A 56,809-nucleotide genomic window follows, 5' to 3' on the forward strand; every position below is an offset into this window, starting at 1 on the left:
TGGTCGCTTGATCAGGTGAAACACCCGACCACAGGTCGCGAAAACCGAGTCATGTCAAGGGAAACGGTCACGACACGCCGAAGGCGACCTCATCCGCCACCAAAACCACCGTGCCACCATTGGCAATGCGCACCGTGTCCGGCGACCAGGGGTCGATTTCCCGCGAAATCGAGCCACCCCCACAACGGCCCGACCCCTGCGACGGATCAACCCGAAACCAAACCCCACCAGCCCCGACCAACCCGAAAACGGCCACCCCGCAACGCAAGCCGCAAACGAGCCAACCCACACCGGGCCATCCCCGCGATAGAAAGCCGCCCAGGGGCTGCGGGTCGGATGTCAAGCCTGAAACCCCGAAGGGGCGGCCGCCAGGCCGGGCTTGACCTCCGGCCCGCAGCCCCCACAATCCACCCATCGCGGGGATGGCCCCAAAACACACCAAACCTCTAAAAGCCCCAACCCCGCCCCAACCCCAACCAGAACCCCAAGCCCAACCCCGCCAAAGGCCGGAACCCCCAAACCCCCGTACGATCCCAACCACGCCCCCACCCAGCAAAGGACGCCCAAAAAGATGGCGATCGATCCAGCGGTGATCGGCAAGCCCCTCCCCGTGATCAAGGCAGAGATCGAACCGGGCCGCCTCCAACAGTTCGCGGCAGCGATAGGCGAAACGGACCCGATCTACACCGACCGATCCGCCGCCCGAGCAGCAGGCCACCCAGATCTCCCGGTACCGCCGACCTTCCTGTTCGGCCTAACCCTGCAAGGACCGGATTCCTTCGGCTTCATGGCCGATCTCGGCATCGACCTGCGCCACGTCCTGCACGGCGAGCAGGGGTTCACCTACCACTCCGTAGCCCACGCCGGCGACACCCTGGTGCTACGCCCGGTGATCACCGACGTCTACGCCAAGAAGAACGGCCAACTGGAGTTCGTGGTCCGCGAAACCGCCGTCACCCGAGACGACGGCAGCGCGGTGGCGGATCTCAAGGAGGTCCTGATCGTGCGCCACCGGCCAGCCGACGGCTGATCAGCGCGCACCGGCCATCCGGTGGTGCCGGGCTTCCGACTCGAGGACGAAGTCGTAGCCGGCGATGCGTCCCGGCCGCACCGCGACCCGGTCCACCGCCGGTCGCATGCCCGGCGCGGAGACGACCACCGTGACGTACTGCCGGGGCAGGTCGTGCACCTCGTATTCGCCCGAGTTCGAGGTCACCAGGTGCGCCAGCTGACCGCCGGTCGGGTCGGTGACGGTCACGATGGCGCCGGGCACCGGCTCGCCGCCGGCGGCCCGCACGGTGCCGGCCAGGGTGTGGTGGTGCTTGGGCCTGGGCGCCTCGATCGCCGGGTCCACCACGACTTCGCTGTCGTCCTCGTGCTCGTAGGTACCCGCGGTGGTCACCGCCTCCGGGTCCGCGGCCTTCTTCCGCTTCATGCGCAGCTGGTTGAACACCACCAGCAGGACGCCCAGCGCGCACCAGGCGGCCAGGCCGAGGACGGCGGGCACGGCTCCCACGCCGTTGAAGTACAGGACGCCGCGCATCGAGTCCACGGCCTGCCCGAGCGGCAGGAACCGGTGCAGCGACTGGAAGAACACCGGCACCAGTTCCTTCGGGATGGCGCCGCTGCTGGAGGGCATGCTCAGCAGCACGAACAGTCCCATGGCCACGCCGGGGATGAACTGCTTCACGAACGGCACGAGCCCGAACGTCGTCCACGCGACCGCCTGGGTGAGCAGGAAGCCGATAAGCATCAGGACCGGTTCGTTGTAGATCACGTCCATCGACAGCGCGGCGAAGTAGCACACCACGGACGCGAACGCGCCGACTCCGGCCAGCGCCAGCAGTTTCTGCCGGGTGGTCAGCGCGGCGCGCAGCAGCATCATCACCGTGATGTAGGGCGGGATGTTCATCGCCAGCAGGACGTAGAAGAGGCCGGTGCCCATGACGTCGCCGGGCGCGGCCGGGGCGAGGTCGACGAGCGCCAGGTGGTGGCCGCCGGCCGTGGCGATCGGGGTGAACACCTGCTGCAGCACCATCATCAGCGCCGAGCCGTTGGCCTTCGCGTAGAACAGCTGCCCGTCGGCCGGGTCGTAGGCCGCGACGGCCTGGCGCTGCAGGATCGCGTCGCGCGCGCCCTGCCCGTCGGGCACCGCGGTGACGTCGATGCCGCCGGGCATCGCCTGGGCGAAGGCGGCGTCGAGGTGCTGCGCCGCCTGGTCGCCGACCACCGCCACCGGCATGTTGTGCGGCGCCGGGGCGTGGAAGGGCAGCAGGTAGCACACCATGAATCCGACGATGAAGAACATCGGGAACCACAGCGCCGATGCCAGGGTGCGCACCAGTGAGCTCGGCTGTGCCTCGGTCAAGAAGCCTCCTCACGACGGGACGGGGGTGCGGCGCTGCACTGGTTCGGATCGCCCGGCCGAGGGCGAGAACTACCCCATTGACGGTTAGCGACCCTAACGTATTTCTGCAGTCTGTGCAAAAATGCACGGGTGCAACATCGGTTTGTCGGAGATGCCGGAACCCGGGCACTAGGCTGAGACGGCCGCCCCGACGAGAGAAACGGACGCCCCCGATGGCCAGGACGACGGCCGCGAGCAGCGCGGATGCCGAGCAGGCGTGCGGGCTGCGCGAGCGCAAGAAACGGGCGACCCGGCAGGCCCTGCAGCAGGCGGCCGTCCGGCTGTTCCTGGACCGCGGCATGGACGCGGTCACCGTCGAGGACATCTGCGCCCGCGCCGAGGTCTCCCCGCGCACCTTCTTCAACTACTTCACCGCGAAGGAAGAAGTGCTGGTGCCCTGGGATCCGGAGAGCGTCGCGAGCACCGCGCGGCGAATCCTGGCCCAGCCCGCCGAGCGCTCGCCGCTGCAGGTGGCGCACGTCGCGCTCGGCGAGGCCATCGACGCCGCGATGGCCGCGCCCATCTGGCGCGACCAGGCGCGGCTGCTGCGCGACCACCCCGAGGCGCTGCGCCGGATCGTGCTCGCCTCGCGCGCCCTGGAGGCCGCGCTCGCCGACGGCCTCGCGCAGCGGCTCGGGCGGGACCGCGCGGACCGGTACGTCCGGCTGCTGGCGGCCACCTCGATCACGGCGATGCGCAGTTCGATCCAGTCCTGGCACGAGGCCGACCCGGACACCGACCTGCACGACTTCCTGGACGAGGCCTTCGACCTGCTGGGCCGCGGCCTGCCACCCGGCTGACCGGTCCCCCCCCGCGCCCGATCGAAAGGACCGCGATGGCCGACGAACTCGCCACCCTCCCGCAGCGACCGGACGACGCACGCCGGCAGATCGCGGCCCGCCTGGCCCGGTTCCGCACCAGGCGAATCCCGTTGCAGGGCCGCCGGCCCGCAGCGGTCGCGATCACCCTGGCCAGCGACGGCGGCGAGCTGGGCGTGTGGCTGACCCGCCGGGCCGCGACGCTGCGCGCGCACGCGGGCCAGTTCGCGCTGCCGGGCGGGCGGCTCGATCCCGGCGAGGACGCACGGCAGGCCGCGCTGCGCGAACTGCGCGAGGAGCTGGGCGTGGCCGCGCGGGAGCAGGACGTGCTGGGGCGGCTCGACGACTACGCGACGCGCTCCGGTTATGTCATCGCGCCGATCGTGGTGTGGGTCGGCTCCGCGCCGGAGTTGTCGCCGAATCCGGACGAGGTCGCGCGGGTGGACCTGGTGACGCTGTCCGAGCTGGACGTCGCGCCCCGGTTCGTGGCCATCGCCGAATCCGACCGGCCGGTCATCCAGCTGCCGCTGCTGGACACCCTCGTGCACGCCCCCACCGCGGCGGTCCTGCACCAGTTCCGCGAGGTCGTGCTGCACGGCCGGGACACCCGCGTCGCCGACCTGGAGCAACCGGTCTTCGCCTGGCGCTGACCCGCTTTCGCGCCCTGCGGGCGTAGCCTGGAGCGCGGAGGGATTGCCGGGAGAAACGATGCGACGCGGGCGCACGCGCACGCTGTTCGCAGCGGCGCTGATCCTGCTCGCGGTGTTCGGCACGGCCGCCTGCGGCCTGTTCTCGACGCCGCGCGCCGGGTCCCCTGCGCCGCCGGAACAGCAGCCCGCCACCAGCGGCACCGCCCCGCCGTCCGCCGGGATCCCGCCGCCGGGCCCGCCGGTGCTCGCGGTGAAGATCGACAACGTGGCCGATGCACGGCCGCCGGTCGGCATCGGCGCCGCCGACGTGATCTACGTCGAGCCGGTCGAGGGCGGTTACAGCCGCCTGCTGGCGATCTTCGCCTCGCACCAGCCGCCGACGATCGGGCCGGTGCGCAGCGCGCGGGAGACCGACGCCGTGCTGCTCCCCCAGTTCGGCCACCCGACGCTCGCGTACTCCGGTGCTGCTCCCGAACTGCTGCCGCTCATCGCGGCGGCCCCGGTGACCGACGCCTCCGACGGGCACCAGCCCGCCGCCTACACCCGCGACGAGTCGCGCACCGCCCCGCACAACCTGTTCCTCGACCCGGCGAAGCTGCCGCCCGGCGCGCCCTGGCCGGGCCAGAACCGGATCGTCGCCGGGCCGGCTCCCGCCGGCGGCACGCCGACGGACCACTACGAGGTCACCTTCCCCTCCGCCACCGTCGGCTTCCAATGGTCCGCCGAGGAGAACCGGTGGCTGGCCTCGATGGACGGGGCGCCGTTCGCGTCGGTCGACGGCGGGCGGCTCGGCCCGCCGACGGTGGTGATCGAGCGGGTCAAGGTCCGCGAGTCGGCGATCCGTGACGCCGCGGGCAACCCGTCCCCGATCGCCGAAACGGTCGGCAGCGGCGCGGTCTCGGTGCTCCGCGACGGGCGATCGTTCGAGGGCACCTGGTCCCGGCCCGCCCCCGATGCCGCGGCCACCTACACCGGCCCGTCGGGCGAGCCGCTGCTGCCCGCGCCCGGTCAGGTCTGGATCGTGCTGACGCCGTGAGCGGAATGGAACCGATCCGGCTCTTCCTGTGCGGCGACGTGATGCCAGGTCGCGGCGTCGACCAGATCCTGCCGCACCCCGGCGATCCGGGCCTGCACGAGGCGTACCTGCACGACGCGCGCAGCTACGTCGCGGCGGCCGAGGAGCGCAACGGCCCGATCACGAAGCCCGTCGGCTTCGCCTGGCCCTGGGGCGGCGCACTGCGCGCTCTCGACGTCGCCGCGCCCGACGTGCGGGTGATCAACCTGGAATCCAGCATCACCTGCAGCGGCGAGTTCGCCCCGGGCAAGGGCGTGCACTACCGGATGAACCCGGCGAACGTGGGCTGCCTGACCGCCGGGCATCCGGACGTCTGCAGCCTCGCCAACAACCACGTCCTGGACTTCGGCCGCCGGGGGCTCGACGACACTCTCGACGCGTTGTCCGGGGCGGGTCTGCGCTGGGTGGGCGCCGGGCACGACGCGGCGGAGGCGCGCCGGCCGGCGGTGATCGGCACGCCGCGCGGCCGGGTCGTGGTCTTCGGCTACGGCGCTGCGTGCAGCGGCATCCCGGCGAGCTGGGCGGCGACCGCGAAGCGGTCGGGCGTGAACTTCCTGCCGGACCTCTCCGACCGGCGCGCCGCCGAGATCGCCGGCGAGATCCGCGAGCGGACCCGGCCCGGCGACGTCGTGGTCGTCTCGCTGCACTGGGGCACGAACTGGCAGTACCGCGTCGGGGCTGGCCAGGTCCGCTTCGCGCACCGGCTGATCGACGGCGGGGTGCACGTGGTGCACGGCCATTCCTCGCACCACCCGCGGCCGATCGAGATCTACCACAACCGGCTCGTGCTCTACGGCTGCGGCGACTTCATCGACGACTACGAGGGCATCCCGGGCTACGAGCAGTACCGCGACGATCTGCGCCTGCTGTTCTTCGCGTCGCTGGACGCGGGCGGCGAACTCGTCGACCTGCGCATGCTCCCGATGCAGGCCAGGCAGATGTGCCTGCACCCCGCGTCGGCCGCCGACGCCGACTGGCTCCGCGCCACCCTGGCCCGGATCAGCGCCGAGTTCGGCACCGATGTGGTGCTGTCGAACGGGGCGCTGCGCGCGCGGCGCCGGATGTGAAGCGGCCGCCCGGGCGCGGCGGTGGCGCAGCGCTGCGGTACCGTCCCGCATCGTCCATATAGGACTACCCCACGAAGGAGCGACCCCTGGCATGGCCCGCACCGACGCCCCGGCACGCCGCAGGCGCCGGGTCATCCGGATGGATCAGAGCGCTGCCCGGCAGCACCCGCCGCGCCGCCGCCGCGGCTACACCCTCCGGTTCGACATCGGCGGCGTCACGGGCCACCTGACCACCAACGCCTACCCGGACGGGAAGCTCGGCGAGGTCTGGGTGAGCGTGGAGCAGCAGGGCAGCCCGCTCAGCGGCTTCCTGGACAGCCTGTTCGCCGCCGTCTCGCTGGGTCTGCAGCACGGCGTGCCGCTGGAGACCTACGTGGCGAAGTACGCCGGCATGCAGTTCGAGCCGCGCGGCCCGGTGTCCGATGCGGACATCGGCTACGCCCACTCCTTCCCGGACTACGTCTTCCGCCGCCTGGCCCTGGACTACCTGGACGCCCCGACGTGCACCCGGCTCGGCATCGTCGGCGGCCCGACCGAGGAGTAACCCGGGCAAACGAGTGGTGATCGTTGTGCGGCCCGGATAGCCCTTTGTACCTTTCGTCTTGCTAACCGAATCTTGCTCGCTGCATGCCACGGCATTCAGGAGGACGGATGTCCCAGCACGCACCGCTCCGGCCCCGCAGGTGGTTGTTCGGTTCGGCGGCGTTGGCCACGGCACTCGTGGTCGGGCTCACCGCGCAGACCTCGCCGGCGACCGCGCAGGGCGGACCCGGTGACCTGCGGTCCTGGGAGCGGGCGCTGCAGCGGGAGGTCGATGCCGACAGCGCGGCGCGGATGAGCGAAGCGATGTCGACCTACCCCGGCCGGGTCGGCACCGAAGGCGCCGAGCGCAGGGCGAACTACTCGGTGGACGAGCTGACCAGGTGGGGCCTGGACGCGAGGCTGGAGAGCTACAGCGTCTACGCCTCGGTGCCGCAGCACATCGCGGTGACCATGACCGGCCCGCAGCGGCGGGAGCTGGAGGTGAAAGAACCTCCTTACCCGTGGCACGAGAACTTCGAGGACGTGGTCGTCGGCTACAACGCCTATTCGCCGGCCGGGCAAGCCACCTCGGACGTCGTCTACGTCAACTACGGCCTGCCGGACGACTACGCGCGGCTCGCCGAGATGGGCGTCGACGTCCGGGGCAAGATCGTGCTGGCCCGCTACGGGCAGAGCTTCCGCGGGGTGAAGTCGAAGGTCGCCGAAGAGCACGGCGCCGCGGGCGTGATCCTGTACTCCGACCCCGCGGACGACGGCTCCACCCGGGGCGGGGTCTACCCGGACGGGCCGTGGCGCAACGCCGACGGCATCCAGCGCGGCAGCGTGCAGTACATCTTCCAGTACCCGGGCGACCCGCTCACGCCGGGACGACCATCCACACAGGACACACCGCGCCTCGATCCGTCGGACGCGGAGAACATGACGAGCGTGCCGACCACGCCGATCTCCTACGGCCAGGCCCAGCACCTGCTGGCCGCGTTGCAAGGCCCGGAGGCGCCGGCGGAATGGCAAGGCGGCCTCGACCTGACCTACCGGGTGGGCCCCGGTCCGACCCGGGTCGACCTCGACCTGGACATCGACTACCGGCAGATCCCGGTCAACGACGTGATCGTCGAGATCCCCGGCTCGAAGCACCCGGAGCAGAAGGTGGTCCTGGGGGCGCACTACGACTCCTGGACCTACGGCACCAAGGACGACGTGTCGGGGTGGACGACGCTGATGGAAGCGGCGCGGGCGCTGGCCGAACTGCGCGACCGCGGCTGGCAACCGGAGCGGACCATCGTGCTGGCCGGCTGGGACGGCGAGGAGTACGGGCTGCTGGGCGCGACCGAATGGGTCGAACAGCACCGCGCCGACCTGCTGGAGAACGCCCTGGTGTACCTGAACATGGACGGCGCGGGCGGCGGCAAGAACTTCTCCGCAGGCTCGGTCCCCGCGCTCGACGCGGTACTGGCCGACATCGCCAAGGACGTCCGCGATCCCGAGCACGGCACGCTGTACCGGAACTGGCAGCAGGCGTCGGGCGAGCAGGTTCCGGTGCCGGACCGGCTGGGCAGCGGCTCGGACTACACGCCGTTCCTGGACCACCTCGGCATCGCCTCGGCCGAGTTCGGCACGTCGACGCCGAGCGGCGAATACCACAGCGCCTACGACGACCTGCGCATGATGCGCGAGTTCCTCGACCCCGGTTACCGGTACCACGAGGCGTCCGCCGCGTACGCGGGCACTTTCGCGTTGCGCATGGCCGGTTCTGGCATCGCGCCGATGCTCTACTCCGACTACGCGACAGCGGTCGAGGGCCATCTGCGGGACCTGGACGAGAAGCAGGCCGACGGCCAGGTCGTCGACCTCTCCCCCGCCTACGCCGCGGCGCGGGAATGGCACGCGGCGGCCAAGCGGCTGGAGAGCGAAGCGCACGGCGTCCGCGGCGAGCGCGCCGACGCCATCAACGACGCGCTGATCGCCCAGGAACGCGCGTTGACCCAGCAGGAAGGACTGCCCGGCCGGGACTGGTACAAGCACATGGTCTACGCGCCAGGCCTGTACACGGGTTACGCGGTCCAGCCGCTGTCGGCGATCGACGACGCGATCACCGGCGACGACCCTGCAACGGCCGAGAAGTACCGCGACCTGCTCGTGGATTCACTGCACAAGGCAACCGAGGCAGCACGAGGCGCCGTGCGGTAGCGGGTAGAACGGGGAGCATGCGCGCGATCGTCCTCGACACCGCAGGAGCCACACCCACCTGGCTGGAACGGCACGACCTGGCGCTGCCCGAACCGGCGGCGGCCGAGGTCGTCGTCGAGGTCGAAGCCGCCGCGCTGAACCGCGCGGACCTCGACGAGATCGCCGGGACGGCGACCCGGCGCGAGGCAGTTCGGGGCGCGGCGATCGGGGGCTTCCGGGGGCTCCTCGGCTAGGGTGATCTTTTTCCGGCTTCGTGGAAGGGACCCGCAGCGATGCCCAAGTTCACCTGGCACACCAGCGCCGTGCCCGAGGGCCTGCCGGTGCGGCAGGTGTACGGGTTCCTCTTCGTCCCGGACGGCCGGTTGCTCATCCGCCTCGACGGCAGCAAGCACTCGCTGCCCGGCGGCCGCCCGGAGCCCGGCGAGGTCGAGTACGTCGACATCCTGCGGCGGGAGACCATGGAAGAGGTCACCGTCGGCATCGGCGAGCCGCACTACCTCGGGTACCAGTGCGTGGACGACGGCATCTCGCCGTACGCCCAGGTGCGGATGGCCGCGCTGATCACCACCGTGCACCCGCCGGAGCCGGACCCGGACAGCGGCCGGACCTACCGGCGGCTGCTGGTCCACCCGGGCAAGGCCGGCGACCTCCTCTCCTGGGGCGAGACCGGCTACCTCCAGGCGACCGCCGCCGCCGAGGCAGCGGTCGGCGTCTTCGCCCTGCCCGCCGACGACCTGCCGGAGACCGGCTACCTCTGACGTGACCGCGCCGTGAGCGCGCAGCCACCTCAGGCCGCCCTGGCGGCACGCGCAGCCCCGGAACGACCGGCCGGCTGATCCCTCGTCGACACCAGGCCCCCGCATGCCCACGAACGGCCCCGGACCTGGCGAAACCGCATGCCCTTCCCTTGACCTGGTTCTGCGCGCTGCCGTAGTGTTCGCAGAAAGCACAGACGTTCACTATGCGCACAGCGAGGAGTGGTCGGGGTGGCTCGCATCCTGCAGCTCGACGAGGCCATCGCGGAGCTGGTCCACGACGGCGACACGGTGGCCCTGGAGGGCTTCACCCACCTGATCCCGGTCGCGGCCGGGCACGAGATCATCCGGCAGCGCCGCAAGGACCTGACGCTGGTCCGGATGACGCCCGACATCGTCTACGACCAGCTGATCGGGGCGGGCTGCGCGCGGAAGCTGATCTTCTCCTGGGGCGGCAACCCCGGCGTCGGCTCGCTGCACCGCTTCCGCGACGCCATCCAGAACTCCTGGCCGGTGCCGCTGGAGATCGAGGAGCACAGCCACGCCGGCATGGCCAACCGCTATGCCGCCGGCGCCTCCGGGCTGCCCTTCGCCGTGCTGCGCGGCTACGCGGGCACCGACCTGCCGGCGCAGACCGACACCATCAAGATGATCGAGTGCCCCTTCACCGGCGAGCGGCTGGCCGCCGTCCCGGCGATCAACCCGGACGTCGGCATCATCCACGCGCAGCAGGCCGACCGGGCCGGCAACGTGCAGATGTGGGGCATCACCGGGGTGCAGAAGGAGACCGTGCTGGCCTCGAAGCGCTCCCTGGTCACCGTCGAGGAGATCGTCGACGAGCTGACCCCGCGCCCCGGCGCCGTCGTGCTGCCGCAGTGGGTGGTCACCGCCGTCGCGGAGGTGCCCGGCGGCGCCGCCCCGTCCTACGCGCAGGGCTACTACGAGCGCGACAACGCCTACTACCAGCAGTGGGACCCGATCGGCCGGGACCGCGAGAAGTTCGAGAACTGGCTGGAGACCCAGGTCCTCAGCACCGAGAGGAGTGCCCGATGAGCTCCGCCGAATTCACCTCCGACGAGATGATGACCGTCGGCGCCGCCCGCTCCCTGCGCGACGGCGCGGCGTGCTTCGTCGGCATCGGCCTCCCCAGCACCGCCGCGAACCTGGCGCGCCGCACGCACGCCCCGAACCTGGTGCTGATCTACGAGTCGGGCACGCTCGGCGCCAAGCCCGACCGGCTGCCGCTGTCCATCGGCGACGGCGTGCTGGCCGACACCGCAGACTCCGTGATCGGCGTGCCGGAGATCTTCAACTACTGGCTGCAGCCCGGCCGCATCGACATCGGCTTCCTCGGCGGCGCGCAGGTGGACCGCTTCGGCAACATCAACACCACCGTGATCGGCGGCGACTACGCCAACCCGAAGGTCCGGCTGCCCGGCGCCGGTGGCGCGCCCGAGATCGCCGCGTCCTGCCGCGAGGTGCTCATCGTGATGCGGATGAGCCCGCGCAGCTTCGTGGAGAAGCTCGACTTCGTCACCTCCGTCGGCTACGGCACCGGCAAGGGCGACCGGGAGGAGCTCGGCCTGCGCGGCCGCGGCCCGGTCAAGGTGATCACCGACCTGGGCGTGCTGGAGCCGGACCCGGAGACCTGCGAGCTCACCCTCACCCAGCTCAGCCCCGGCGCGACGGTCGAGCAGGCCCGGGAAGCGGTGGGCTGGCAGCTGAAGGTCGTCGACGAGCCGACCGTGCTGCCGGCGCCGACCGAGACCGAACTGACGGTGCTGCGGGAGCTCAAGGCGACGATCGGCGGCGCGAAATGACCGACGTGCACGGCCCGGGACTGGCAGTCGTCCTGCCCGCCTGACAGCTTGGACGCAAGAGGAGCTGCGATGACCACACACGAGACCCGGTCGCCGGCCGGGCTGATCCTGCCGGAGTACGGCAGCGACGACCAGTCCCACCCGGCGCTGAACACCCCCGAGTACCGCTCGTCCGCGCTGCGCTACCCGAAGCAGCCGCTGCAGTACCTGCCCCAGTACCTCACCGAGATCACCGGGCCGCTGCTCGGGCAGGACCGCTGCGGCGAGCGCGACCACGACCTGACCGTGCAGCACGACGGCGAGCCGCTGGGCGAACGCATCATCGTCAGCGGCCGCGTGCTGGACTCCGGCGGCAAGCCCGTGCCGAACACGCTGGTGGAGATCTGGCAGGCCAACTCCGCCGGCCGCTACCGGCACCAGGGCGACCGGCACCCGGCGCCGCTGGACCCGAACTTCTCCGGCACCGGCCGGTGCATGACCGACGCCGACGGCAACTACGAGTTCATCACCATCAAGCCCGGCGCCTACCCGTGGCGCAACCACGACAACGCGTGGCGCCCGGCGCACATCCACTTCTCGCTGTTCGGGCAGGCGTTCACCCAGCGGCTGATCACCCAGATGTACTTCCCCGGCGATCCGCTGTTCCACCAGGACCCGATCTTCAACTCGGTGCGCGACGAGCAGGCCCGGGAGCGGATGATCTCCCGCTTCGACCTCGACACGACCGTGCCGGAGTGGGCGCTGAGCTACAAGTTCGACATCGTGCTGCGCGGCCCGGAGGGTTCGGTGTTCGAGGACGAGGAAGAGGAGGACGACGACTGATGGCTGCCCCCAAGCCCCCGGCCACCACGCCGTCGCAGACGGTCGGCCCGTTCTACGCCCTGCCCGGCGGCATCCTCTGGGACGGCGGCCAGGAGGTCGCCGCCGCCGAGCACCCGGGCGCGTTCGTGCTGCACGGGCGGCTCACCGACGGCAACGGCGATCCCATCCCGGACGGCGTGGTCGAGATCTGGCAGGCCGACGAGCACGGCCGGTTCGACCACCCCGACGACCCGCGCCCGGAGTCCTCGTCGTGGCAGGGCTTCGGCCGGTGCCCGACCGACGCCGACGGCGGGTTCTGGTTCCGCACCGTGAAGCCGGGCCCGCTGCCCACGCCGGACGGCGCGACCGAGGCGCCGCACCTCGACGTCACCGTGCTGGCCCGCGGCATGCTCAACCGGGTGGTCACCCGCGTCTACTTCCCGGACGAGGAGCAGGCCAACGCGGCCGACCCGGTGCTGTCTACAGTGGACCCGGCGCGCCGCGGCACGCTGGTCGCGGCGGCCGATGACCGCGGCTACCGCTTCGACATCCGGATCCAGGGCGATGGCGAAACAGTCTTCTTCGCGGTCTGACGACCTGTTCGGGCCGATGTTCGGCACGCCGGCGGCGGCCGAGCGGACCAGCGGTTCCGCCTGGTTGCAGGCGATGCTGCGCTTCGAGTCGGCGTTGGCTTCGGCGCAGGCCGAGGCCGGGGTCATCCCGGTCCCGGCCGCCGAGGAGATCGCCCGGCACTGCCGGGCCGAGCTGTTCGACGTCGGCTCGATCGCCGAGCGCGCGGTGTCGTCGGCGACGCCGGTGATCGCGCTGGTGCGGGAGCTGAGCGCGCTGGTGGGCGCCGAGGCGAAGCCCCACGTGCACCGCGGGGCGACCAGCCAGGACGTGATCGACACCGCCGCCATGCTGGTGGCGCGCGACGTCCTGGACCTGATCATCGCGGATCTGCGCGCCGCGGCGGCCGAATGCGCGAGGCTCGCCGAACGGCACCGGAACACCGTGATGATCGCCCGCTCGCTGCTGCAGCAGGCGTTGCCGACGACGTTCGGCTGCCGCTGCGCCGGCTGGCTCACCGCGCTCGACGAAGCCATCGCCGCGCTCAGCCGCATCCGGGACGAGCGGCTGGCCGTCCAGCTCGGCGGCGCCGCCGGCACGCTCGCCTCGCTCGGCGCCGACGGCGTCCGGGTCGTCGGGCTGCTCGCCGCCGAACTCCGGTTGGCCGAACCCGTCGTGCCCTGGCACACCGACCGGACCCGGGTCGCCGAACTGGCCGGGGCGCTGGGCACCGCGGCCGGGGTGCTCGGCAAGATCGCCCTGGACGTCGAGCTGCACGCGCAGACCGAGGTCGGCGAGCTCGCCGAGGGCAAGGCGGGCGGGTCCTCCGCCATGCCGCACAAGCAGAATCCGGTGTCGGCGGTGCTGATCACCGCCGCGACCCGGCGGGTGCCCGGCCTGGTGGCGACCCTGCTGTCGGCGATGCCGCAGGAGTACGAGCGCGCCGCCGGGGCCTGGCAGTCCGAGTGGGAGCCGCTGACCGAACTGCTGCGCCTGGTCGCCGCGGCGGCCGCGCAGGCCCGGCGGCTGCTGGCGGACCTGCGCGTGCACTCCGAGAAGATGGCCGCCAACCTCGCCCTCACCGGCGGTCTGGTGATGGCAGAAAGCGCGGCCGGGGCACTGATGGCCGGCCTCGGCCGCACCGAGGCGCAGGACCTCGTCGCCCGGCTGTGCCGCCGCGCGGTGCAGGAGGGCACGACGCTGCGCGCGGAACTGCTGGCCGATCCGCAGGTTCGGGCGGTGCTTTCGGAGGCCGAGGTCGTCGCGGCCACCGAACCGGCCGACTACCTCGGCTCCGCCCCCGCCTTCATCGACCGCGCCCTGGCCGCACACGCCGAATTGGAGAACCCGTGAACGTGAATTACGAGCTGACCGGACCCGACGGCGCGCCGGTCGTCGTGCTGTCCAACTCGCTGGGCACCGACCTGACGCTGTGGGACGAGCAGGTTCCCGCGCTGGCGCGGGAGTTCCAGGTGCTGCGCTACGACCAGCGCGGGCACGGCGGCACGGCGGGCAAGCCCGGGCCGTACACGCTCAAGCAGCTAGGCGGCGACGTGCTCGCGCTGCTGGACGCCCTCGGCATCCGCCGGGCCCACTTCGCCGGGGTCTCGCTGGGCGGCATGACCGGCATGTGGCTGGCCGAGCACGCGCCGGAGCGCATTGACCGGCTCGCGCTGATCTGCACCTCCGCTGACCTGGGCCCCGCGTCGATGTGGCGGGACCGTGCGGCGCTGGTGCGGGAGAAGGGCACGCAGACGATGGTCGAACCGTCGCTGCCGAGGTGGTTCACCCCGGCCCTGGCCGAGCGGGCGGACGTCGTCGAGAAGTTCGGCGGCATGCTCGCCGCGGCCGACGACGAGGGCTACGCGGGCTGCTGCGAGGCGATCGCCGACATGGACCTGCTGCCGAAGCTGGGCGAGATCACCGCGCCCACGCTGGTGATCGCGGGCGCCGAGGACGCGGCCACTCCCCCGGCGCACGCTGAGCAGATCGCCGCGGCCGTCGCGGGCGCCCGCCTGGAAGTGCTTTCCCCAGCGGCGCACCTCGCCAACGCCGAACAGCCCGAGGCCGTCAACCGGCTGCTGCTGGACCACTTCACGAGGAGCCTGTGATGCCCGACCGCCTCGACGACGAAACCCGGCGCGACCAGGGGATGCAGGTGCGCCGGCAGGTCCTCGGCGACGAGCACGTGGACCGCGCGAACGCCAAGATCACCCCGTTCACCGAGGGCTTCCAGGACTTCATCACCCGCTACGCGTGGGGCGAGCTGTGGAGCGGCGACGGCGTCGACCGGCAGACCCGCAGCATGCTGACGCTGGCGATCCTGGCGGCGGTGGGCTGCGAGGACGAGTTCGCGATGCACGTGAAGGCCGCCCGCCGCAACGGCGTTCCGCCGGAGCACATCCGGGAGGTGCTCATGCACGTCGCGATCTACGCCGGGGTGCCCCGCGCGAACAGCGCCTTCGCGATCGCCAATACGATCCTCGGCGACGAGCAGTCCGACTGAAGCAGGAGAAACGCCATGGAACCCGTGTCCGACACGAGCGGCGGTTACGTCCAGTCGCTGGCGCGCGGGCTCCTGGTGATCCGCGCGTTCAACGAGTCCAACCCGGAGATGACGCTGTCGGAGGTCGCCCGCGCGACCGACCTCTCGCGCGCGGCGGCCCGCCGGTTCCTGCACACCCTGGTGCACCTCGGTTACGTGTGGACCGACGGCCGGGTCTTCGCGCTCACCCCGCGCGTGCTGGAGCTGGGCTTCGCCTACCTGTCCAGCGTGTCGCTACCGGAGATCGCCCAGCCGCACCTGGAGCGACTGGTGGCCGAGGTGCACGAGTCGGCGTCGGTGTCGGTGCTGGACGGCCCGGACATCGTCTACGTCGCCCGCGTCCCCACCTCGCGGATCATGACGGTGTCGATCAACATCGGCACCCGGTTCCCCGCCTACGCGACCTCGATGGGCCGGGTGCTGCTCGCCGACCTCGGGCCCGCCGACCTGGACGCCTACCTGTCCGAAGTGGACCTGGAGCCGCTGGGCCCGCACACGATCACGACCCCGGCGGCGTTCGAGGAGGAACTGGCCCGCATCCGCGAGCAGGGCTGGGCGCTGGTGGACCAGGAGCTCGAAGCGGGCCTGCGCTCGATCGCGGCGCCGATCCGGGACCGGGCGAACAAGGTGGTGGCGGCGGTGAACATCTCCTCGCACGCCTCCCGCACCAGCCCGGAAGAAGCCCGCGAGAACCTCCTGCCGCCGCTGCAGGCGACGGCGGCCCGGATCAGCGCCGACCTCGCGGTCGCCCCGCAGTCCCGCGCGGTTTCGCGCTGAGGTTCCGGCTTCAGCTCAGGTCCTGGGCCCAGCCGTCGCGGTAGAAGCCGCGGATGTGGCGTTCCACGTGGTCTTCGGCCGCGGCGGCGTCGCGCGCCTCCAGCGCCTGGTGGATCAGCCGGTGGTCGTGGCGCAGCCCGTCGGCGATCGGGTACCACTTGTCGCCGAGTTCGTCGAAGGCCGCCAGCAGCGGGCGGCGCATCGACTCGCGGATCGCGATCGTCATGTCCGCGACCAGCCGGTTGCCGCCGGCCTCGGCGATCCCGACGTGGAACTCCGTGTCCAGGTCGTTGAACCGCTCGCGGTCGCAGTCGGGGTCGTCCATCTCGTCCAGCAGTTCGCGCAGTTCCTTGAGCTCCGGTGCGGTGGCGCGCTGCGCGGCGTTGCGCGCGCTCTCGCGTTCGAGCATGATCCGCGCCTGCACGACGTCGGCCACCGGGAAGTTCGCCAGCGCGACGTGCAGCCTCAGCAGCCGGGTCAGGGCCTGGCTCGGCAGCGCGGCGACCGTGGTGCCGGAGTCCGGGCCGGTGCCGACCGCCATGCGCAGCACGCCCTGGGCTTCCAGCGCGCGGAACGCCTCGCGCACCGCCGCCCGGCTCACGCCGAGCATCTGCGCCAGGTCCCGCTCGGGCGGCAGGCGGTCGCCGACGTGCAGCTGGGCGCTGACGATCTGCTCCTCGATCCGGTCGATGACCAGCTCGTAGGTGCGCGTGCGAGCCACCGGGCGCCAGTTCCCGCCCTGCTCGTCGGCCTCGGCCATCCGTTCCCCTTTACAAACGCCACCAGCGTTACCTATGGTACCGCCAGCCTTTGGTCCGACCATAGAATGGTCAACGGCACAGAGAGGTGTCGCTTCGTGTACCAACCCGTCACCGCCCCGATCGCGGGCAGCCTCGGCCTGTCCGCCCTCGCCGCGGCGATACCCCTGCTCACCGTGTTCGTGCTGCTCGGCGTCCTGCGCGTGAAGGCGCACCTGGCCGGGCTCGCCGGGCTCGCGGCCGCGCTGCTGGTCGCCGTGCTCGGCTACGGCATGCCAGCCGACCTGGCGCTGCTCTCCGCCGGACAGGGCGCCGCCTTCGGCGTGCTGCCGATCCTGTGGATCGTCATCACGGCGATCTGGCTCTACCAGCTGACCGTGCGCAGCGGCCGCTTCGAGGACCTTCGCGCCTGCTTCGCCCTGCTGTCGCCGGACCCGCGGATCCAGGCCGTGGTGATCGCCTTCTGCTTCGGCGGCCTGCTCGAAGCCCTGGCGGGCTTCGGCGCGCCGGTCGCGATCACCGGCATGATGCTCGTGGCGGTCGGCTTCCCGCCGCTGCGCACCGCGGTCACCGTGCTGCTGGCCAACACCGCGCCGGTCGCGTTCGGCGCGCTGAGCACGCCGATCATCACCGCCGGCGAGCTCACCGGGATCCCGTTCGAGCACATCGGCGCCGTGGTCGGCCGGCAGACGCCGCTGCTGGCGCTGTTCGTGCCCTTCCTGCTCGTGCTCGTCGTCGACGGGCGGCGCGGCGTGCGGCAGACGTGGCCCGCGGCGCTGGTGACCGGAGCGGCGTTCGCCGCGGCGCAGTTCGTCTGCGCCAACTACATCTCGGTGCCGCTGACCGACATCGTGTCCTCGCTCGTCGGGGCCGTCGCGCTGGTGGTGCTGCTGCGGTTCTGGCAGCCGGGCGGCAGCGCCGAGGCCCGCGCCCGCATCACCGGCAGCGCGGAGAGCGCCGAGCCGGCCACGCAGCGGTTGAGCAGCGGGCGCATCTTCCTCGCGCTGTTCCCGTACCTGCTGGTGGTCGCGGTGTTCTCGGTCGTCAAGCTGTGGAAGCCGGCGGGTGCCGCGCTGGCCGCGTCCGACGTCAAGATCCCGTGGCCCGGCCTGCACGGCGCGCTGCTGTCCGCCTCCGGCGCGCCGTCGAGCACCACGGTGTTCACGCTGAGCTGGTTGTCCTCGCCGGGAAGTCTGCTGCTGCTCTGCGGTTTCGGCGTCGCACTGGCCTACCGGATCTCGCTGCCGGCCGCGCTGGCCGAACTCGGCCGCACCGTGGTGTCGATGCGTTGGTCGGGGCTGACCATCATCAGCGTTCTCGCGCTGGCCTACGTGATGAACCAGTCCGGGCAGACCACCACGATCGGCACCGCCATCGCCGGGGTCGGCACCGCGTTCGTCTTCCTCTCGCCCGTGCTCGGGTGGCTCGGGGTCGCGGTGACCGGCTCGGACACCAGCGCGAACGCGCTGTTCGCGAGCCTGCAGCAGGTGGCGGCGCAACGCGTCGGGGTCGACCCCGCGCTGCTGGTCGCGGCCAACACCTCCGGCGGCGTGATGGGCAAGATGATCAGCCCGCAGAACCTCGCGATCGTCGCGACCGCGGTCGGCATGGCGGGTTCCGAGGCGACGATCCTGCGCAACGTTCTCAAGTGGAGCGTCGGGCTGCTGCTCGCGTTGTGCGTCCTCGTCTTCCTGCAGTCCAACGTCCTGTCGTGGATGCTTCCACGGTGAACGGACGCGAATCGAGTGGAGTGATGCTGGTATGAGGGTGGCGTTGTTCGCTACCTGCCTCGGGGACGCGATGTTCCCGGCGGCGCCCAAAGCCACGGTGGAGGTCCTGGAGCGGCTCGGCTGCGAGGTCGAGTTCCCGGCCGCGCAGACCTGCTGCGGGCAGATGCACACCAACACCGGCTACCGCAAGCAGGCGGTCTCCTCGGTGCGGACCTTCGTGGACGCCTTCGCCGACTACGACGCCGTGGTCGCCCCGTCCGGGTCGTGCGTGGCGTCCGTGCGCCACCAGCACGCGATGGTCGCCGAGGGCGACAAGCGGCTCAGCCGCGCCGTGGCACGCATCGCTCCGCAGGTCCACGAGCTGTCGGAATTCCTCGTCGACGTGCTCGGCGTGACCGACGTCGGCGCGTACTTCCCGCACCGGGTGACGTACCACCCCACCTGCCACTCCGCCCGGCTGCTGCGGGTCGGCGACAAGCCGCTGCGGCTGCTGCGCGCGGTGCGGTCGCTGGAGCTCGCCGAACTCCCCGCCGCCGAGCAGTGCTGCGGGTTCGGCGGCACCTTCGCGCTGAAGAACCCGGACGTGTCGGTGGCGATGGGCGCCGACAAGGCGCGCCACGTCCGCGAAACCGATGCGGAGGTGCTCTGCGCCGGGGACGCCTCGTGCCTGATGCACATCGGCGGGCTGCTGTCCCGGCAGCGCTCCGGGATCCGGGTGATGCACCTGGCCGAGATTCTGGCCTCGACGGAAGGGATCGACCGGTGACCGGCACCTACCTGGGCATGCCAGCGTTCCCGCAGGCCGCGAAGCGGGAGCTGGCCAACTCGCAGTTGCGGCACAACCTGGCGAACGCGACCTCGACGATCCGGGACAAGCGCGCCGGCGTCGTCGCCGAGCTCGACGACTGGGCGCAGCTGCGCGAGGCCGGCGCGGCCATCAAGGCGCACACGCTGTCCAACCTGGACAACTACCTGGAGCAGTTCGAGGCGGCGGTGACCGCGGCGGGCGGCACCGTGCACTGGGCGCGCGACGCCGCCGAGGCCAACCGGATCGTCGTGGACCTGGTGCGGGCCACCGGTGAGCGGGAGGTGGTCAAGGTCAAGTCGATGGCCACCCAGGAGATCGAGCTCAACGAAGCCCTCGAAGCCGCCGGGATCGACGCCTGGGAAACCGACCTCGCCGAGTTGATCGTCCAACTCGGACACGACACCCCGAGCCACATCCTGGTGCCCGCGATCCACCGCAACCGCGCCGAGATCCGCGAGATCTTCCAGCGCGAGATGGGCAAGGTCGGCGCGCCCGCGCCCGCGGACCTCACCGACGAGCCCGCCCGGCTGGCCGAGGCCGCCCGGCGGCACCTGCGGGAGAAGTTCCTGCGCGCCAAGGTCGCCGTCTCCGGCGCGAACTTCGCGGTGGCCGAGACGGGCACGCTGGTGGTCGTGGAGTCCGAGGGCAACGGCCGGATGTGCCTGACCCTGCCGGAGACGCTGATCAGCGTGGTCGGCATCGAGAAGCTGGTGCCGCGCTGGCAGGACCTGGAGGTGTTCCTGCAGCTGCTGCCGCGCTCCAGCACCGGCGAGCGGATGAACCCCTACACCTCGACCTGGACCGGCGTCACCGCCGGGGACGGGCCGCAGTCGTTCCACGTGGTGCTGCTGGACAACGGCCGCACCAACGCGCTCGCCGACGAGGTCGGCCGCCAGGCGCTGCGCTGCATCCGCTGCTCGGCCTGCCTGAACGTGTGCCCGGTGTACGAGCGCACCGGCGGCCACGCCTACGGCTCGGTGTACCCGGGCCCGATCGGCGCGGTGCTGACGCCGCAGCTGCGCGGGACGGCGTCCGAAGTGGACAAGTCGCTGCCGTACGCGTCCTCGTTGTGCGGCGCCTGCTACGACGTCTGCCCGGTCGCGATCAACATCCCCGACCTGCTGGTGCACCTGCGCACCCGGGTCGTCGAGGAGCACGGCTGGCGGTCCAAGCCGATGGACGCCCTGATGGGCCTGGCGTCCTGGGTGTTCGGCGACTCGAAGCGGCTGGCCGCGGCCGAGAAGGTGGCGGCGCTGAGCCGCCGGGTCATCGGCCGCAAGGGCACCATCGGCCGGTTGCCCCCGCCGCTGTCCCTCTGGACCGATGCGCGGGACGCGCCGGCCCCGGCCGAGGAATCCTTCCGCTCCTGGTGGGAGCGCAACCGAGGAGGCGAATCGCGATGAGTGCGGGGAATTCGGCGCGCGAGGCGATCCTGGGCCGGGTGCGCTCGGCGCTGGTGCAGACCGAGCGGGTTCCGGTGTCGAGCATTCCGCGCGACTACCGCACCGAACGCCCGGCGGCGGACCTGGTGGGCCTGTTCTGCGAGCGGGTCGCGGACTACCGGGCGACGGTGGAGCGGGTCGAGCCGGGCGGGCTGCCCGCCGCGATCGTGGCCGCCGCGCGCGCCGCAGGTGCCCGCCGGGTGCTCGCCCCAACTGGGGTACCACAACAGTGGTATGACGCGCTGAGCTCGGAGTTCGGGCAAGTGGACGACGGATCGGACATCGACACGGCGGGACTGGAGCGCATCGACGCCGTGATCACCACAGCCGTGGTAGGTATCGCCGAGACGGGCACCATCGTGCTCGATCACGGCCCCGGCCAGGGGCGCCGGGCGGCAACGCTGGTGCCGGACGTGCACATCTGCGTCGTCGGGGAATCGCAGGTCGCAGACGACGTCCCGGCCGCGCTGCGGCGGCTGGACCCGACCCGGCCGATGACGTTCATCAGCGGCCCGTCCGCCACCAGCGACATCGAGCTCAACCGGGTCGAGGGCGTGCACGGCCCCCGGACCCTCCACGTCCTGGTCACCCCGGGCTGAGATCGCCTCCCGGACCGGCCGCACGACCGGGTGACGGCCGGTGCACACTGATCGTCGATCAGTGTGATTTGGAGGTCGACCATGGGGACCGGTGCGCGGGCGGATCTCGTCGAGCGGGCGGCGGCGCTTCGGCCGCTGCTGGAACAGCATCGGGCCGAAGGCGAGCAGGAACGGCGGCTCGCCGACGAGTCGATCGCCGCGCTCGACGAGGCGGGCCTGTTCCGCGCGTGGGTGCCGCGCCGGTTCGGCGGCCTGGAGACCGACCTGCGCACCATCATGGACGCCACCGCCGAGGTCACCCGGGGCGATGCCGCCGCGGGCTGGCTGGTGCTGATCCTCGGCTGCGGCGACTGGCTGACCGGCCTCTTCCCCGACCAGGCCCAGGAAGAGGTGTTCGGCGCCGACCCGGACACCAAGGTGTGCCAGGTGCTCACGCCGAAGGCGTCCGCCGAGCGCGTCGACGGGGGCTGGCAGGTCAGCGGCAGCTGGGCGCCGGCCTCCGGCTGCCTGCACTCCGGCTGGGCCATGCTCGGCATGTCCTTGCCGGCGCACGGCGAGGAGCCGGCGGACGCCGCGTTCGGGCTGGTCCCGATGAGCGAGCTGCGCGTCAAGGACACCTGGTTCACCCTCGGCATGCGCGGCACCGGCAGCAACCTGCTGATCGGCGAGAACGTGTTCGTCCCCGACCACCGGCTGCTGCGCCGGGGTCCGGCGACGCGGGGCGTGTTCACGCGCCGCCGCAACGATTCCCCTCGCTACCGCACCGCCGTGGTCCCGACGCTGGCGACGTTCCTGATCGCCCCGCTGCTCGGCATGGCCGAGGAGGCGCTGCAGCACGTGCTGTCGCAGGCCGGCCGCAAGGGCATCGCGTTCACCAGCTACCAGCGGCAGCGCGATTCGACCGCGTTCCAGCTGGCCGTGGCGGAGGCGTCGACGAAGATCGACGTCGCCCGGCTGATCGCGGACCGGTCGGCGGCGGTGGTCGACGGCCACGCGCTGTCCGGGACCCACCCGGGCTATCTGGAGCGCGCCCGGCTGCGGCAGCATTCCAGCCACGCGATCCAGCAGTGCCGCGAAGCCGTCGACGGGCTCGTCTCCGCCTACGGCGCGTCGGCGCTGTCCGAATCGGACCCGCTGCACCCGATCCTGCGCGACGTCCAGACCGCCGCCCGGCATGCGCTCGCCCACCCGGCCAGCAACGCGGAGCTGTTCGGCCGCGCGCTCCTCGACGTCGAGCCCAACATCACCGAGATGATCTGACGGCTGCCCTCCGGCCACACGATCCAGTGACAGCAGGAACCTTGTTCCGGGCATCCTGGTCGAAGCGGTGTCGTCGCCGATCACGGCATTGCTGGTCCGAAGAAGGGAGCTTCGCGTGGCAGAGATCCGGGTCCGGCTGCGCGGTGGGCCGGAGGACGGCCATGAGGTCGCCGTTTCCGCGGACGTGTCGGGCAAACCGGTACCGCGCATCACGTTCCCCGCGCGGGCCCGCAATTCCCAGGCCGTGCCGCCGCTGCTGATCTACGAGCGCGGCAGGAGGCGACCGGACGGCACCTGGGAATTCGACTACGTCGGCGCGGAGACCTGAGGCGCGGCGGTTTCCGCGGGAATCGGCACTCCGGTTTCCGCCGAAATCGCCGACTACGCCAGCCGGACCCCCTCGCGGGGCAGCCAGTAGCGGGTCAGCACTCGGAGGACGACGGCCACCTCGACGGACTTGATGCCCTCCAGCGCGGCCAGGTCGCCGGTGAGCAGGCCCGCGAGGTCGTCCTCGTCGCGGAACGCCCCGTGGTAGATCATCGAGGCCGTTCCGGCCACTGTGGACACGAAGCGCGCCGTGGGATGGCGGCCCAGTTCGGCGGCGATGCCGGTGATCGAGCGCAGCTCGGTGGTCAGCGAGATCACCGCCTCCAGCGGGTAGCCGAGCACCGCCGGCTCGATCTCGACGCGCGGGATCACGATGCCGCGCTCCAGCAGGGACTGGGCGATGCGGTAGGCGGTGGACTGGCTCAGGTCGAGGCCGCGCGCGATGTCGGCCGCGCTGGCCCGGCCGTCCTCCTGCAGCGCCCGCGCCACGCGCCGCTCGTCCTCGCCGAGCTCCGCCCGGACGTCCTGCCGGACGGCCGGGTTCTCCGCGCGCAGCCGGGTTTCCTGCTCGGGCGTGAGCCGGTCCAGCTGCCAGGTCGCCGCCGAGGCGTAGGAGCGCAGCGCGATCTCGGTGTGACTGGCGGCGACGCCGGGGATGCCGCCGACGCGCTCGGTGATCAGGTCCGCGTTGGCGGCGCGGTCGGCCGGTTGCAGGATGCAGTAGACGTCGGACCGCCCCGAGGTGATCGCCGCGAACTGCGTTTCCGGCAGCGCCGCGACCTCGCGGGCCACCTGCCCGGCCGCGCCGGGCTGCGCGGAGATCCACAGGTGTTGCGGGTGCGCGGGCTGCACCGACCAGTTCAGCTGGCTGATCACCTTCAGCAGCCGCGCCTCGACCAGCCGGGTCAGCCGCCGGCTGACGGTGCTGGCCGCCATGTCCAGGACGTCGGCCAGCAGCCGCACACCGGCGCGCGGTGCGCGTTGCAGTGCCGCGACCAGGTCGAGGTCGGCGGCGTCCAGGGGCTCGGCCATACCGGTGATCGTACGGCGCGGTGCTCCCGCTTCCGGGACGTGCGGCGGTCGCGGCACGACGACCTCCCGTCGGACGAATCATCCCCACTCGGGCGACCATGACGAATGAATACATCGATTATTAGCCGACCATTGACTGATTGTTCCATCAACACGTAGCGTTCCGGCCATCCTCGCCGGCGGCCGATCGCGCTCCGGCCCTCGCCCCAGGAGGTCGCAGCGTGCGTGGCACCGCCCGAACACCCAGCCGGTCCACCGGCGTGCTGGTTCGCTTCCTCGCGGGGATCGAGCGCGCCGGAAACGTGCTGCCGCACCCGTTCTGGCTGTTCGGCATCCTCAGCGCGGTGCTGGCGGCGCTGAGCTGGGGGCTGCACGCGCTCGGCGTCACCGCGATCTCCCCCGCCGACGGCAAGACCGTCGCGGTCCGCAGCCTGATCTCCATCGACGGCGTCCGCACCGCGGTCTCCGGCGTGGTGGAGAACTTCGTGACGTTCCCGCCGCTGGGCACCGCGCTGGTCACCATGATCGGCGTCGCGGTCGCCGACAAGGCGGGCCTGCTGACCACGATGCTGCGGGCCGCGGTGATCCGGGTGCCCCGGCGCTGGGTGACCTTCGCGCTGGCGTTCACCGGCATGATCGCGCACGTCGCCTCGGACGCCGCCTACATCGTGCTGATCCCGTTGGGCGCCATCGTCTTCCGCGCGGTCGGGCGCAGCCCCGTGCTGGGCATCGTGGTCGCGCTGGTGGCCATCTCGGCGGGCACCGACGCCAGCCCGCTGATCACGCCGACCGACGTCATCCTGTCCGGGCTGACCACCGCGGCCGCCGGGACGCTGGACCCGGCGTACGTCGTCAGCCCGGTGGCGAACTACTTCTTCTCTGCGGTCTCCTCGGTGCTGCTGTCCGCCGTGATCACCCTGGTGGTCGAGGGATTCCTGGCCAGGCGGGTGGAAACCGGCGAGGACGACGCCGATGTCGAGCACGACGCCACGGCCCTCGAACTCACCCCGCAGCAGCGCCGCGGCCTGCGCAACGCGGGCATCGCCGCGCTGGTCTACGTCGCGGCGCTGGTGGTCGCGACGCTCCCGACCGGCTCGCCGCTGCGCGGAGCGGACGGTTCGCTGCTGGATTCCCCGCTGCTGTCGGGCATCGCGATCGTGCTGTCGCTGCTGTTCATGATCACCGGCACGGCCTACGGCATCGCGGTCGGCGAGATCCGCCGCAGCCGGGACGTGCCGGACCTGATGACGCAGGGCCTGCGCGACATCGCGCCGATCCTGATGCTGTTCTTCGCCGTCTCGCAGTTCCTGGCCTACTTCAAGTGGACCAAGATCGGCGAGGTCACCGCGATCCACGGCGCGGCGCTGCTGAAGTCCCTCGGCGCGCACAGCCTGCTGATCTTCCTCGGCATCCTGGTGCTGGTCAGCCTGATCAACCTGGTGGTCACCAGCGGTTCGGCGCAGTGGGCGCTGGTCGCGCCGGTGTTCGTGCCGATGCTGATGCTGCTGGACATCCCGCCGGAGACGACCCAGGCGCTGTACCGCATCGCCGACTCCTGCACGAACGTGATCACCCCGATGAGCCCGTACTTCGTGATGGCGCTCGGATTCATCCAGCGCTACCGGCGGAACGCGGGCATCGGCACCCTCGCGTCGATGACCATCCCGCTGGCTTTCTCGATGCTCGTGGTCTGGACCCTGCTGTTCTTCGCCTGGTGGGCGCTGGGAATCCCGCTCGGCCCCGGCGCCCCCGTCCGCTGACATCTACCGAAAGGACGCTCGTGACCTCCCTGGTACTGCGCAACGCCCGGCTGCTGGACGTCGAAACCGGTGACTACCGGGAAGCCGACCTGGTCTGCGCCGACGGGCTGATCGCCGAGTCCGGTGGCCGCGCCACCGGCCCGGCCGGTGCGACCGAGATCGACCTGCGCGGCGGGTACGTGCTGCCCGGGCTGATCGACGCCCACGTGCACGTCGCGGGCATCACCGCCGACACCACGGCGTTGCGCGGCTGGTCGCCGAGCTACATCGCGGCCGGGGCGGTGCGCAACATGGGCGCGATGCTGGACCGCGGGTTCACCACCGTCCGCGACGTCGGCGGCGCGGACTACGGGTTCGCCGCCGCGCAGGCCGACGGGTTGATCCGCGGGCCGCGGCTGATCTTCGGCGGGAAGGCGCTGAGCCAGACCGGCGGGCACGGCGACAAGCGCACCGCCGGGGTCCGCGTCTACGACGACCACCCGTTCTGCGGCGGTTCCAGCCGCATCGCCGACGGCGTCGACGGGGTGCGGCTGGCCGCGCGGGACGAGCTCCGCCGCGGCGCGCACCACATCAAGGTGATGGCCTCCGGCGGGGTCGCCTCCCCCGCCGACCACATCGACTCGACGCAGTACTCCATGGACGAGCTGCGCGCGATCGTCGACGAGGCGAACGCGGCCGGCCGCTACGTGACCGTGCACGCCTACCCGCCGGCGGCGATCAACCGCGCGCTGGAGGCCGGGGTGCGGTGCGTCGAGCACGGGAACCTGCTGGACGACGAGGGAGTCCGGCTGCTCGTCGACAACGGCGCCTTCCTGGTTCCGACGCTGGTGACGTACTGGGCGCTGCAGCGGGAAGGCATGGACCACGGCCTGCCGAAGGGTAGCTGGGAGAAGGTCGCGCAGGTGCTCGAAGGCGGGCTCGGCGCGCTGGATCGCGCGGTGCGCGGCGGCGTGAACGTCGTCTTCGGCACCGACCTGCTCGGCGGCATGCAGCCCTACCAGAGCGAGGAGTTCCGCATCCGCGCCGAGGTGCAGCGGCCGCTGGACATCATCCGCTCCGCGACGGCGGTGGCCGCCGACCTGGTGCGGATGCCGGGCCGGATCGGCACCCTCTCCCCCGGCGCCCACGCCGACCTGATCGTCCTGGACACCGATCCGCTGGCCGACATCACGGCCCTGACCAAGCCGCTGCGCATGGTCGTCCAGGCGGGCGAGATCGTCCACCAGCCCTGATCAGGAGCGTCAGCTCGCGGGGCGCCACATCGGGTAGAGGCTGGGGCCGCCGGGGAGGACGATCGGGTCGCCGTGGTCCTGGAAGCCCAGGCGCAGGTAGAGGTTCCGGCTCCGGGCGCTGCTGGCCTCCAGGTACGACGGCATCCCCTCGGCGTCCCACCGGCGGAGGGCGCCGCGGAGCTCCCGGCTTCCGACGCCGGTGCCCTGCACCGCCGGGTCGACGCCGATCAGGGCCAGGTACTCGTGGGGGTCGCACGGGTGCCGTTCCGCGCTCAGGGCGCCGAACTCCCGGAACCGGTGCGCCCGGTCCCCGGCCAGGTCGAGCAGGCGCTGGGAGCCCGCATCGTCGAGCATGCTCGGCGGCCCGGTGCGCGCCGCGAGCCAGACCTGCACCGCGAGGCCGTCCGCGCCGCTGATCACCCGCCCGGCCGCGCCGGCCTGCGCGAGGACCATGACGAACCACTCGCGGTACACGTGGTGCCGGTGCTCCGGGTCCGGCAGCAGCCACCGGGCGAACGCGTCGTCGGCGAAGGCCCGCAGCAGCGTGCGCACCCGGACGTCCTCAGTGGACATCAGCGGGCTCCGCGTCGGCCTGGACGGTGGTGGCGCGGGCGCCCATCCCGATCCGCGCGTAGGCCTCCGGCCGGAACCGCTTCAGCGCCGCGCCCCAGCCCGCGCCGAGCGCCAGCACGACCACGAAGCCCAGCGGCAGCGCCCACGCGGCCGGATCGCCGTCGGGCACGCCGAGCACGGTGCCGAACGACGTCACCGTCAGGACCAGCACCACCGCGAGCACCGCGGCGGCCAGCCCCGGCGCGATCGCCGTCCGCCACCGGCCGTGCCCGTGGTCGCGTTCACGGATGAAGTAGCCGACGACGGCGATCGACGTCAGCAGCACCAGCGTCAGGACGCCGAGCGCGCCCACCGAGGCGCCCCAGAAGAACAGGTAGGTGATCGGGTCCACCCCGGTTACCGCCACCAGCGCCACCACGACGGCCACGATCACGGTGGTGGTCAGCGAGCCCGCCGCCGGGGCCGAGGTGCGGGAGCTGGTCGTCCCCCACCAGCGCAGGCCGACGCCTTCCCGGCCCAGCGCGAAGAAGTACCGGGCGCAGACGTGGTGGAACGACAGCGTCGCGGCGAACAGGCTCGTCACGTACAACGCCGAGCCGATGGTCACCAGCACGCCCGGCAGCCGCTGCCCGGCGAGCACGAAGAGCAGTTCCGTGGAATGGGTCTCGGCCTGCGAGACGATGGCGTCCGGCCCGGTGGCCACCGTCATCGCCCAGGTCGACAACGAGTAGAGGCCACCGATGACGACCAGCGAGATGTAGGTCGCGTAGATCACCGTGCGCGGGTTCTTCGCCTCCTCGGCGAGCACCGTGGAGTTCTCGAACCCGATGAAACCGGTGAAGGCGATCACCAGGATCACCCCGGCCGCGCTGGTCATCAGCTGGGCCGGGTTGAGGGTGTCCAGCACGACGCCGGCGTCCGACGGCGCGGACACGAACGCCACGTCGTAGACCAGGATGATCGCCACCTCGGCGAGCAGCAGCACGCCCAGCACCCGCCCGTTGACGTCGATGCGCAGCACGCCGAGCACCGCGATCAGCGCCAGGCCGGCGGCCGAGAGCACCCACCACGACACCTCGACGCCGCTGATCTGCTGCACGAAGGCGGCCGCGCCGACGCCGAAACCGCCGAGCAGGCTGGCCAGGATCATCAGGTAGGAGACGAGCGCGAGGCCGCCGGCCGCGGTGCCGGCCACCCGGCCGAGCCCCTTGGCCACGTAGGCGTAGAACGCGCCGGCGTTCTCCACGTGCTGCGACATCGTGACGTAGCCGATCGCGAACAGGCCGAGGATCAGCGCGATCGCCAGGTAGCCCAGCGGGATCCCGGTCACCCCGGACACCGCGAACCCGCTGACAGCACCGCCGCCGACCACCGTTTCCGGGGCCGCTGCGGCGACGGTGAAGAACACGATCGACGTCACGCCCAGCCGGGCGCGGGCCAGGGCTGCGGAGACTTTGGACGGTGGCAACGCTCGCTCCTCTGCGCTCTCAGTGCCTCGGGGTGATCGCGGACTGGCCACGGGCGGCGCCCACCTCGCTGACCAGGGTCCGCAGCGGGCCCGGGATGCGCGGCTCCCAGGACTCCATCCGGTACTCGCCCTGCCTGGTGACGTGCTTGGCGAGCCGGATCTGGCGCAGCACGCCGGTTTCCCGCAGCAGCAGCGCCAGGGTGATCTCGGCGAGCCGCGCCGGGATGGTGATCATGCCGCTGCCGCTGGCCGTTTCGGCGCCGGTGAACAGCGTTTCCAGGTCCACCTCCGGGTTGCGCACGCTGTCGTCGGCGGGCCTCCAGGCGGCGGCCGACCCGCCGCGCCAGCCGCCGGACACCGGCACCTCCCGGAGCACGTCGGTGATGGTCAGCCGGGCGCGCACCTTCTCGGTGGCGGTCTGGCTCAGGTACTCCAGCCACGTCCGCACGTCGTGGCCGGTCTCCTCGCGGATCTCCCGCAGGATCGCCCAGGACAGGAAGTCCGGGCAGCGGCCCTTGCCGCTGGGCCGGACGCTGGGGGTCACCGAGACCTCTTCTTCCAGGATCAGCTCGGCCAGCAGCCCGCCGGCGCAGCCGAGCGCCACCAGCGAGCCGTCGATCCTGGGCGAAAGGCGCTGTTCCCCGGTGTGCGCGGCCAGGAAGAACCGGTCCGCCACGCGCAGCGGGATGCGCGCGGGCTCCTGCCCGGAAACCGTCAACGCCCACCCCCGGCCGAAGTGCTGATCAACACGCGGTCGCTCCCGTCCGACGCAGCGGCCTACCCGTCAATCCCCCGAGTTCGGACCGTGTCCGAGCCAGCGCACAGAGTAACGTACGTGAAGCATTGTTCAAGATAGCCGTCCAGCACTGCGCCGACCGACGCGCCCGCGCGGGAATCGACGCTCGTCCCACGGCGTTGACTTCGACTTAACTCGAAGTTTCAGGATGGTGCTCGACCGCGTTGGACCGCTTGAAGAGGACTGCGAACATGACGGTGACATGGGAGACGATGCGCTCCTTCGCCAGTGACGAATCCGTGACCCGGCAACGCCTCTCGCCCGGGCTGGCCCGGCGCATCTTCCGCTACGCCCGGCCCTACACCCGGGACATCATGCCCTTCCTGGCGCTGGTGGCGTTCGCCGCGGTGCTCGGCATCGTCAACCCGCTGCTGTTCAAGGCGATCATCGACGACGGGATCGTGCCGCAGAACATGGGCGTCATCGTCTGGTTGGCGGTGGCCGTCGCCGGCGTCGCGCTCCTGGAGGCCGCGACGTCGCTGCTGCAGCGCTGGTACTCCGCGCGGCTCGGCGAGGGGCTGATCTACGACCTGCGCTCGGAGGTCTTCGACCACGTGCAGCGGATGCCGGTGGCGTTCTTCGTGCGGGCCCAGACCGGGGCGCTGGTCAGCCGGCTCAACAACGACGTCATCGGCGCGCAACGGGCCCTGACCAGCACGCTGTCGTCGGTGGTGTCCAACGTGCTGAGCCTGGTGCTGGTGCTGGCCACCATGTTCACCCTGTCCTGGCAGATCACCCTGATCGCGCTGGCGATGCTGCCGCTGTTCCTGCTGCCGGTGCGGTGGATCGGGCGGCGGCTGCAGCGGGTCACCCGGGAGCAGATGAAGGTGGACGCCGAGATGAGCTCGCTGATGACCGAGCGCTTCGGCGTCGCCGGGGCGATGCTGGCCAAGCTCTACGGCCGCGCCGACGAGGAGTCCGAGCGGTTCTCGCGGCGGGCGGCGCGGGTGCGCGACATGGGCGTGGTGTCGGCGATGTACAGCCGGGTGTTCTTCGTCGCGCTGACGCTGCTGGCGTCGCTGGCCACCGCGGTGGTCTACGGGCTCGGCGGCGGGCTGGTGCTCACCGGGGCCTTCGAGCTGGGCACCCTGGTGGCGCTGGCAACGCTGCTCAGCCGCCTGTACGGGCCGCTGACCGCGCTGTCCAACGTGCACGTCGACGTGATGACCGCGCTGGTCAGCTTCGACCGCGTCTTCGAGGTGCTGGACCTGCGGCCGATGATCCAGGAGAAGCCGGACGCGAAGCCGCTGCCCGCCGGGGCGGCCGACGTCGAGTTCGACGCGGTGTCGTTCCGCTACCCGGCGTCCAGCGAGGTTTCGCTGGCGTCGCTGGAATCGGTGGCGAGGCAGGACAACGCGCCCGCGCACGACGTGCTGCACGACATCTCGTTCCGCGCCGCGCCGGGCCAGACGATCGCGCTGGTCGGCCACTCCGGTGCGGGCAAGACGACCATCACCAACCTGGCCGGGCGGCTCTACGACGCGGATTCCGGGGCGGTGCGCATCGGCGGCGTGGACGTCCGCGACGCGACGCTGGCCTCGCTGTACTCGACGGTCGGCGTGGTCACCCAGGACTCGCACCTGTTCCACGACTCGATCCGCGCCAACCTCACCTTCGCCCGGCCCGACGCGACCGACGAGGAGCTGACCGAGGCCCTGCGGACGGCGCAGCTCGGGCACCTCGTCGCGTCGCTGCCGGACGGGCTGGACACGGTGGTCGGCGACCGCGGCTACCGGCTCTCCGGCGGCGAGAAGCAGCGGCTGGCGATCGCGCGGCTGCTGCTGAAGGCGCCGCCGATCGTCGTGCTGGACGAAGCGACCGCGCACCTGGACTCGGAATCCGAGGCGGCGGTGCAGCAGGCGCTGAAGACCGCGCTGTCCGGGCGAACGGCGCTGGTCATCGCGCACCGGCTGGCCACGATCCGGGAAGCGGACCGGATCCTGGTGGTCTCCGGCGGGCGCATCGCGGAGGAGGGCACGCACGCCGAGCTGCTGGCCCGCGGCGGCCTGTACACCGAGCTCTACCGCACCCAGTTCGCGCAGCAGGACGACACCGACGAGGCGGCGTGAGGGTCTTCAGTCCCGCTGCGGCGGCGCGGTGGTGAGGTTCCCCTCGGGGTCCAGGTGCGCGAGCATGGCGGCGCAGAGCTCGTCGAGCTGGCGCACCTGGGCGTCGGAGAGGCCGTCGAACATCAGGTCGCGGACCTTCTCCACGTGGCCGGGGGCCGAGGCGACGAGCTTCTCGTAGCCGGCTTCGGTGAGCTCCGCGACGTTGCCTCGACCGTCGGAGCACGCGCGCTGCCGCCGCACCCAGCCCTGCTGCTCCAGGCGGGCGACCACGTGCGACACCCGGGACGGTGAGGCGTTGGACCGGGCCGCGAGTTCGCTCATCCGCAGCGCGCGTTCCGGGTGCTCGCTGAGCATCGCCAGCACCCAGTAGCCGAAGTGGGTCAGGCCGGCGTCCCGTTGCAGCTGGTTGTCCAGCGCGGCCGGGACAACGGTCATCAGGGCGGCGAACTTCCGCCAGGCGCACTGCTGGGTGTCGGTCAGCCATCGGGTTTCGGTCACCCGATCAGCATACCCGGAATGTATTTGAACATTCAAATACCATGCGTGATCAGCGGCGGAGCGATCCGTCGGGGCCGTAGTGCGCCCAGCTCACCGCCGGGCCAGCAGGTCCTCGGCCGGGAGCGCGTTGATCACGCGGTCGGCGGGCACCTCGCATTCCTCGGCCCGCGCGCATCCGTAGGCCAGCCAGTCCAGCTGGCCCGGGGCGTGCGCGTCGGAGTCGATGCTGAACGCGCAGCCGATGTCGCGGGCGAGCCGGATCAGCTCGCGCGGCGGGTCCAGCCGGTCCGGCCGGGAGTTGATCTCGACCGCGACGCCGTTGTCCCGGCACGCCTCGAACACCGCCACCGCGTCGAAAGTGGACTGCGGCCGTTTCCGGTCGCCGATCAGCCGCCCGGTGCAGTGGCCCAGCACGTCCACGTGCGGGTTCGCCACCGCCGCGCACATCCGCCGCGTCATGGCCGGCGCGGCCATCCGCAGGTCGGAGTGCACGCTGGCCACCACGACGTCCAGCTCGGCGAGCAGGTCCTCGTCCTGGTCCAGCTCGCCGGCCGACAGGATGTCGACCTCGATGCCGGTGAGGATGCGGAACGGCGCGAGGCGCTCGTTCAGCCCGGCGACCACCTCCAGCTGCTGGCGCAGCCGGTCGGCGGACAGGCCGCGGGCCACGGTCAGCCGGGGCGAGTGGTCGGTGAGCACCATCCACTCGTGCCCGAGCTCCCGGGCGGTGATGGCCATCTCGGCGATCGGGCTGCCGCCGTCGGACCAGTCGGAATGGGTGTGGCAGTCGCCGCGCAGCGCCGCGCGCAGCCGCTGCCCGTGCTCCGGAACGTCCACTTCGGACCGCAGGCGCGCCAGGTAGTCCGGGATCTCGCCGCGGTGCGCGGCCTCGATGACGGCGGCGGTGGTCTTGCCGATGCCCTCCAGGGCGGTCAGCCTCCCGGACGCCACCCGCCGGTCCAGGTCCGGGAGGTCGTCGACGACCGCGGCGGCGCGCCGGAACGCCCGCACCCGGTAGGTCGGCGCGCCCTCGCGCTCCAGCCAGAACGCGATTTCGCGCAATGCCCGTGTCGCATCCACGCCGTCCTTGGTAGCCGCTGCCGGGCCGGATCGCCACCGGCGATTCGCCCCGGGGTCTTGGCCGCGGGCGGGCCCGCGGCGTTAGATGGCGATCGGAACGGTTCTCCGAGAGGCGCGAGGTGCAGATTGCAGCAGTACGAAGTGGCGGTCCTGCCCGGTGACGGGATCGGCAACGAGGTCATGCCGGAAGCGTTGCGGGTGCTCGAGGTGATCGGCGCGAAGTACGGGGTGCGGTTCGACTTCCGGCACTTCGACTGGAGCTGCGAGACCTACCGCAGCACCGGCCGCATGATGCCCGCCGACGGGCTGGACCGGCTGCGCGACCACGACTCGATCCTGCTCGGCGCGGTCGGCTGGCCCGGCGTGCCCGACCACATCTCGCTGTGGGGGCTGCTGCTGCCGATCCGCCGCGAGTTCGACCAGTACGTCAACCTGCGCCCGGTGCGGCTGCTGCCGGGCGTGACGCCGCCGGTGCGCGACAAGGAGCCCGGCGACATCGACTTCTGGGTGGTCCGGGAGAACACCGAGGGCGAGTACTCCCAGCTCGGCGGGCGGCAGGGCGAGGGCACCCCGAACGAGATGGTGCTGCAGACCGCCGCGTTCACCAGGCGTGGCACCGACCGCATCATGCGCTACGCCTTCGAACTGGCCCGCAAGCTCGGCAAGCCGCACGTCACCTCGGCGACGAAGTCCAACGGCATCTACTACTCGATGCCGTACTGGGACGAGCGGTTCGCGGCCATCTCCGCCGAGTACCCGGACATCACCGTCGACCAAGACCACATCGACATCCTGTGCGCGCGGTTCGTGATGACGCCGGAGCGCTTCGACGTGGTCGTCGCCAGCAACCTCTTCGGCGACATCCTCTCCGACCTCGGGCCCGGCGTGACCGGCACGATCGGGGTCGCGCCGTCGGGCAACATCAACCCGGAGCGCGACTACCCGTCGACGTTCGAGCCGGTGCACGGCTCGGCGCCGGACATCGCTGGCCGGGGCATCGCCAACCCGATCGGCCAGATCTGGTCCGCGGCGATGATGCTGGACCACCTCGGCCTGCCGGAGGCCGGGGCCGACGTGGTCCGCGCGATCGAGCAGGTCCTGTCCGACGCGTCGGCGCCGCGCACCCCGGACCTCGGCGGCAAGGCCACCACCGAGGACCTCGGCAAGGCCGTCGCGACCGCCGTGCAGGGCTGACCGGCCGGCGCCGGTTTCGCGAGAGGTCGACGTTTCAGCCGGTCCTCGCGAAACCGCGCCCGGCGGTCATCGTGCGGCGTCGGTGATCCGGGCCGCGACGGCCAGCAACAGGTCTTCGTGCCCGGGCCGGCACGCCAGCTGGACGCCGACCGGAAGGTCGCCGATGGTGCCGGCCGGGACCGAGACCGCCGGGATGCCCGCCACGTTCCACGTCTTTGTCAGCGACACCAGGGCGCCGCGGACCGTCGCGGCGGCGCCGTCGATCTCGATCTCGCGCTGACCGATGGCGGGCGCGACCACGCAGGTCGTCGGCAGCGCCAGCAGGTCGACGCGGGTGAGCAGGCCGTCGATCTCGGCGCGCCACCGATCGCGGGCAGCGACCGCCCGCACGTGCTGCCAGCCCGCGGTCTTCGCGGCTTCTTCCAGCCGTTCCAGGACGTCCGGCGTGAACAGCTGCGGGTTCTGCGCCACGCGTTCGGCGTGGATCGCGTACGCCTCGCTGTACTGGATGCCCGCGAAGGCCTTGTGCAGGACGGCCGGGTCGCTCAGCTCGACGTCCCGCACCTCGAGGCCGTCGAGGTCCAGAGCGGCGCGGGCGGTCCGCGCGACGTCCGGATCGGTCGGGTGCAGCGTGCCCGGGTCGATCCAGCCGATGCTCGCGGTCTCCCCCGCTTCGCGGCTGACGGTGTTGCGCAGCCCGGCCAGCACCCGGTAGCCGGTCCGGCAGTCCTGCGAGTTCCTGGCCAGCACGCCGACGTGGTCCAGCGACTGCGACAGCGGGAACACGCCGCCGGTCGGGATCGCGTTGAACGCCGGTTTGAAGCCCACCACCCCGCACATCGCCGCCGGGATGCGCACCGAGCCGCCGGTGTCGGTGCCCAGCGCCAGCGGCACCATCCCGGCCGCGACCGCGGCCCCGCTGCCGCCGCTGGATCCGCCCGTGACCCGGCTCGGGTCGTGCGGGTTGCGGGACGGCCCCTGGTGCGAGCTGTCGCCGCTGGCCCCGAACGCGAACTCGTGCGTCGTGGTCTTGCCGACCAGCACCGCGCCGCCGTCGCGCAGCCGCTGCACGCATTCGGCGTCCGATGTGGACACGTTCGCCGCGAAATGCGCCGATCCCATGGTCGTGGGCAGGCCGGCGACGTCGATGATGTCCTTCACCGCCACCGGGATCCCGTGCAGCGGCCCCCGGTCGACACCTTCGGCCAGCTCGGCGTCGGCCTTCTCGGCGGCCTTCAGCGCGCCGTCGCGGTCGACGGTCACGAAGGCGTTGAGCTCGCCGTCGAGTTCTCCGATGGAAGCCAAGGCGGCCCCGGCCAGTTCGACCGCGGTCGCCTCGCCGGCGCGCAGTGCTTCGGCGAGCCCGCCGATCGTGCGGTCGGCGAAGAAGCCCGCTGGGCGTTGCTGGGTCAACGCGGCTGCACCCCTCTTCCCGGCGTCCGGTGAACGATCATCCTGCGCTGCGGCGGCGATTCAGTCAACGTTTCAACCAAACGATCACCGGGCGCCGACGAGCAGCTCCGCCTCCCAGAGATCGAGGTAGGGGCCGGGGACCGCCACCAGTTCGTCGTGCGGGCCGCGTTGCACGATCCGGCCGCGATCCAGGACGAGCACCTCGTCGAACTCCGGCAGGCAGGCCAGCCGGTGCGTGACGACGACCGTCGTGCGGCCGGATCGCGCGCGCAGGACACCGGCGAGCAGTTCGTCGGCCAGCCCGGTCTCCAGGGATTCGCCCGGTTCGTCCAGGAGCAGCACGGGCGGGTCGGCCAGCAGCGCCCGGGCCAGCAGCAGGCGCTGCCGTTGGCCGCCCGAGATGTCCTGGCCGCTCTCGCCGACGAGCGTGTCGAAGCCCGCAGGCAGGCCGCGGATCCAGCCGAGCAGTCCGGCCTGCGCCGAGGCGCGCGCCAGCTGCTCATCGGTGGCGTCCGGCGCGGCCAGCCGCAGGTTCTCCCGGATGGTGGTGCCGAAGACGTGCGCGTCCTGGGTCACCGCACGGGTTTCCGGGCGCTCGACCCACCCGGTCGACGGCTCGACCAGCCCGGCCATGACGCCGAGCGCGGTGCTCTTGCCCGCCCCGCTGGCGCCGACGATCGCGACCGTCCGGCCAGGCTCGATGACCAGGTCGATGCCGCTCAGCGCCGGAGCCGCGTAGTGCACCGACACGTCGTGGAGGGCGAGCCTTCCCGCGTTCGCCTGCGGGTCCGGCTTCGGCGCGACGGTCACCAGCTCGGCGACCCGCCGCAACGCCGGACGGTGTTCGGCGTACTTGCGCGCGGCTTCGATGAGCGGCAGAACCGGCTCGAATGCAGCCAGCGCCAGGAATCCCACCACCGCGGCCGTGACCTGCTGGCGACCGTCGAGCAGCACGAGCCACGTCGCGCCCACCGCGGTCAGGCCCTGGACCGCGATCCCGGCCGCGGTCAGAAAGCCGGTCGCCCGGGCGGAAGCCCGCTCGCGGCGGACGATCCGCGCGGTGTGCTCCTCGGCTCGGGCCGTCGCCCCGGCGGTGGCGTTGAACGCGGCCAATTCCCTTGCGCCGTCGACGAGATCCGCACTGGCCACCGCGAGCAGCGCACGATCCTCCGATGCCGCAGCCAGATTCCTGCCCGTCATCGGCACCGCGAGCAGCGGCACCACACCAGCCAGCAGCAGGCCCGCGACCAGCACCAACCCGGCCGCGGGGGCGACCGCGAGGCACACCAGCGCCGACGATGCGCCCACGACGAGCGCTATCGCCGCCGGTGACAGGCAGCGCAGCAGCAACTCCTGCACGCTGTCCACGTCGGCGATCAGGCGCGCCAGCGCGTCACCGTCGCGCAGCGGCGGTCGCCCGAGCCTCGACCGGAACACCTTCGGCCGGAGCTCGGCGACCACGCGCAGCGCGGCGTCGTGCCCGGCGAGCCGCTCCAGGTAGCGGAACGTGCCGCGCGCCAGCGCGCAGGCGCGGACGCCGACGATCGCCAGGCTCAGCGCGGACAGCGCGGGCTGCTCCGCGGCGCGGGTGATCAGCCAGGCCGCCAACGCCATCAGGCCCACGGCGCTGATTTCGGCAACCATTCCGCACGCCACCGCGGCCAGCAGCCGCGGCGCGCGGAAGAGCCGCAGCATCGCGATCACGCCGCCACCTCCGCCGAGGATTCGACGACGCCGCCGCGAATCCGGATCACCCGGTCGGCCACCGCGAGCAGGGCGGGGCGGTGCGCGACCACGATGGCCGTGCGGCCGCTGAGCACCGTCGCCGCCGATGCCGCCAACGCCGATTCGCTGTGCAGGTCCAGCCGCGCCGTGGGCTCGTCCAGCAGCACGATCGGTGCGTCCTTCAGGTAGGCGCGGGCGACGGCGATGCGTTGCCGCTGCCCCGCCGACAGGTCCGCCCCGCGCTCGCCCAGCCGGGACCGGTAGCCCTCCGGTCGCCGTCCGACGAACTCCGCGGCGTGCGCGGCGCGAGCCGCCGCGCGCACCTGCTCCATCGATGCCTCCGGTGCGCCGAGGCGGATGTTGTCGGCCACGGTCCCGGCGAACAGGTGCGGGTGCTGCGGCACCCATGCCACCCGGCGTCGCCACCGGTCGATGTCGAGATCCCGCAGGTCGACGCCGTCGACGAGGATCCGCCCGCTCTCCGGTGCCACGAAGCCCAGCAGCAGGTGGAGCACCGTGGACTTGCCCGCGCCGCTGGGCCCGACCAGCGCGACCCGCTCCTCCGGGCGGACCACGAACGAAACCCGGTCCAGCACCGGGGTTTCCTGGCCGGGGAAGCGGACCGTCACCTCGTCGAACCTGATCTCGCCCGCCGTCGCGCGGCGCCGGCCGCCCGGCTCGCCCGTTGGGCGGTCGAGGATCTCGAACGCCTCCTCGACCACGGCCATCCCCTCGGCCCCGGCGTGGAACCGGGTGCCCAGCGCGCGCAACGGGATCAGCGCCTCCGGGGTCAGCAGCAGCACCAGCAGGGCGGTGTCGAGGTGGAGGCCGCCGGCGAGCAGGCGCAGGCCGATCGGCACCGCCACCAGCGCGATCGCCAGCGAGCACACGACTTCCAGCACGAAGCCGGACAGGAACGCCACGCGCAGCGCGCCCATCGTCGCCCGGCGGTGCTCGTCGGCCATCCGCCCGATCACCGCCGCCTGGTGCTCGGCCCGCCGGAAGACCCGCAGGGTGGTCAGGCCGGCCAGGACGTCCCGGAAGTGCCCGCCCAACCGCCGGAGGTGCGCCCACTGGTGCCGGGTGAGGTCGCGGGTGCGCAGCCCGATCACCGCGCCGAACAACGGGATCAGCGGCATGGTCGCGGCGACGATCAGCGCCGAGGACCAGTCCGCGAAGCCCAGTCGCACCAGCACCAGCGGCGGCACCGACGCCGCCACCACCAACTGCGGGACCACGCCGGTGAGCAGGGGCTCCACTGCGTCGAGCCCCCTGGTGACGAGCGTGGTGAACGATCCGCTCGACCGCTGCGAGCCCGCGCGGGCCACCAAGTCGCGGCGCACCGCCGCCTTCGCGTCCGCCGCGGCGCGCTGGATCAGCGCACCACCGGCCCACGCGGCGCAGGCGCGCAGCGCGACCGCGCTCGCCAGCCACGGCAGGTAGCCGGGGTCGAGCCGGGCGATGGCGCGGGCCAGCAGGTCGGCTTGCGTGATGATCAGCGCGCCCTGCGCCAGCGCCAGGCACGCCAGGGCGATCAGGACGGGTCGGGGCAGCAGGCCCAGCAGTCGCTTGTTCACAGGTACGACGGCCTTTCCACCCGGCCCCGGCACACCCACCACGAGTAGGCCTGCGCGGCGATCAGCAGCGGCGTGATCACCAGCATCGCCGGGAGCAGCAGTCCCAGCGTGCCGGGATCGGCGGCGTTGTCCAGCAGCGGTAGCCGGATCCCCACCGCCAGGCACAGCACCACCATCGCCGCCGACGTCAGCGCGAACACCCGCCGCTCGTCGCCGCGCCCGAACAACGCCCTCGCCCGCTGGTGCAGCGGCCCGGACAGCCGAAGCGCGGCGAAGGCCAGCCCGTGCACCGCGAACACCGCCGCGATCGCGACCGCCGCCAGCACCGCGCCGGGCCCGGTGGCCACGGCGTGGATCTGGCCCGCCAGCAGGCCCGCGAACATCCAGCCCCAGCTGAGCGCGACCGCCCAGCTGCCGCCGGTGATCGTCGCGTCGCAGATCGCCCACCAGGCCCGGGCGTCCGCCCGGCCGCGCAGCCACAGCCCCATGTCGCGCAGGATCCAGCCGCACAGCAGCAGCACCACCGCCGGGAACAGGCCGCTGAGCAGTTCTCCCTCCAGTTCGGGGAAATTGCCGACGAGGACGCCGGCGGTGGCCACCAGCCAGACCTCGTTGCCGAGGAAGAACGGGGCGATGGCGGCGATCACCAGGCGGCGTTGCGCCGCGTCGCGGCCCAGCACCGGCAGCAGCATGCCCACCCCGATGTCCGCACCGCCCAACAAGAAGTAGCCGAGGGCGAAAACGCCCAACGCCACGACGGCCAGCAGTTCCACGAGCGGTCTCCTCACAGCGACGCGGTGATCGAAGTCGGGCGGGTTTCGGCCTCCGGGCGACCCAGGGCGACCTGGTCGGGCGCGCGACCGGCCTGGCGCAGCAGCAGCACCCAGTTCACCACCAGCAGGAGTCCGAAGAGGACGGTGAAGGCCACCAGCGATGCCCGCATCGCCGCCGGTGACACGTCGGAGACCGCGTCCCGGGTGAGCAGGACGCCGTTGATCACCCACGGCTGGCGGCCCATCTCGCGGAACACCCAGCCGGCGAGCATCGCGATGTAGGGCAGCGGGATCGCCGCCACCAGCAGCAGGTGCCACGGCCGGAACCGCCGGACCACCGGCCTGAACAGGGCCAGCAGCGCGCTCGGCGGCAGCAGCAGGAACATGAACCCGAACGCCGCCATCATCACCGAACCGCCGGCGCTCACCCACGCCTCCGGCGGCACGTAGTCACCCGCGCCGAAGCGGGCGACCTGTTCCGCCTGCAACCGGGCGATCTCCGCCTGCCGGCCGCCCCACACCGCGAGCTTCATCGGCTGGTAGTCACCGAGCACGTCGAACTGGATCCCGCCCGCGGTCGCGGTCGCGAACAACGCCGGAAGCGCGGTGAACACCCCGATCCGCAGCGACTTGGTGAACAGGTCCGCCTCCGGGTCGCGGCGGAACAGGCGGTAGGCGCTGATCCCGGCGACGAAGAAGCCTGCCGTGACGAGCGCTCCGCCCAGGATGTGCCAGAACGCCGCGATCGACGCCGGGTTCGTCAGCACGGCCCAGGAATCGGTCAGCCGCAGTTCGTCGCCGACCCGCTCGTAGCCCACCGGGTTCTGCAGGAATCCGTTGGAGACCATGATCCAGTAGGCCGAGGCGTACGCGGTGATCGTGACGCCCCAGATCAGCCCGAGGTGCACCCAGCGGTTCAGCCGGCCCCAGCCGAAGATCCACAGCCCGAGGAACGTCGACTCGACGAAGAACGCGACCAGCGTCTCCATCGCCAGCGATGCGCCGAAGACGTTGCCGGCCTGGTGCGTCAGCCCGCTCCAGGCCAGGCCGAACTGGAACTCCATCACCAGCCCGGTGACGATGCCGACGGCGTAGTTGATCACGTACAGCTGGCCCCAGAACCGGGTCATCCGCTGGTGCACCGGATTCCGGGACAGCGTGGCCCTGGTCTGGATGCACGCCACCAGCGTCGCCAGTCCGATGGTCAGGGCGACGAACAGGAAGTGGCCGCCTGCGGTCAGGGCGAACTGCAGGCGCGCCAGGTCGAGGGTCTCGGGATTCACGCCGACAACACTGGCGGCGAGGTGCACCCCGGGTCGTCAGTCCTGAGCGGACACTTCGACTACCGCCGCGGTTGCGCCCTAGGGGCGATCCCTTACGCCTGGAGTTGTGCTACTCCAGCCAGCCCGGCGTGATCAACGCGGATTCGTAGGCGAAGACCACCAGCTGCGCCCGGTCGCGCGCGGCGAGCTTGCTCATGATCCGGCTCACGTGCGTCTTCGCCGTTGCCGGGCTGAGCACCAGCCGCTCGGCGATCTCGTCGTTGGACAGGCCGCGCGCCACCAGCGTCAGCACCTCTCGCTCCCGGTCGGTGAGCGAGTTCAGCCGGGGGTGCGGCGCCGGCCGGTCGGAGCGGTCGGCGAACTCCGCGATCAGCCGCCGGGTGATGGCCGGGGCGAGCAGCGCGTCACCGCGGGCCACCACCCGCACCGCGTGGATCAGCTCGGTCGGCTCGGTGTCCTTGACCAGGAAGCCACTGGCCCCGGCGCGCAGCGCGGCATAGACGTAGTCGTCCAGGTCGAAGGTGGTCAGGATGATCACCTTCACCGCCGCCAGCTTCGGGTCGGCGGCGATCCGGCGGGTCGCCTCCAGCCCGTCCAGGTCCGGCATCCGGATGTCCATCAGCACGACATCGGGCAGCAACTCCGCGGCGCGGCGCACCGCCTCGGCGCCGTCCGGCGCCTCCGCCGCGATCTCGATGTCGTCCTCGCTGCCCAGGATCGACCGGAAACCGGCGCGCACCAGCGTCTGGTCGTCGGCCAGCAGCACCCGGATCACGTGGCATTCCTCCAAGGCAGGCGGGCGTGCACCCGGAAACCGCCGGACGGGCGCTGCCCGGCCGAGAATTCCCCGCCGAGCGCGTGCGCGCGTTCTTCCATCCCCCGGATCCCGTTGCCCCGGTGGGTGTTCCGGCCCGCTGCGCCGGCTCCGTCGTCGTCGATCTCCACCCGCACATCATGATCGGAATACCGGATCCGCACGCAAGCCGTGCGCGCGTCGGCGTGTCGGGTCACGTTCGTCAGCGCCTCCTGCACGATCCGGTAGCCGGCCAGGTCGACCTCCGGCGGCAGCGGCCGGACCGGCCCGGCGAGTTCGGTGCGCACCGCCAGCCCGGTGACCCCGGCCTGCTCGACCAGCGCGTCGATCCGGGCCAGGCTCGGGGCGGGCGCGGTCGGTGCCGCCTCGTCGACCTGGCGCAGCACGCCGAGCGTGGCCCGCAGGTCGCGCAGCGCGTCCTTGCTGGCCTGCTTGATGGACACCAGCGCCGGTTCCGCCTGGCCCGGATCGGCGTCGAGGCGGTGCAGCGCGGCCCCGGCCTGCACGTTGATCAGCGAGATGTGGTGGCCGAGCACGTCGTGCAGCTCCCGCGCGATCCGCAACCGCTCGTCGCTGGCGCGCCGGCGCGCTTCCTCGTCCTTCTCCCGCTCGGCGGCCAGCATCCGCTGCTCGGCCTCGCGCAGGTAGGCGCGGCGGTTGCGGACCAGGCCGCCGATCGCGACCGCCGCGACCAGCCACCCGGCCAGCAGGTACGTCGAAGTGTTGTCGAGGTGCCGCCGGCCGGAGCCCACCTCGCCGTAGCCGACCAGGAGCATCGCCGCGACGGCGAGGACCGCCGCCACCGCGGTGTGCCCCTCGGCCGCCACCGTGAACAGCGCGACCGCGAAGGCCAGCACCAGCGGCCCGTCGAAGGTGCTCAGCGGGTAGTAGAAACCGCACGCCACCAGCGCGAACAGCGCGACCGGCACCGGGAACCGGCGGCGGAGGAGCAGGGCGGCGCAGGCGGCGGCGATCAGCAGGCCGTCCAGCAGGTGGAAGTCGGCGAACGTGGTGGGGAACCGCAGCAGCCCGGAACCCACGACCATCGCCGCGACCACCAGCGCGAGCGCCGCATCGGCGGCCCGGCCGTGCAGGGGCCATCGCCGGGAGTCCGTCATGCCCGGAAGAATAGGCCCGCTCCGGTGCGCGTCAGCAGGCCGCGGGCGACGATCTCCAGCACGACCAGGATCGCCACCGACTCCACCGCCAGCAGCGCCACCAGCACGTACAGCTGGACGATCCCGGCCTGGACAGGGCTCGCGCCGCCGAGCAACATCCCGACGAACGCCCCCGGCAGCGTCACGGTGCCCACGGTGCGGGTCTGGTCCAGCGCGGGCACCAGGGCGCTGCCGGCCACCGGCCGAACGATCTCCAGCCGCGCCGCGCGGTCCACCAGCCCCAGCGCCAGCGCGGCCTCCACCTCGCCGCGCCGCTGCTGCAGCTCGTCCAGCAGCCGCCGCCCGGCCAGCGCGGTCGCCACCAGCGCGCCGCCGATCAGCTGCCCCACCAGCGGGATCAGCACCAGCCCGGTCAGCGGGACCGCGCCGGTGACGACGAGCAGCAGCACCGCCGGGGCGACGCCGACGGCGATCGGCAGCGCCGACCACAGCCACGTGCGGTCACCGGTGATCCGCCGCCCGGCGGTGTGCGCGGCGATCGCGAACATCAGCACGATGAACAGCGCCGCCAGGGCGGTCCACCGGACGATGTAGGCGATCAGCAGCGATACGACGAGCAGCTGCACGGCGCCGCGCAGGCCGGCGAACAGCACGTCGCGGTATCGCGCCAGCCCGCCCAGGCCGGCGACCGCCGCGGCGGTGACCAGCAGCAACGCGATGGCCACGCCGAGCGCCGGCGTGACCGGGATGGATCCGGAGAGCACTGTCCGACTCTATGCCGCCGGGCCCGCTCCGCCCGCCTGGCTCCGGCCGTCCTGGAGCTCCACGGGTTCGGTGATCACGTCGACCAGCGCGCCGTTGCGGGTGACCGTGATCTGCAGCGGCCGGCCGATGGCCTCCGCGAACATCAGCCGCTGCAGGCCCTGCGCGTTGCGCACCGGGCTGCCGCCCGCGGTCAGCACCAGGTCGCCGCGGTGCAGTCCGGCCCGGGCCGCCGGGCTCTGCCGCACCACGTCGACCACCCGCAGCCCGGTGTTCTGCCCGGTGCGTTCGGCCAGGTCGTCCGGCAGCGGCGCCGGGATGGTCACCAGGCCGAGGAAGGCGCGGCGGACCCGGCCGTCCCGGATCAGCGAGTCGACGATGCGCCGGGTGGTGGCGTTGATCGGGATCGCCAGGCCCAGGCCGACCCCGGCGACCGCGGTGCTCACGCCCACCACGACGCCGCGCGCGTCCGCCAGCGCGCCGCCGGAGTTGCCGGGGTTGAGGGCGGCGTCGGTCTGGATCACGTCCTCGATGATCCGGGCCGCGTTTCCGCTGCGCACGGGCAGCGACCGGCCCAGCCCGCTGACCACGCCGGCGGTGACCGATCCGGCCAGCCCGAGCGGATTGCCCACGGCGACGACGAGCTGCCCGACCACCAGCCGGTCGCTGTCACCGAGCCGGACCGGCGGCGGCGTTCGCCCGGCCGCCCGGGCCACGGCCAGGTCGGAGAACGGATCCGTGCCGACGACGGTGAACGGGGTGCTGGTGCCGTCGGCGAAGCGCGCGGTGCCGCCGCCGGCCCGGCCGATGACGTGCGCGTTGGTCAGCATGAAGCCGTCGCCGGTGAACACCACCGCCGATCCGGCGGCCTCGCCCCATTCGCCGGACGAGTGCAGGCTCGCCACGCTGGGCGTGATCGCCGCCGCGACGGCGGCCACCGTCCGCGAGTAGGCGTCCAGTTCGTCGAACCGATCCTCCGAAGCCATCGCGGGCCTCCAACCGGAATCTCGTGGTTCTTCCAGAACGCCGGGCGGCCCGCGCGAATTCCGGGTCAGGACGAGGGCGCGCGCGCCGCGGTGATCGCGCTCAGCGCGGCGACCACGGCGATCATCCCGAGCGTCAGCACCGTCACCTGCGCGTCCGGCGCTGTTCCGGTCACCCCTGCCAGCACCGACTTCACTCCGATGAACACCAGCACCACCGCGAGCCCGGCCGAGGCGTCCGGGATCCGGTCGACCAGCCCGGCGACCAGGCGGAACAGCCGGTGGAAGCCGAGCAGGGAGAACATGCCGGCGCAGAACGCCAGGTACGCCCCGCCGGTCACCGCCGCCGACACCGAGAACAGCGCGAGAACAGCGGCCGCCAGCACCGCCGCGGCCGGTGCGGCCCCGGGCCTGCCCAGCACGGCCGGGAGCGTCGCCGCGTCGTCGTGGCGGAAGACCGGCCACGCCGCCGCGAGCACGCAGGCGCCGAACAGCGCGGAGATCCAGGCGTTGGCGGAGGCGCTCGGGATGCCGAACGCGATCAGCCCGCACCGGGCCAGCGCGGAAGCGGCCACGCCGAGGACCACGACTCGGTGCCGGTCCCGCGCCCCGCTGGTGATCAGCACGAACACCACCAGCGCGTCGACCGTCACCGCCAGCGAACTGCCCCACCCGGCGAAGAACGCCCCGGCGCTCCGGGCATCGCCGACGGCCAGCACCGCAGCGCCGAACAGCGCGGCGAGCAGGAGGTAGCCGCCGACGGCAAGTGCGTCGGCGCGCGGCGACGGTTCGGGCCGCGCCAGCCAGCCCGAGGCCAGATCGCGGGCTACGAGCGCGAGCAGGATTCCCGCCGTCGCGAACCACAACAACGCAGGCACGTACATGAGCGCCTCCGGCTGGGAGGATCGCTGGTCCCCCGCAGGCCGTTGTTCGGCCCAGCACCAGTGGTTCTAGTCCGGCCGCGCACGCCATGTCCAGCAGCACCAGGCCGTTCCATCCGTTCGGCCCAGCGATCCGTCCCATGTGGACGATCACGTCCGGCGGGGCGTCGCCGCGGTTTCCGGAGCGACGCATACTGTATGCTAAAGCCATCGGGCAAAACACCCGCCGCCGACCGCAAGCGCACCAACCGACCAGGACCGCCGGACGGACCTGGCCCAGCCCCGGAGTTGACCGCATGTCGCTGACCTCGAAACTGCCGCAGGGCATCGCCGCGCGCCAGGTCGCGCGCCCGGTCCCGCTCCGGGAAACCGTCTACGAAGCCATCCTGGAACTCATCATCACCGGCGAGCTCAAGCCCGGCCAGCACCTGGTCGAGAAGGAACTCGCCGAGCTGCTCGGCGTTTCCCGGCAGCCGGTGCGCGAAGCGCTGCAATGGCTGAAGAAGGACGAATGGGTCGACCTGCGGCCGGGCTACGGCGCGTTCGTGCACAGCCCCACCCCGGACGAGGCCGACCAGCTGCTGAGCGTCCGCACGCTGCTGGAGGCCGAGTCCGCCCGGCTGGCGGCGCTGAACTCGACCAAGGAGGGCGTGGCCGGCCTCAAGCAGGTTTACAAGCGCGGCGTCCAGGCCCTCAAGTCCGACGACGTCGACGAGGTGGTCGCGGCCAACGCCGAACTGCACCACCTGATCACCGAGATGTCCGGCAACAAGATCCTCAAGGAGATCGCGGCCCAGGTGGCCCGCCGGGTCCGCTGGTACCACACCCCGGTGGCCAAGTCCCGGGGCAAGAAGTCCTGGGACGAGCACTCGGCCCTGATCGACGCGATCAGCAAGGGCGAGGCCGACCGGGCGGCCCGGCTGATGCGCGAGCACACCGAGCACACCCGCGAGACCTACCTGGCGCAGAACTCCGAGGGCTGAGTCGGCGTGACGGCCTCGACGAACTTGACCGCGCGGCAGGTGGCTTCGCTGGTCGCGGATGCGTTGGCGCTGCGCGGCCCGCTCGCGGTGCGCCCGATCGACGAGGGCGGGGAGCACCTGTCGTGGTCGGTGGGCGAACGGCACGTGGCGCGGTTCGCCGCGGACGCCGGATCGACGCGCCGGCAACGCCGCGAGCTCGCGGTCCGCGACCTGCTCCGCGACCGCATCGGCGTGGCGCTGCCCCGCTCGGCGGCCGCCGGCGAATGGGCACCCGGCCTGGCGTTCACAGTGGACGAACGCCTGCCCGGAACTTCCGCGGAGGCACGGCCGGTGTCCGCGGCAGGCGAACGGGATCTGGCGGTGATGCTGTCCGGGCTGCGGGCGGTGCCCATCGCCACCGCCGCCGGGCTGGGCGTCCCGACCGCTGCCGAGCGCGATGTCCCCGAGCTGGTGCGTGAAGCGGCGGCCGCTGCCGACCGGCTCGCCGCGCAGGACCGGCTGCGGGCGGAATGCGCCCCGGAGCGGCTTGCCCTGCCGGCCGGCCCGCCCCGGGCGCAGGTCCTGCTGCACGCCGACTTGAAGGGTGAACACCTGCTCGTCGACGAATCCGGCGCGATTTCCGGCGTGCTGGACTGGACGGACGCCGAAACAGGCGATCCGGCAACGGATGTCGCGGGGCTCGTCATCTCGGTCGGCGCACCCGCCGCCGCCCGCATCGCCGAGCGAGCGGGGTACGGCGAGGACGTCGTCGCGAGAGGACTCGTGCTCGCCCGTTGCGACACTGCCATCCTGCTCGACGACCGGCTCAACGGCGACGACGACAGCCCCGAGGCGCTGCTGCGCGACCAGCTCGCCCGCGCCTGGCAGCCGACCCCGCTCGACGAGCGCTCCGGGTCGCGTTAGCCACCCGGAGCGCGCATCAGGATTCCGGCCTGCGGCCGAAGTGCACCGTTTTGGCGGTCAGCAGGAACAGGTCCTGCCGCCGGTCGATGCCCGCCGGATCGGCCGGGTCAGCAGCCTGTCCAACGTGGCCACGTCCTCGGGGTCCAGGACCTCGGCGAAAGCCCCGCGCTGACGCTCCAGCACCCGGCGCACGAACCGTCGCGGCCCGTCGGCCAGGGGCGCGGGGTGGTCGACGAGGAAGGTCTTGCTGCGCGTGTCGGTGAGGCCCGCCGCGCGCAGCATGCCGGGCCAGTCCTCCAGCACCCGCACCGATCCGGGCCGCTCGGCCCGCATCTGGGCGAACCGGTCCGCCGTGACCGCGTCCAGCCGGGTCTGCAGGCCGGGACGCCCGAAACCGAGGTCGCGCGGCAGCCAGCGCTCCGGCAGCCCGCCTTCGACGATGGTCAGCACCCCGCCGGGCGCGAGGAGCAGCCCGGCCAGCCGGTCCAGCGCGGCCTGCTGATCGCCGACGTGGTGCACGACCTGCCCCGACCACACCAGGTCCGCCGGTTCCAGGCCGTCCAGGCCCGCCGGGAACTCGGCCACCCGCGTGCGCACCTCGACGCCGGACCGCTCGGCCCGCCGCTCGGCCCGCGCCAGCAGTTCAGGCGTCCCGTCCACGGCCGTGACCTCGGCTTTCGGGAACGCCGCCGCCAGCAGGCAGGCCGCCACCCCCGGACCGCTGCCGATGTCCAGGATCCGTTGCGGCGCAAGGTGTTCCAGTTCCCCGATGGCCTGCCGCACGTACGGGTCGTGCGTTTCGCCCTCCTGCTCCAGCATGTCGGCCATCGCCGCCCAGTCGACGTCCTTCACCGCGCCACCTCCAGCAAGTCCGCTTCCACCAGATCCCCGTTCACCGCGATCGCGGCCTTCCCGCCGGCCGCCGCCGCGTTCACCACCTGGGCACGCGGGTCCACCACGTTGCCGACGGCCCACACCCCCGGCACGCTGGTCAGCCCGCCCTGATCGACCCGCACCCAGCCGTCGTCGCCGCGCTCGCAGCCCAGCCCGGTCAGCAACGCGTCGTTGGGCACGAACCGGGGCGGCACGAACAGCACGGTCAGCGCCTCGACGGTCCCGTCCGCCAGCCGCACGCCGCGCAGCTCGTCGCCCGCCACCTCCAGGCCGCCGACCGCGCCGTCGACGATCCGGACGCCGCGCGCGATCAGCTTCGCGCGGCTGTCGTCGTCCAGGGTCTCGGCGAAGAACACCACGTCGTCCGACCACTGCCGCACCAGCAGGGCCTGATGCACGGCCCCCTGCTGCCAGCCGAGCACGCCGAACCGCTGGTCGCGGACCTCCCAGGCGTGGCAGTACGGGCAGTGCAGCACGTCCTGCCCCCAGCGTTCCCGCAGGCCGGGGACCTCCGGGAGCTCGTCGCGCAGTCCGGTCGCCACGATCAACCGGCGCGCCCGCACCACGCGATCGGCCAGCTCGACGTCGAACTCCCCGCCGTCGCGCCGCACCGCGCGCACCTCGCCGGCCTCGACGCGGCCGCCGTAGCTCTCGACCTCCGCTCGACCGGTGGCCAGCAGTTCCGCCGGCGGCGTGCCGTCCCGCGAGATGAATCCGTGCACCTGGTGCGCCGGCGCGTTGCGCGGCTCGCCCGAGTCGACCACGAGCACCCGGCGGCGGGCCCGCGAAAGCACGAGCGCGGCGTTCAACCCGGCGGCGCCACCGCCGATGACCAGTACGTCTACCGTTTCCGACCTCATGGCACCCACCATGCGCCCGGCCCGGCGAACTTGACAAACCTTGTTGCTGTTTCTGCAATAAGGACATGGAAGACGTCCTCGCCGCCGTCGGACCGCGGCTCAAACGCATCCGCCAGGAGCGCAACTGCACCCTCGCGGCGCTGTCGGAGACGACCGGGATCTCGATCAGCGTGCTGTCCCGGCTGGAGTCCGGGCAGCGCAAGCCCAGCCTGGAGCTGCTGCTGCCGATCGCCAACGCCCACCAGGTGCCGCTGGACGAGCTCGTCGGCGCCCCGCCGGTCGGCGATCCCCGGGTGCGGTTGAAGCCGATCCGGCAGCACGACATGACGGTGGTACCGCTCACCCAGCACCCCGGCGGCCTGCAGGCCTTCAAGATGGTCATCGGTGCCGACCGCAGCGACCCCGACCCCCGGACGCACGAGGGCTACGAGTGGCTGTACGTGCTCAACGGCAAGCTGCGGCTGGTGCTCGCCGACCACGACGTCGTGCTCAAGGTCGGCGAGGCGGCCGAGTTCGACACGCGGCTGCCGCACTGGTTCGGCAGCACCGGTGAGGCGCCGGTGGAGATCCTCAGCCTGTTCGGGCCGCAGGGCGAGCGGATGCACACCCGCGCGAAGCCCCGCGACAAGTAGCGGATCGGGCAGGCGGAACCGGTCACGGCTCGCCCTTGCGCTCCCGGTTCTGCACGTGCTGCCAGCCGAACCGGCCCTTGATGCACAGGTTGCCGTGGCCGACCGAGCTGTCGTGCGGCGAGGTGACCCGGACTATCTCGTTGTCCTGCGTGTGCAGCGTGAGGTTGCAGCCGACGCCGCAGAACGTGCACACCGTCGTGGTCTGCTGCTGCCGCGACTCGTCCCAGGTTCCCTCGCCGCGCATGTCGAACTCCGTCTTGAAGCTCAACGCGCCGGTCGGGCAGACCTCGATGCAGTTCCCGCAGTAGACGCAGGCGGATTCCGGCAGCGGCCGGGCGAACTCGGTGGAGATCCGCGCGTCGAAGCCGCGCCCGGCGACCGCGATGGCGAAAGTGTTCTGCCACTGCTGCCCGCAGGCGTCCACGCACTTGTAGCAGAGGATGCACTTGCCGTAGTCGCGGACGTAGAGGTCGTTGTCGACCTTCGCGTCCTGCCGCACCGTCGCGGCCGCGCTGCCGTCCGGCTCCTCGTGCTCTCCCGGCCGGCGTTCGTCGTGGTCGTCGGCGGGCGGCTCCGGCGGGCCGAACCGCTCCGGCCGCGCGCCGCACTCGGCCATCCACTCGCCGACCTGCGGCGTGGTCGACAGATCCGCCGAGGACGCCAGCAGTTCCAGCACCACCTTGCGGCTGCGCCGGGTGCGCTCGGAGTCGGTGCTCACCACCATGCCGGGCGCGACCTGCCGCGAGCACGACGGCACCAGCGTGCGCGAGCCCTCGACCTCCACCATGCAGACCCGGCAGGCGTTGCGGGGTTGCAGCGTGTCGCCCCAGCACAGCGTGGGGATCGAGATGCCCAGCGCCGTGCACGCGTCCAGGATCGTCGAGCCCTCCGGCACGCTGACGGTGCGACCGTCCAAGGTGAACTCGACCAGGCGGCGCGGAAGCCCGATGTCGACGGCGGTCATGCCGCATCTCCCCCGGCATCCGCTCGGGCGGCGGTGAAATCGTCACTCATGCGACCCTCCAGCTGCGAACGCGCCGAGTTGCTCCACTGCGGACTCCACCGCGTTCCAGGCCGTCTGCCCGAGCCCGCAGATGGACGAATCCCGCATCACCTGGCCGACTTCGCGCAGCAGCGCGAGGTCGTCCACGCCGTCGCCACGGCCCCGCGCGAGCCGCTGCAACGCCTCCTCCTGCCGCACCGTGCCGACCCGGCACGGCACGCACTGCCCGCACGACTCGTCGCGGAAGAACGCGGCGATGCGCAGCAACAACGCGGGCAGGTCGGCGGTGTCGTCGAAGACCAGCACCACCCCGGACCCCAGCGTGGCGCCGGCCTCCCGCACGGCTTCCAGGCTCAGCGGCAGGTCCAGCCGGTCAGGCCCGACGAACCCGCCCGCCGCGCCGCCGAGCAGCACCGCGCGCAGCCGCCGCCCGTCGCGCACTCCACCGGCCAGCTCCAGCAGTTCGCGCAGGGTCGTGCCGAACGCGACCTCGTAGACGCCCGGCCGCCGCACGCTGCCGGAGAGGCAGAACAGCCGCGTCCCGGTCGACTGTTCCGTACCGGTGCGCGCGTACTCCGCTCCGCCGCCGGTCAGGATCAGCGGCACGTTGATCAGCGTCTCGACGTTGTTGACCACGGTCGGCTTGCCGAACAGGCCGCGCTCCACCGGGAACGGCGGCTTGCTGCGCGGCTCGCCTCGGTAGCCCTCGATCGAGTTGAAGATCGCGGTCTCCTCGCCGCAGATGTAAGCGCCCGCGCCGCGGCGCAGCTCGATGTCGAAGTCGAAGCCGTCCCGGCCGAGGATGCCGCGACCGAGCAGGCCGCGCTCGCGGGCCTGGGCGATCGCGTTCCGCAGGCGGCGGGTGGCCCGCGGGTACTCGCCGCGGATGTAGAGGTAGCCGCGGGCACAGCCGGTGGCGAAGCCGGCGATGGTCATCGCCTCGATCACGGCGAACGGATCGCCCTCCATGACCACCCGGTCCTTGAAGGTGCCCGGTTCGCTCTCGTCGGCGTTGCACACCAGGTAGTGCGGTCGCGCCGGCTGGCCCGCGGTGGCCTCCCACTTGCGGCCGGTCGGGAACGCCGCGCCGCCACGCCCGGTCAGCCGCGCCTCGGTGAGCTGCCGGATCACCTCGGCCGCACCGAGGTCCAGGGCTCTCCGGAGCGCCTCGTAGCCGCCGTGCGCCCGGTAGTCGTCCAGGCTTTCCGGGTCGACCACGCCGATCCGGCGCAGCAGGCGCAGCCGCGGATCGCCGGCCTGCGGCACCGAGTCCCGCACCGGCGGCTCGCGATCACCGTCGACCGGACCGGTTCCCGCCAGATCCACAGTGGACTCACTGGTGACCGGGGCGACCAGTTGCGCGCGGGCCGGGTCACCGGCTTGGAACGCCAGTGCGGCCGGAGCGCGCTCGCACACGCCGAGGCACGGGCTACGCAGCCACATCACGCCGTCGTGATCCTTTCCTGCTGCGCCCAGCGAAGCCTCCAGCGCCGCGCACACCTGTGCCGATCCGCCCGCCTTGCAAGCCAGGTCGTCGCAGACGTGCACCACCCGCGGCGGGCGCGGGCCCAGCGCGAACAGCGCGTAGAAGCTGGCCACGCCGTAGGCATCGGCAGGCGGGATGGCCAGCCGTTCGCAGATGTGGTTCAACGCGCCCGTGCTGATCCAGCCCATCCGGTCGTTGACGGCGTGCAGCGCGGGCAGCAGCTGATCCCGGCCCGCCGGCGGGCCGTGCCCGTTGCCGCCGGGCGGGCCGAGCAGCGCGTCCACCGCCGCACGCTCGGCATCCGTCGGTGCGGCGTTGAGCAGCTTCAGATCCACAGCGCCTCCTGGTGGGCTCCGGCCGGCAGCTTGTCGACGCGGATCGCCGCGGCCTTGTACTCGGCCGTGCCCGCCACCGGGTCGGTGGCCTCGATGGTGATCAGGTTGACGTCCACCTCGTCCGGGAAGTGGAACGTCATGAACGCCAGGCCCGGCCGGAGCCCGGCGTCCAGCCGGACCGGCGCGACGATCGAGCCGCGGCGCGAGGAGATCTGCACACGCTCCCCCTCCGCCACGCCCAACGCCTCGGCGTCGTCCGGGCACAGGTCGAGGGTTTCGCCGCGCCGCATCGGCGAGTTGAAGCCCTGCGACTGCACCCCGGTGTTGTAGGAGTCCAGCCGGCGGCCGGTGGTCAGCCGCAGCGGGTACTCCTCGCTGAGCTCGTCGACCGGCGGGCTGTGCCGCACCGGCGCGAACACCGCAGGCTCGCCGCGCGCGATCGGGTCGTCCGCCCACAGCCTGCTGTGCAGGTAGGTCGGTTCCAGCGAATCCTCGGAGAAGCAGGGCCACTGGATGCCGCCGAGCTCCGCGAGCCGCTCGTAGGACATGCCGTGGTGCATCGGCGAGAGCGCCCGCACCTCCTCCCACACCTGCTCGGCGGTGTCGTAGTGCCAGTCGTGGCCGAGGCGCCGCGCGATCTCGCAGATGATGTCGATGTCGTTGCGCGCCCCACCGGGCGGATCCAGCGCCTTGCGCACCCGCTGCACCCGCCGCTCGCTGTTGGTGAAGGTGCCGTCCGTCTCGCACCAGGCCGCCGAGGCGGGCAGCACGACATGTGCCTGCTGCGCGGTCTTGGTGAGGAAGATGTCCTGCACCACCAGGTGTTCCAGGTTCCGCATCCGCTTGAGGGTGCGGCCGGAGTCGGCCTCGGACTGCACCGGGTTCTCGCCGATCGCGTACACCGCGGTGAGGTCGCCGCGGTCCATCGCCTCGAACATCTGGGTCAGGTGCCAGCCGTAGCGCGGCGGGATGCTCGATCCCCAGGCCGCGTCGAACCGCTCGCGGACCTCGGGCGAGAGGATGTCCTGGAAGCCGGGCAGCCGGTTGGGGATCGCGCCCATGTCGCCGCCGCCCTGCACGTTGTTCTGGCCGCGCAACGGGTTCAGGCCGCTGCCGTAGCGGCCGACGTGCCCGGTCAGCAGGGACAGGTTGATCAGCGACAGCACGTTGTCGGTGCCGTTGTGGTGCTCGGTGATGCCCAGCGTCCAGCACAGCTGGGCGCGGTCGGCGCGCGCGTAGGCGTGGGCGAGTTCCTCGATGAGCTCGGCGGGCACTCCCGTTTCCAGCGCCGCGACTTCCGGCGTCCACTGCCGCACGTCGGCGGCGTAGGCGTCGAAACCGCCGGTGGCGCGGTCGATGAAGGAGCGGTTGACCAGCCCGGACGCGATGATCTCCCGGCCGATCGCGTGCGCCAGCGCGATGTCGGTGCCGACGTGCAGCTGCAGCCACCGGTGCGCCCACTTCGCGGTGCTGGTGCGCCGCGGGTCCACCACGTACAGCTTGGCGCCGCGGTTGACGGCCTTGAGCACGTGGTGGAAGAAGATCGGGTGCGCCTCGCGGGCGTTGGAGCCCCACAGCACGATCAGGTCGGCGTCCTCGATCTCTTGATAGGACGACGTGCCGCCGCCGCTGCCGAAGACCTGCGCCAGGCCCGCCACGCTCGGCGCGTGGCAGGTCCGGTTGCAGGAGTCGACGTTGTTGGTGCCGATCACGGCGCGCGCGAACTTCTGCGCCACGTAGTTCATCTCGTTGGTGGCGCGGGCGCAGGAGAAGACGCCGAAGGCGTCCGGCCCGCGCTCCTCGACGGTGCGCGCGATTCCCCCGGCGGCCCGGTCGAGCGCTTCCTCCCACGACGCGGGCCGCAGGTCGCCGCCGTCGCGCACCAGGGGCTCGGTCAGCCTCGTGTACCCCATTCCTGCCGCCTCCTCGATACCGAAGGTCGAGCGGGTTCTCTTCTGCAACAACGCATTCCGGCGTTCGGCAGAAGCGGGCGGCCGCGGTCGGCGTTTCCGATTTCGAGCGGGAGAGCCGCTACCGAACGGCTGCCCACTGCGGGAATCCCGTGCTCACCGGCCCGTTCAGCGGCGACTCCGGGGCGACCACCGCCAGGCAGTGTATACAGTATGTGACACTTGCGGCAAGATTGCGCCGACCTCGCCTCATTCCGCAATACGCCCGATCACCCCACGGCAATCGCCTGACCAGCGCGAACTCCGTCGAAAAATTCCATTGTGGACAATGTGGGCCACGCGGAGAGCCGGATCCGGCTATGGACACCCACCTGGTTCTGCGGTAAGCCTGAAGAGCACCTCATACGGTATGCAGTATGGAGCCGACCGTAGGCACCGGCTTGGAGGAGAGCGCAGATGGCCCAGACGACACCCGACCAAGCAGGCGAAACCGAGCTGATCTCCGGCGGTCACCTCGTAGCCAAGGCGCTCAAGGCCGAAGGCGTGGACACCATCTTCACGCTCTGCGGCGGGCACATCATCGACATCTACGACGGCTGCGTCGACGAGGGCATCGACGTGATCGACGTCCGGCACGAGCAGGTCGCCGCGCACGCCGCCGACGGCTACGCGCGGATCACCGGCCGCCCCGGCTGCGCCGTGGTCACCGCCGGCCCCGGCACCACCGATGCGGTCACCGGCGTGGCCAACGCGTTCCGGGCCGAGAGCCCGATGCTGCTCATCGGCGGGCAGGGCGCGCTGTCGCAGCACAAGATGGGCTCGCTGCAGGACCTGCCGCACGTCGACATGATGAACCCGATCACCAAGTTCGCCGCCACCGTGCCGCACACCGAACGCGTCGCCGACATGGTGTCGATGGCGTTCCGGGAGTGCTTCCACGGCGCGCCCGGCCCGTCGTTCCTGGAGATCCCGCGCGACATCCTCGACGGGTCGGTGCCGCTGGCGAAGGCGCGCATCCCCGGCGCGGGCGGATACCGCGCCACCACCCGCTCCGCAGGCGATCCGGACGCCGTCGAGAAGCTGGCCGACCTGCTGGTCAAGGCGGAGAAGCCGTGCATCCTGCTGGGCAGCCAGACCTGGACCTGCCGGGCGACGGACTCGGCGGTGCAGCTGGTCCGCGAGCTGAACCTGCCCGCGTTCTGCAACGGCGCCGGGCGCGGCACGCTGCCGCCCGGCGACCCGCTGCACTTCCAGCTCGCCCGCCGCTACGCCTTCGACAACGCCGACCTGATCATCATCCTGGGCACCCCGTTCGACTTCCGGATGGGCTACGGCCGCCGGCTCTCGCCCGAGGCCACCGTGGTGCAGATCGACCTGGACTACCGCACCGTCGGCCGCAACCGCGACATCGACCTGGGCATCGTCGGCGACGCCGACGCGGTGCTCACCGCGCTCGCCCAGGCCACCTCCGGGCGGCTGGACAACGGCGCGAGCGGCCGGAAGGGGTGGGTGCAGGAGCTGCGGGAGGTCGAGACCGCGGCCTACGAGAAGCGGCTGCCGCGCCAGCACTCCACGGCCTCCCCCATCGACCCGTACCGGCTGGTGCACGAGATCAACGAGTTCCTCACCGAGGATTCCATCTACATCGGCGACGGCGGCGACATCGTCACCTTCTCCGGCCAGGTCATCCAGCCCAAGGCGCCCGGGCACTGGATGGACCCCGGCCCGCTGGGCACCCTCGGCGTCGGCGTGCCGTTCGCGATGGCGGCCAAGCACGCCCGCCCCGACCAGGAAGTGGTGTGCCTGTTCGGCGACGGCGCGTTCAGCCTCACC

The 56,809-nt window shown here is 72.2% G+C and carries 54 protein-coding genes (1 of these 54 cut by a window edge); 31 read left to right on the top strand and 23 right to left on the bottom strand.

Annotated features, from left to right (window positions below; genetic code table 11):
• The first annotated feature begins 571 nt into the window (after positions 1–571).
• Positions 572–1,030: a MaoC family dehydratase N-terminal domain-containing protein gene (locus AB0H93_RS06740; protein ID WP_358568530.1), complete on the top strand. Its 459-nt coding sequence runs from the start codon at positions 572–574 to the stop codon at positions 1,028–1,030.
• On the opposite strand, the gene AB0H93_RS06745 is transcribed toward AB0H93_RS06740, so the two are convergent.
• Positions 1,031–2,368 carry a carboxypeptidase regulatory-like domain-containing protein gene (locus tag AB0H93_RS06745; RefSeq protein WP_358568533.1) on the bottom strand — a complete coding sequence of 446 codons (1,338 nt, stop codon included), beginning with the start codon at positions 2,366–2,368 and terminating at the stop codon, positions 1,031–1,033.
• Between the two features lie 212 nt (positions 2,369–2,580).
• Here AB0H93_RS06745 and AB0H93_RS06750 point away from each other — a divergent pair, with 212 nt between their 5' ends.
• The 16 genes from AB0H93_RS06750 to AB0H93_RS06825 all read left to right on the top strand — a co-directional run bounded on the left by AB0H93_RS06750 (position 2,581) and on the right by AB0H93_RS06825 (position 16,015).
• Positions 2,581–3,207, top strand: a complete 627-nt coding sequence (locus AB0H93_RS06750; RefSeq protein ID WP_358568536.1) for a TetR family transcriptional regulator — start codon at positions 2,581–2,583, stop codon at positions 3,205–3,207.
• Positions 3,208–3,242: 35 nt separating this feature from the next.
• Positions 3,243–3,875 carry a CoA pyrophosphatase gene (locus tag AB0H93_RS06755; RefSeq protein WP_358568539.1) on the top strand — a complete coding sequence of 211 codons (633 nt, stop codon included), beginning with the start codon at positions 3,243–3,245 and terminating at the stop codon, positions 3,873–3,875.
• Positions 3,876–3,933: 58 nt separating this feature from the next.
• Positions 3,934–4,911 (top strand): DUF3048 domain-containing protein, encoded by a 978-nt coding sequence (locus tag AB0H93_RS06760; RefSeq protein WP_358568542.1) that lies wholly within the window; start codon positions 3,934–3,936, stop codon positions 4,909–4,911.
• 5 nt (positions 4,912–4,916) lie between these two features.
• Positions 4,917–6,017 carry a CapA family protein gene (locus AB0H93_RS06765; RefSeq protein WP_358569494.1) on the top strand — a complete coding sequence of 367 codons (1,101 nt, stop codon included), beginning with the start codon at positions 4,917–4,919 and terminating at the stop codon, positions 6,015–6,017.
• 91 nt (positions 6,018–6,108) lie between these two features.
• The gene (locus AB0H93_RS06770) at positions 6,109–6,561 is read left to right on the top strand and encodes a hypothetical protein (RefSeq protein WP_132484160.1); all 453 of its coding nucleotides are present in this window, start codon (positions 6,109–6,111) and stop codon (positions 6,559–6,561) included.
• A gap of 107 nt (positions 6,562–6,668) precedes the next feature.
• Positions 6,669–8,747, top strand: coding sequence for a M28 family peptidase (locus AB0H93_RS06775; protein ID WP_358568547.1), 2,079 nt, complete (start codon positions 6,669–6,671; stop codon positions 8,745–8,747).
• Between the two features lie 17 nt (positions 8,748–8,764).
• Positions 8,765–8,980, top strand: coding sequence for a hypothetical protein (locus AB0H93_RS06780; protein WP_358568550.1), 216 nt, complete (start codon positions 8,765–8,767; stop codon positions 8,978–8,980).
• A 39-nt stretch (positions 8,981–9,019) separates the two neighbouring features.
• The gene (locus AB0H93_RS06785) at positions 9,020–9,505 is read left to right on the top strand and encodes an NUDIX domain-containing protein (protein ID WP_358568553.1); all 486 of its coding nucleotides are present in this window, start codon (positions 9,020–9,022) and stop codon (positions 9,503–9,505) included.
• Positions 9,506–9,733: 228 nt separating this feature from the next.
• Positions 9,734–10,555, top strand: coding sequence for a CoA transferase subunit A (locus tag AB0H93_RS06790; RefSeq protein WP_358568556.1), 822 nt, complete (start codon positions 9,734–9,736; stop codon positions 10,553–10,555).
• Positions 10,552–11,322 (top strand): CoA-transferase, encoded by a 771-nt coding sequence (locus AB0H93_RS06795; RefSeq protein WP_358568559.1) that lies wholly within the window; start codon positions 10,552–10,554, stop codon positions 11,320–11,322. Before AB0H93_RS06790 ends, AB0H93_RS06795 begins: the two co-directional genes overlap by 4 nt.
• 69 nt (positions 11,323–11,391) lie before the next feature.
• Positions 11,392–12,144, top strand: coding sequence for a protocatechuate 3,4-dioxygenase subunit beta (gene pcaH / locus AB0H93_RS06800; RefSeq protein ID WP_132484165.1), 753 nt, complete (start codon positions 11,392–11,394; stop codon positions 12,142–12,144).
• Positions 12,144–12,716 carry a protocatechuate 3,4-dioxygenase subunit alpha gene (gene pcaG / locus AB0H93_RS06805; protein ID WP_358568562.1) on the top strand — a complete coding sequence of 191 codons (573 nt, stop codon included), beginning with the start codon at positions 12,144–12,146 and terminating at the stop codon, positions 12,714–12,716. The genes pcaH and pcaG overlap by 1 nt, the downstream gene beginning before the upstream one ends.
• Positions 12,688–14,046, top strand: coding sequence for a 3-carboxy-cis,cis-muconate cycloisomerase (gene pcaB / locus AB0H93_RS06810; RefSeq protein ID WP_358568565.1), 1,359 nt, complete (start codon positions 12,688–12,690; stop codon positions 14,044–14,046). Before pcaG ends, pcaB begins: the two co-directional genes overlap by 29 nt.
• A complete protein-coding gene (pcaD, locus tag AB0H93_RS06815; RefSeq protein WP_358568568.1) occupies positions 14,043–14,804 on the top strand; it encodes a 3-oxoadipate enol-lactonase in 762 nt (253 codons plus the stop codon). Before pcaB ends, pcaD begins: the two co-directional genes overlap by 4 nt.
• Positions 14,804–15,199, top strand: coding sequence for a 4-carboxymuconolactone decarboxylase (gene pcaC / locus AB0H93_RS06820; RefSeq protein WP_358568571.1), 396 nt, complete (start codon positions 14,804–14,806; stop codon positions 15,197–15,199). The genes pcaD and pcaC overlap by 1 nt, the downstream gene beginning before the upstream one ends.
• 15 nt (positions 15,200–15,214) lie before the next feature.
• On the top strand, positions 15,215–16,015 hold the full coding sequence (locus AB0H93_RS06825) for an IclR family transcriptional regulator (RefSeq protein WP_358568574.1): 801 nt from the start codon (positions 15,215–15,217) through the stop codon (positions 16,013–16,015).
• 10 nt (positions 16,016–16,025) lie between these two features.
• Here AB0H93_RS06825 and AB0H93_RS06830 read toward each other — a convergent pair whose 3' ends face one another.
• Positions 16,026–16,775, bottom strand: coding sequence for an FCD domain-containing protein (locus AB0H93_RS06830; protein WP_358568577.1), 750 nt, complete (start codon positions 16,773–16,775; stop codon positions 16,026–16,028).
• A 96-nt stretch (positions 16,776–16,871) separates the two neighbouring features.
• Here AB0H93_RS06830 and AB0H93_RS06835 point away from each other — a divergent pair, with 96 nt between their 5' ends.
• The 6 genes from AB0H93_RS06835 (at position 16,872) to AB0H93_RS06860 (ending at position 22,940) form a co-directional block, all read left to right on the top strand.
• Positions 16,872–18,503: an L-lactate permease gene (locus AB0H93_RS06835; protein ID WP_358568580.1), complete on the top strand. Its 1,632-nt coding sequence runs from the start codon at positions 16,872–16,874 to the stop codon at positions 18,501–18,503.
• Positions 18,504–18,534: 31 nt separating this feature from the next.
• Entirely contained in the window at positions 18,535–19,269 is a 735-nt protein-coding gene (locus tag AB0H93_RS06840) for a (Fe-S)-binding protein (protein ID WP_358568583.1), read from the top strand.
• A 17-nt stretch (positions 19,270–19,286) separates the two neighbouring features.
• The gene (locus AB0H93_RS06845) at positions 19,287–20,714 is read left to right on the top strand and encodes a LutB/LldF family L-lactate oxidation iron-sulfur protein (protein ID WP_358569497.1); all 1,428 of its coding nucleotides are present in this window, start codon (positions 19,287–19,289) and stop codon (positions 20,712–20,714) included.
• Positions 20,711–21,352 carry an LUD domain-containing protein gene (locus tag AB0H93_RS06850; protein WP_358568586.1) on the top strand — a complete coding sequence of 214 codons (642 nt, stop codon included), beginning with the start codon at positions 20,711–20,713 and terminating at the stop codon, positions 21,350–21,352. The genes AB0H93_RS06845 and AB0H93_RS06850 overlap by 4 nt, the downstream gene beginning before the upstream one ends.
• An 81-nt stretch (positions 21,353–21,433) precedes the next feature.
• A complete protein-coding gene (locus AB0H93_RS06855) occupies positions 21,434–22,612 on the top strand; it encodes an acyl-CoA dehydrogenase (RefSeq protein WP_358568589.1) in 1,179 nt (392 codons plus the stop codon).
• 115 nt (positions 22,613–22,727) lie between these two features.
• Positions 22,728–22,940, top strand: a complete 213-nt coding sequence (locus AB0H93_RS06860; protein ID WP_132484184.1) for a hypothetical protein — start codon at positions 22,728–22,730, stop codon at positions 22,938–22,940.
• Positions 22,941–22,993: 53 nt separating this feature from the next.
• On the opposite strand, the gene AB0H93_RS06865 is transcribed toward AB0H93_RS06860, so the two are convergent.
• Entirely contained in the window at positions 22,994–23,971 is a 978-nt protein-coding gene (locus AB0H93_RS06865) for an Lrp/AsnC family transcriptional regulator (RefSeq protein WP_358568593.1), read from the bottom strand.
• A 221-nt stretch (positions 23,972–24,192) separates the two neighbouring features.
• Between AB0H93_RS06865 and AB0H93_RS06870 the strand changes: the two genes are divergently transcribed.
• Together AB0H93_RS06870 and AB0H93_RS06875 are read left to right on the top strand one after the other, a co-directional pair.
• A complete protein-coding gene (locus AB0H93_RS06870) occupies positions 24,193–25,731 on the top strand; it encodes an AbgT family transporter (RefSeq protein ID WP_358568596.1) in 1,539 nt (512 codons plus the stop codon).
• A gap of 20 nt (positions 25,732–25,751) precedes the next feature.
• Positions 25,752–26,963 (top strand): amidohydrolase family protein, encoded by a 1,212-nt coding sequence (locus AB0H93_RS06875; protein WP_358568599.1) that lies wholly within the window; start codon positions 25,752–25,754, stop codon positions 26,961–26,963.
• A gap of 9 nt (positions 26,964–26,972) precedes the next feature.
• On the opposite strand, the gene AB0H93_RS06880 is transcribed toward AB0H93_RS06875, so the two are convergent.
• Genes AB0H93_RS06880 through AB0H93_RS06890 form a run of 3 tightly spaced genes read right to left on the bottom strand, consistent with a single transcriptional unit; the run spans position 26,973 to position 29,722 of the window.
• A complete protein-coding gene (locus tag AB0H93_RS06880) occupies positions 26,973–27,536 on the bottom strand; it encodes a GNAT family N-acetyltransferase (protein WP_358568602.1) in 564 nt (187 codons plus the stop codon).
• A complete protein-coding gene (locus AB0H93_RS06885; RefSeq protein ID WP_358568605.1) occupies positions 27,526–29,004 on the bottom strand; it encodes an APC family permease in 1,479 nt (492 codons plus the stop codon). Before AB0H93_RS06885 ends, AB0H93_RS06880 begins: the two co-directional genes overlap by 11 nt.
• A 19-nt stretch (positions 29,005–29,023) precedes the next feature.
• Positions 29,024–29,722 carry a GPP34 family phosphoprotein gene (locus AB0H93_RS06890; RefSeq protein WP_358568608.1) on the bottom strand — a complete coding sequence of 233 codons (699 nt, stop codon included), beginning with the start codon at positions 29,720–29,722 and terminating at the stop codon, positions 29,024–29,026.
• A gap of 269 nt (positions 29,723–29,991) precedes the next feature.
• Between AB0H93_RS06890 and AB0H93_RS06895 the strand changes: the two genes are divergently transcribed.
• Positions 29,992–31,869, top strand: coding sequence for an ABC transporter ATP-binding protein (locus tag AB0H93_RS06895; protein WP_358568611.1), 1,878 nt, complete (start codon positions 29,992–29,994; stop codon positions 31,867–31,869).
• Between the two features lie 6 nt (positions 31,870–31,875).
• On the opposite strand, the gene AB0H93_RS06900 is transcribed toward AB0H93_RS06895, so the two are convergent.
• Together AB0H93_RS06900 and AB0H93_RS06905 are read right to left on the bottom strand one after the other, a co-directional pair.
• Positions 31,876–32,367, bottom strand: a complete 492-nt coding sequence (locus tag AB0H93_RS06900) for a MarR family transcriptional regulator (RefSeq protein WP_358568615.1) — start codon at positions 32,365–32,367, stop codon at positions 31,876–31,878.
• A 90-nt stretch (positions 32,368–32,457) separates the two neighbouring features.
• Positions 32,458–33,447: a PHP domain-containing protein gene (locus AB0H93_RS06905; RefSeq protein WP_358568618.1), complete on the bottom strand. Its 990-nt coding sequence runs from the start codon at positions 33,445–33,447 to the stop codon at positions 32,458–32,460.
• Positions 33,448–33,573: 126 nt separating this feature from the next.
• Here AB0H93_RS06905 and AB0H93_RS06910 point away from each other — a divergent pair, with 126 nt between their 5' ends.
• The gene (locus AB0H93_RS06910) at positions 33,574–34,641 is read left to right on the top strand and encodes a tartrate dehydrogenase (RefSeq protein WP_358568621.1); all 1,068 of its coding nucleotides are present in this window, start codon (positions 33,574–33,576) and stop codon (positions 34,639–34,641) included.
• Positions 34,642–34,707: 66 nt separating this feature from the next.
• Here the strand turns inward: AB0H93_RS06910 and AB0H93_RS06915 are convergent, their stop codons facing one another.
• The 10 genes from AB0H93_RS06915 to AB0H93_RS06960 all read right to left on the bottom strand — a co-directional run bounded on the left by AB0H93_RS06915 (position 34,708) and on the right by AB0H93_RS06960 (position 45,973).
• A complete protein-coding gene (locus AB0H93_RS06915; RefSeq protein WP_358568624.1) occupies positions 34,708–36,054 on the bottom strand; it encodes an amidase in 1,347 nt (448 codons plus the stop codon).
• An 84-nt stretch (positions 36,055–36,138) separates the two neighbouring features.
• Complete coding sequence (gene cydC / locus AB0H93_RS06920) at positions 36,139–37,749, bottom strand: thiol reductant ABC exporter subunit CydC (RefSeq protein ID WP_358569500.1); 1,611 nt, start codon at positions 37,747–37,749, stop codon at positions 36,139–36,141.
• Between the two features lie 5 nt (positions 37,750–37,754).
• A complete protein-coding gene (cydD, locus tag AB0H93_RS06925) occupies positions 37,755–39,356 on the bottom strand; it encodes a thiol reductant ABC exporter subunit CydD (protein WP_358568627.1) in 1,602 nt (533 codons plus the stop codon).
• The gene (locus AB0H93_RS06930) at positions 39,353–40,129 is read right to left on the bottom strand and encodes a cytochrome d ubiquinol oxidase subunit II (RefSeq protein WP_358568630.1); all 777 of its coding nucleotides are present in this window, start codon (positions 40,127–40,129) and stop codon (positions 39,353–39,355) included. Before AB0H93_RS06930 ends, cydD begins: the two co-directional genes overlap by 4 nt.
• 11 nt (positions 40,130–40,140) lie before the next feature.
• On the bottom strand, positions 40,141–41,412 hold the full coding sequence (locus AB0H93_RS06935; protein WP_358568633.1) for a cytochrome ubiquinol oxidase subunit I: 1,272 nt from the start codon (positions 41,410–41,412) through the stop codon (positions 40,141–40,143).
• A 109-nt stretch (positions 41,413–41,521) separates the two neighbouring features.
• Entirely contained in the window at positions 41,522–42,187 is a 666-nt protein-coding gene (locus tag AB0H93_RS06940; protein WP_358568636.1) for a response regulator transcription factor, read from the bottom strand.
• Complete coding sequence (locus tag AB0H93_RS06945) at positions 42,184–43,344, bottom strand: sensor histidine kinase (protein ID WP_358568639.1); 1,161 nt, start codon at positions 43,342–43,344, stop codon at positions 42,184–42,186. The genes AB0H93_RS06940 and AB0H93_RS06945 overlap by 4 nt, the downstream gene beginning before the upstream one ends.
• The gene (locus AB0H93_RS06950) at positions 43,341–44,108 is read right to left on the bottom strand and encodes an ABC transporter permease (RefSeq protein ID WP_358568642.1); all 768 of its coding nucleotides are present in this window, start codon (positions 44,106–44,108) and stop codon (positions 43,341–43,343) included. The genes AB0H93_RS06945 and AB0H93_RS06950 overlap by 4 nt, the downstream gene beginning before the upstream one ends.
• A gap of 9 nt (positions 44,109–44,117) precedes the next feature.
• Positions 44,118–45,092: a trypsin-like peptidase domain-containing protein gene (locus AB0H93_RS06955; RefSeq protein WP_358568645.1), complete on the bottom strand. Its 975-nt coding sequence runs from the start codon at positions 45,090–45,092 to the stop codon at positions 44,118–44,120.
• 65 nt (positions 45,093–45,157) lie between these two features.
• Positions 45,158–45,973, bottom strand: coding sequence for a hypothetical protein (locus AB0H93_RS06960; RefSeq protein WP_358568648.1), 816 nt, complete (start codon positions 45,971–45,973; stop codon positions 45,158–45,160).
• A 293-nt stretch (positions 45,974–46,266) separates the two neighbouring features.
• Between AB0H93_RS06960 and AB0H93_RS06965 the strand changes: the two genes are divergently transcribed.
• Together AB0H93_RS06965 and AB0H93_RS06970 are read left to right on the top strand one after the other, a co-directional pair.
• A complete protein-coding gene (locus tag AB0H93_RS06965; protein WP_358568651.1) occupies positions 46,267–46,953 on the top strand; it encodes a GntR family transcriptional regulator in 687 nt (228 codons plus the stop codon).
• Positions 46,954–46,959: 6 nt separating this feature from the next.
• Entirely contained in the window at positions 46,960–47,856 is an 897-nt protein-coding gene (locus tag AB0H93_RS06970) for an aminoglycoside phosphotransferase family protein (protein WP_358568654.1), read from the top strand.
• Positions 47,857–47,913: 57 nt separating this feature from the next.
• Here the strand turns inward: AB0H93_RS06970 and AB0H93_RS06975 are convergent, their stop codons facing one another.
• Together AB0H93_RS06975 and AB0H93_RS06980 are read right to left on the bottom strand one after the other, a co-directional pair.
• Positions 47,914–48,708 carry a methyltransferase gene (locus AB0H93_RS06975; protein WP_358568657.1) on the bottom strand — a complete coding sequence of 265 codons (795 nt, stop codon included), beginning with the start codon at positions 48,706–48,708 and terminating at the stop codon, positions 47,914–47,916.
• Positions 48,705–49,622 (bottom strand): NAD(P)/FAD-dependent oxidoreductase, encoded by a 918-nt coding sequence (locus AB0H93_RS06980; RefSeq protein WP_358568660.1) that lies wholly within the window; start codon positions 49,620–49,622, stop codon positions 48,705–48,707. The genes AB0H93_RS06975 and AB0H93_RS06980 overlap by 4 nt, the downstream gene beginning before the upstream one ends.
• Before the next feature lie 53 nt (positions 49,623–49,675).
• Here AB0H93_RS06980 and AB0H93_RS06985 point away from each other — a divergent pair, with 53 nt between their 5' ends.
• Positions 49,676–50,242, top strand: coding sequence for an XRE family transcriptional regulator (locus tag AB0H93_RS06985; protein WP_132484230.1), 567 nt, complete (start codon positions 49,676–49,678; stop codon positions 50,240–50,242).
• Positions 50,243–50,264: 22 nt separating this feature from the next.
• Here AB0H93_RS06985 and AB0H93_RS06990 read toward each other — a convergent pair whose 3' ends face one another.
• The 3 genes from AB0H93_RS06990 to AB0H93_RS07000 are packed head-to-tail and all read right to left on the bottom strand — an operon-like array spanning position 50,265 to position 54,979.
• Positions 50,265–51,206, bottom strand: a complete 942-nt coding sequence (locus AB0H93_RS06990) for a 2Fe-2S iron-sulfur cluster-binding protein (RefSeq protein WP_358568664.1) — start codon at positions 51,204–51,206, stop codon at positions 50,265–50,267.
• 42 nt (positions 51,207–51,248) lie between these two features.
• Positions 51,249–53,066: an NAD(P)H-dependent oxidoreductase subunit E gene (locus AB0H93_RS06995; protein WP_358568667.1), complete on the bottom strand. Its 1,818-nt coding sequence runs from the start codon at positions 53,064–53,066 to the stop codon at positions 51,249–51,251.
• Positions 53,057–54,979 carry a molybdopterin-dependent oxidoreductase gene (locus tag AB0H93_RS07000; protein ID WP_358568670.1) on the bottom strand — a complete coding sequence of 641 codons (1,923 nt, stop codon included), beginning with the start codon at positions 54,977–54,979 and terminating at the stop codon, positions 53,057–53,059. The genes AB0H93_RS06995 and AB0H93_RS07000 overlap by 10 nt, the downstream gene beginning before the upstream one ends.
• Positions 54,980–55,432: 453 nt before the next feature.
• Here AB0H93_RS07000 and AB0H93_RS07005 point away from each other — a divergent pair, with 453 nt between their 5' ends.
• Positions 55,433–56,809: the 5' portion of a thiamine pyrophosphate-binding protein gene (locus AB0H93_RS07005; RefSeq protein ID WP_358568673.1), read on the top strand. Its footprint extends 324 nt past the window's final position; only the first 1,377 of its 1,701 coding nucleotides appear in the window; its start codon is at positions 55,433–55,435; its stop codon lies off the right edge, out of view.

The sequence above is a fragment of the Saccharopolyspora sp. NPDC050642 genome (genome assembly GCF_040654735.1).
In the GTDB taxonomy this organism is placed as follows: Bacteria; Actinomycetota; Actinomycetes; order Mycobacteriales; family Pseudonocardiaceae; genus Saccharopolyspora; species Saccharopolyspora elongata.

Excerpts from the sequence above, each read along its gene's own strand:
- AB0H93_RS06955 (WP_358568645.1), bottom strand. The coding sequence starts at position 45,092 with ATGGCTTCGGAGGATCGGTTCGACGAACTGGACGCCTACTCGCGGACG.
- AB0H93_RS06830 (WP_358568577.1), bottom strand. The coding sequence starts at position 16,775 with ATGGCCGAGGCCGACGAGCAGGGCGGGAACTGGCGCCCGGTGGCTCGC.
- AB0H93_RS06825 (WP_358568574.1), top strand. The coding sequence starts at position 15,215 with ATGGAACCCGTGTCCGACACGAGCGGCGGTTACGTCCAGTCGCTGGCG.
- AB0H93_RS06865 (WP_358568593.1), bottom strand. The coding sequence starts at position 23,971 with ATGGCCGAGCCCCTGGACGCCGCCGACCTCGACCTGGTCGCGGCACTG.
- AB0H93_RS07000 (WP_358568670.1), bottom strand. The coding sequence starts at position 54,979 with ATGGGGTACACGAGGCTGACCGAGCCCCTGGTGCGCGACGGCGGCGAC.
- AB0H93_RS06980 (WP_358568660.1), bottom strand. The coding sequence starts at position 49,622 with ATGGTGGGTGCCATGAGGTCGGAAACGGTAGACGTACTGGTCATCGGC.
- AB0H93_RS06755 (WP_358568539.1), top strand. The coding sequence starts at position 3,243 with ATGGCCGACGAACTCGCCACCCTCCCGCAGCGACCGGACGACGCACGC.
- AB0H93_RS06795 (WP_358568559.1), top strand. The coding sequence starts at position 10,552 with ATGAGCTCCGCCGAATTCACCTCCGACGAGATGATGACCGTCGGCGCC.
- pcaH (WP_132484165.1), top strand. The coding sequence starts at position 11,392 with ATGACCACACACGAGACCCGGTCGCCGGCCGGGCTGATCCTGCCGGAG.
- pcaG (WP_358568562.1), top strand. The coding sequence starts at position 12,144 with ATGGCTGCCCCCAAGCCCCCGGCCACCACGCCGTCGCAGACGGTCGGC.
- cydC (WP_358569500.1), bottom strand. The coding sequence starts at position 37,749 with ATGCTGCGGCTCTTCCGCGCGCCGCGGCTGCTGGCCGCGGTGGCGTGC.
- AB0H93_RS06895 (WP_358568611.1), top strand. The coding sequence starts at position 29,992 with ATGACGGTGACATGGGAGACGATGCGCTCCTTCGCCAGTGACGAATCC.
- AB0H93_RS06990 (WP_358568664.1), bottom strand. The coding sequence starts at position 51,206 with ATGACCGCCGTCGACATCGGGCTTCCGCGCCGCCTGGTCGAGTTCACC.
- AB0H93_RS06880 (WP_358568602.1), bottom strand. The coding sequence starts at position 27,536 with ATGTCCACTGAGGACGTCCGGGTGCGCACGCTGCTGCGGGCCTTCGCC.
- pcaC (WP_358568571.1), top strand. The coding sequence starts at position 14,804 with ATGCCCGACCGCCTCGACGACGAAACCCGGCGCGACCAGGGGATGCAG.
- AB0H93_RS06945 (WP_358568639.1), bottom strand. The coding sequence starts at position 43,344 with ATGACGGACTCCCGGCGATGGCCCCTGCACGGCCGGGCCGCCGATGCG.
- AB0H93_RS06785 (WP_358568553.1), top strand. The coding sequence starts at position 9,020 with ATGCCCAAGTTCACCTGGCACACCAGCGCCGTGCCCGAGGGCCTGCCG.
- AB0H93_RS06840 (WP_358568583.1), top strand. The coding sequence starts at position 18,535 with ATGAGGGTGGCGTTGTTCGCTACCTGCCTCGGGGACGCGATGTTCCCG.
- AB0H93_RS06845 (WP_358569497.1), top strand. The coding sequence starts at position 19,287 with ATGCCAGCGTTCCCGCAGGCCGCGAAGCGGGAGCTGGCCAACTCGCAG.
- AB0H93_RS06760 (WP_358568542.1), top strand. The coding sequence starts at position 3,934 with ATGCGACGCGGGCGCACGCGCACGCTGTTCGCAGCGGCGCTGATCCTG.
- AB0H93_RS06780 (WP_358568550.1), top strand. The coding sequence starts at position 8,765 with ATGCGCGCGATCGTCCTCGACACCGCAGGAGCCACACCCACCTGGCTG.
- AB0H93_RS06750 (WP_358568536.1), top strand. The coding sequence starts at position 2,581 with ATGGCCAGGACGACGGCCGCGAGCAGCGCGGATGCCGAGCAGGCGTGC.
- AB0H93_RS06960 (WP_358568648.1), bottom strand. The coding sequence starts at position 45,973 with ATGTACGTGCCTGCGTTGTTGTGGTTCGCGACGGCGGGAATCCTGCTC.
- AB0H93_RS06855 (WP_358568589.1), top strand. The coding sequence starts at position 21,434 with ATGGGGACCGGTGCGCGGGCGGATCTCGTCGAGCGGGCGGCGGCGCTT.
- AB0H93_RS06985 (WP_132484230.1), top strand. The coding sequence starts at position 49,676 with ATGGAAGACGTCCTCGCCGCCGTCGGACCGCGGCTCAAACGCATCCGC.
- AB0H93_RS06740 (WP_358568530.1), top strand. The coding sequence starts at position 572 with ATGGCGATCGATCCAGCGGTGATCGGCAAGCCCCTCCCCGTGATCAAG.
- AB0H93_RS06965 (WP_358568651.1), top strand. The coding sequence starts at position 46,267 with ATGTCGCTGACCTCGAAACTGCCGCAGGGCATCGCCGCGCGCCAGGTC.
- AB0H93_RS06850 (WP_358568586.1), top strand. The coding sequence starts at position 20,711 with ATGAGTGCGGGGAATTCGGCGCGCGAGGCGATCCTGGGCCGGGTGCGC.
- AB0H93_RS06770 (WP_132484160.1), top strand. The coding sequence starts at position 6,109 with ATGGCCCGCACCGACGCCCCGGCACGCCGCAGGCGCCGGGTCATCCGG.
- AB0H93_RS06765 (WP_358569494.1), top strand. The coding sequence starts at position 4,917 with ATGGAACCGATCCGGCTCTTCCTGTGCGGCGACGTGATGCCAGGTCGC.
- AB0H93_RS06775 (WP_358568547.1), top strand. The coding sequence starts at position 6,669 with ATGTCCCAGCACGCACCGCTCCGGCCCCGCAGGTGGTTGTTCGGTTCG.
- pcaB (WP_358568565.1), top strand. The coding sequence starts at position 12,688 with ATGGCGAAACAGTCTTCTTCGCGGTCTGACGACCTGTTCGGGCCGATG.